The following is a 53,024-nucleotide window of genomic DNA, read 5'->3' as shown; positions in this document are numbered from 1 at the left end:
CCCGATCCAGTTGCTCACGGTAAACAGCCAGGCGGCGAGCCACACGACCGTCCGGTCGCGGAACATCCGGTGACCGATGGCGACCAGCGGCACCAGGTACAGCAGGTTGTACGCGACGGGCGCCCAGGTGAGCGCCGCTGTCGGATCACCGACGCCGGTCGCCTGCCAGAGGAACGCGGTCACGGCGAAGAACGCCGGCCAGTTCTGGTAGGCATCCAGGTTCGGATCGACCTCGCCCCGGTTCACGATGTAGTCGGCGATACCGATATGGCGCCACGCCACGTGGAACCGCATCTCTGGCTCGGCGACCACGCCCAACCCATGAAGTACCAGCACGGTCGCCATCAGCGACAGAACGATCGCTCCCGTCCGTCCGCTACGCAGCGCCACCGAGAAGGCCAGCCCGACCAGGCCGAACCCGATCCAGGCCCCGAGCGGCAGGACGGACGCGAGGCCGACGTCGGTCATGGCCAGGAGCGGAAGATCGGTGATCGACCTCCACCAGACGACGACTCCACACAGAACGAGAAGCGCTACGGCGAGATCGACGCGAGTGATCTGTGGGGTGCACAGCGCGGAGAGCGCATCGCGCCACGTCCGCGCCGGTCGACGCCGGCGCAGCGGCCGGGTGACGGGGACGGCCGGTTGTGCCCGCGTGTCGGTGTCAACCACGGCGCACCCGGCGCATCAATGAGCGGGACCGGCGCACGACGGTCCACCCGTTCGTCAACGCCCGGTCGATCCGAAAGACGCGGTGGAGCTCCTCGCACGAGGCGATCCGGCGGAACAGGGCCGGCGATGTCGAACGCCGCACGGTGAGCCGAGGAACCGCGAACGGGTCGGCGTCCCGCTCGGCGACGGCGTTCATCACTGCTGCGGCCTGCTGGTAGCCCGCTTCCGCTGTGGCATCCCTGACGCGGCGGCTGGAGTAGCCGAACGGGTACGCCAGACTGGGCACCTCGATACCGAGCCGATCCTCGAGCAGCGACCGGCCGTGGATCAGCTCGGCACGCAGAGCGCGATCGCTGAGTTGGTCGAGTTCCGGGTGGCTGTGGCTGTGTGCCGCGACCTCCAACCCGGCGTCCGCCAACTCCCGCACCTGCGTCCACGCCATCATGCGATCCAGCGGTCGGCCGGCGGCCTCCATCCCGGAGTCCCGGAGCCATCCGGTCGTGACGAACACGGTGGCCGGGAACCCGTGCTCGGCGAGCAGCGGCAACGCCTCCTCGTGCACGTCGGCGTACCCGTCGTCGAAGGTCAGCACGATCGGCCGCTCGGGCATGTCGCAGGCATCGCGCCGGGCGCGGTTGCACAGGTCGGCGAACGTGAGGCCGGTGAAGCCGTTCTCGCGCAGGAATTGCAGGTGCGAGCGCAGCTGCTCTGGCCGGACGGAGAGGTTCCGCGTGGTCGCGGGTGGATCTTCTTTGACGGAGTGGTACATCAGGATGGGGACCACGTTGGTCACGGGGCGGCCCCCCACCACCTCTGCCGGGCACAGCCGACCGCGTACCCGGCGGTCGCATAGGCGACTCCGGTGACGATCGCGCCCGCACGCCGGAACCCGTTCAAGCGCCCGGCGAGTCCCTCGCGGATGCCGCGGACGACACCGCGCCGCAGAACGACGGTCGTGTACGTCCGCTCGGCCGCCAATCCGTCCTGTACACCGACACTCTGCGAGACGAGTGCCTTGGACAGGCCCTCGGCATAGCACCGTGCCCGGAAGTAGGCGAAGCGCTCGCGAATGAGGGGAACACGGTGGTGGATCACTGCGCGCGGTTCGAACACGAAGCGGCCACCCGGCCTACGTTGGCTCGCCCGGATACAGAGCTCGGTCTCCTCGCACCCCAGGGGGCGTCGCTTGTCCGAGGTCCGACCGATGTGCGTCGGGAACCCGCCGACGAGGTCGAACACCTCCCGCCGGAACGACGCATTGCCGCCCAGCAGGTTGCGCACGACGCCGGGGTCCCGTCCGACGAACGTGCATCCGACGACCCAGTCGAACTCAACGGGCCACCACTGTGGACGGTCGGTTGCCCACGCCGGGAGCGTCAGGCCGCCGACACCGAGGACGTCGGGATCGGTGAATGACTGGGCGAGCGCAGCGAGCCGGCCGGGCTCGGCGACCGCGTCGTCGTCGAGGAACACGACGACGTCACCCTGGGCCAGCGCGATACCGGTGTTCTTGCCGCCGGAGAGGCCCCGCGGGCCGAGGTTGTCGACCACGGTCACGTCGAGCTCCGCGGAGAAGCGGTCGCGCAGGTCCGGATTGTGGTCGACAACCAGGATCACCTCGAGGGGGGCCGGAATCTGCGCCTTCACCGATGCCACGGCCGCCAGCGTGTCGTCCCACCGGTTGTCGTCGAACGCACAGATGATCGCCGACATACTCGGTGTGAACGGATCCGGGGAAGCCTCCCCCGCACCGGAGGAAAGCACCGCAGCCGAGAATCGACCGAACGGCTCATCACGAAGCATCCTGCGCAACTCCCCGGTCTCGATGGGCGAGTCTGGACCAGTGGCGCCGGGACCGCAGGCCGACGGAGGGGCCGGACGTGAGGTCGGCGCCGTGGTGAGGCAGCTGAACGGCGCGGCCGAGCAAGGCGTCGGCTGGATGCCGGCCTGGGGCGATGGTGTCGTTCGCTGGAACGCCTGCAGGCAGGGGGAGCTGCCTCGTCCGGCGGCTCCGGGGACCTGCCGTGATGCGTTCGGAGATGATCGTCCTCAGGACGCGCGAGCCGTCCGCGAACGTACGGAGGTTGGTGTCGCCGTTGATGCGCCGACGCTCCAGACTAGGGACCTCAGTGACACGCAGCCTCCTGGCGGCGACCCGGCAGCTCAGCACCGTCTCGATCTCGAAGCCGTCGCCCCAGAGCATCTTGTCGGCTGGGAGGTCGGGGACCTGCACGGGAGGTAGCTTCAGCTGCGGCAGGATCTGGCGCCAGAAGGCGTTGTAGCCGTAGCAGAGGTCGGAGAAGGACGTGGCGAACATCAGGTTCGCCACCGAGTTGAGCCCGGCGTTGCCGGCTTGGCGCAGCAGGCTGATGTCGTCGCTTCCGCACGTGTCGGCACCCGACCTGGCGAAGCGCGTGCCCTTAGCGTAGTCCGCGCCGTCGGTCAACGCTCGGACGAATCGTGGGATCTCGGCTGGGTCTGCGGAGCCGTCGGCATCGAACATGACCACGATGTCACCGGTGGCCGCAGCGAATCCGCAGACCAGGGCGTTGCCTTTACCTCTCCGGGTCTGTTGCAGGACCTTGATGCCGGGATGATGACGCCGTGCGACTTCGACGGTGCTGTCCGTCGATCGCCCGTCGACCAGAATCACCTCATGAACATCGGGAAGCTCGGGAAGGATAATCCGGAGGTTGGTGGCCTCATTCCGAGCAGGTATGACGATGGAGATATCGGGCGGTCTTTCGATCATGGGGGCACCTCTCACCGTGGGAGGGACGCAAGCACGAGGCGCTGTGCCACTCGACCAGTGGGTGCGGGTTCGTTACGGGCGCAACTACAGCGGGGGACGAAAAGGTGAATATTACGCTGTTCGGTCGAACACCGTACGCCCATCTGTCGAACTTGCCAGTCACAAACCGTGTGCGCTCATGCACATGCAGGGAGTCGAGCAGCTCCGTCGGCCGCGCGGATCCTCACGACCTCTTGAACGCCAATCCGTCCACGTGAAGTAGATCCGAACGTCAACAACCGGCTCCATGCCGGGGAGCCATCAGCGGGGACCACAAACTGGCCGTTGACAAGCGCTGCGTGCCGCCGAGGCGCCCTGGGCGGGACGCCTGTTGGGCACCTTCCTGACTTCGCGCGGGCGCGATGCGCGCTGGTAGATGGCGGTGAGCGTGTCATGGGTTCTCTCGACGCGGAGCGGAGAAGTAGTCGGGGTGCCTGGTATCGATCGAGGCTCGCAGGCGCCAGCTGGGTGTCGCTGGAGATCGGGTTCGCCTTCACTATTTCGGCTCGACGTTCAATGCGACCTCTTAACACAAATTGTCCCGCACACCTCCGGGGCGATGCCATCCACGCTGGATCATTCGGGTGAACATGCAGGAGCAGGAGTCGCCTCGCCATGCCGCCCCACCTCCAAGAATGTCGGGGCCGTGATTGTTCGAGATGGCGATCGCCGCGGCGGCGTCTGTAACGCGCAGACCGGGCACTTCGAGTGGATCCGCAGCCTGCCGGCTCGTCCAGCGGGCGCCTACAAGAGGTTACGAGGTATCACGCCGCGAGTTCGTGACACTGGTCGGATCTGACCGTTTTTTTCCAATCCATCGGTCCGATAAAGTAGAACTATCCGGAGAACGACGTGGACTGCGAATCCAGCCCCCGAGCGGGGCCCCTCCATGGCCTCCATGGTCGTGCAGAGATGCTTGCGCGTATACGGCTGGGGCAACCGCGCCCGTCGCCCTACCGGGAGGCGCGCGCGATATGGCGTCTGCCGATCCTCAGGTACCGCTCCGTCCCACATCACAGCCCTGAGACCGCGGCTGCAAGGACGGTGCCCGTGTCACTGCTCGAGGAGCACCTGCACTTTCTCACCACGACCGGATGGAAGCTTGTCGGTGTCACCGCGGCGCGGCAACTCCTCGAGGAGAACCGTTCCCGCCCTGTCATTGCCTTGTCGTTCGACGACGCGCTGCTGGACTTCCTCAACGCTTACGACCTCCTCCGGAGATTTGGCGCTCGCGCTACCCTCTACGTTCCGACCGGTGCAGTCGGGCGTCGAGCCTCGCGTTGGGAACCACGTGAGCGATCGCACCTCGGCTGGGACGAGCTCGCGCACCTGGGGAGAGCGGGCGTGGAGATCGGGAGCCGCGCAGTCAACGCTCGGGCCCAGAACGGCCTGCGTGTCGCGACAGACGAGGTCCAGGCCAGCAAGAACGAACTCGAGGATCGGCTCGGCTTACACGTTGAGTCCTTCTGCTACCCGGCCGGCGTCTCGAGCGCACAGATGCGGAGCGCCATCTCCCGCGCCGGATACGCCAGCGCATGCACGACCGAGTTCCGAGTGGCCAGCTCCGCGGACGACGTGCTCGCGCTACCGCGGCTCCGCATCCGCCCAAACAGCACCGGAGCCGGCATCGAGGAACAGGTACAACGAGACCGGGTCGGTTTCAGCCCGCCGATACGCCGGACCGCCAGCTCGGTGTGGCATATGACCTGCCGCACGGCCTCGCGGATCACCCACGGCACGCCGCAGGGATACCGAGCCCGGCGAGACTAGCGAATTGGGCGCATCGCGTAGATCGCCAGCCAATACTGACATGGCCGCGAGGTCCTCGTCCGACCCTGACGTTCGGCGCCGCCACCGCCCCAGCTCTCGAGCGGGATGTCGGATACGACGACACGGTCACCGGCGACACCGACGCCTGAATCCTGTGTGCGGTGGTGGGTCGATCAGCAGGACCCCGGCCAGACCTCCGAAGAGCTGGTCGGCCACCGTGCCGTGGTAGTGGGGTGGCACCAGCGGGTGGGCGCCAGCAGGGTGATCAGCAGGAATCCGATAGAGGTAGGAGAACGAGGAACGGGCTCGACCCGCACGAAGGGATTGCCCCAGTTGGCCTGCGGAGACCACACGCAGCCCGTGCGCGTGCAGATCGGTGAGCTGATCGAGATAGTTAATCGCCGTACGGCGAGCTCGTCGCCCGGCCGTAACCGCAGAGTCGAGCCCGGCGACGAGCCGTTGTAGCCCAGCGCTGCGGTGGGTTGTCCACCCAGGGTCGCGGCCAGCCGCGGTAGTCAACTCCACGGCCAGCCTGCCGTCGCGGCTGGCGAGCACACCCGGGTCGCGCCCGGGTCGCCTTGTGGGAAGCTGGGGCCGCCCGGGGGCTGGGGCCCCCGGGTCCAGCCAGCCAGCCAGCCGCGCCCGCCGTCAGCGCAGCAGCGCCGAACCCGGTCAACGTCAGGGCTCGGCGGCGACTGAGATGCCTGCGTTCATGTCAGCTCATCCCGACGACGCCGATACTCCTCGTCATCGATCTCGCCGCGCGCGTAGCGCTCGTCGAGGATCTGCCGGGCCGTGACCCCAGCCTCGAGGGAAGCACCGGGACCGACCACGGATCCGGAGGAGCCGCGCCCACGAACCAGCTGTGCCGTTCCATAAACCAGCAGCGACACGCCGAGCAGCAGGAGGATCGGCCAGAACCAGCCCCAGCCCATCATTGATCCACCCATCACAGTCGTGACCTCCTCGTGTTGACCTCACATCGCTGGCAGTTGTGAGCACCGCGCCGACGGCGGGGCTCAGGGCATAACGGCGATACTCCACCGCACGCACGTTGGTATACCCCAAGGGGGTAACGTTACTGTGGTCAGGCGCGACCCCTGGCACGCTCCGGCGCTTCGGCGAGGAGGTCAGGTACCCCATGCAGATCGCTCACACCGTCGCTCTCGACCATCAGCAGGCCATCAGTGCCGTCACCGCCGCGCTGGCTGAGCAGGGGGTCGGCGTCCTGACCACCATCGACATCAAGGCCGACCCGGGCGCTCTGCTCGGGATCGACTCCGGCGACCAGCCGAGCTCGGCGAGACCGCCACAGACGCTGGCGCACGCCCGCGCGGAGCCCTCGGCTCCTTGACCGAGTGAGTTCGCGGTCGTCACTCCGGTCCTGGCCGACCAGGCGGCGGGATTGGCCCGCCTCGCGGAGAGCCCATCCAGCACCGGACGAGGACGTGGCTTGCGGTGCAGCTTGAGGTGTGAATCTTCGCCCGATAGTCGCTCACACTCCTGCATAGGAGTGCAGCCCGGCGACCACCATGTTGATGAAGAACAGGTTGAACACGATCGTGGCGAAGCCCGCGGTGTTGATCCAGGCTGCGCGCGCGGTCCGCCACCCGGCCGTGGCGCGGGCGTGCAGATAGGCGGCGTAGAGCACCCAGGCGACAAAGGACACGACTTCCTTGGGGTCCCAGCCCCAGAACCGACCCCAGGCGGCCTCGGCCCACGCGGCGCCGGCGATGATGGCGAAGGTGTAGAGCGGGAAGGCGAGTACCGTCACCCGGTAGGCGAGCCGGTCGAGCGTCTCGGCCGACGGCAGCTTCGTGGCCAGCACGGCGGGCTTTTCGCTGCGCTTCACTATGAACAGCAGGCTCGCGACGCCGGATACCAGCAGCATGCCGGAGGCCAGCGTGATCGTGGTGACGTGGATGATGATCCAGTACGACTGCAACGCTGGCACCACGGGCGCAGCGTCGAGATAGAGCACCGTCCCCGCGAGGAACATCAGCAGCACGACCGGCGTCAGCACGAACACCCCGGCCGGACGGATCGCGGGATGCCGGTAGACCAGCACCAGCCACGCGGCGACGGCCAACATGCACAGCGCCGAGACGAACTCGTACATGTTGCCGAGCGGCCAGCGGTAGGCCGCGAGGCCGCGCAGTACGATCGACCCGAGGTGCAGCAGCACCGCGAGGATCATCAACGAAACGCCGATGCGGCCGTAGCGGTCGACGCGGGCCCGGCCCGGTTTGCCGCCGTCGGGCGTGAGGCCCGCTGGGGACGGCTCGACGACCGCGACCTCAGTCTCCCCGCCGGCCTCCGCCGCAGAAGCGCCGACCGCCACAGGTGCTTCCGACGTGCGCCTGCTGCGGGCGATCCGGCGCGACGCGTACTCCAGCGATGTGAATACCATCGCCAGTAGCAGCACGACGAGCGTCGCCTGGAACAGGCGGTCACTCCACATCGCGGTGATCGGGTCCACGAGCATGTCAACCGTCCTTGTTCTGCGTCGGTGCGAGCAGCTCGGCCGAGAGCCGGTCGAACTCCTCGCCGTAGCCCGCTCGGTCGGTGCGAGCCAGGCCGCCGAGCTCGACCCGGCTGCCCGTGGTGTCACCGTCGGTGGCCTGCACGCGCACCCAGAAGCGGCGCCGCTTGATCAACAGCGACAGAGACAGACCGCCCACCATCAACATCGAGAACACGAGCACCCAGACCTGCCCCGGGTCGTAGCCGACCTGCAGGTTCACCCACGGGGTGACGCCATCGAACCGGACGACGGTGCCATCCGGCAGCCGCACGGTGTCCCCGATCCCGAGCCGGTCCTGCGCGACCGAGCGCAGCTCACCGTCGTCGATCTTCTGCTGGTCCACGGCGAAGATCGACTGGCCGCGACCGTCGTCGATGCCGAGATCACCGAGCAGCACGTTGACGTCGGCGGTCGGTGCGCGCAGGTCGGGGTGCACCGAGGCCAGGCGGCCCTGCTGGTCGATCGCCCCGGTCGGGGCGAAGGTGCCGGTCACCGCGAGCTGGGTAGTGCGCCGGGCTTCCGGGTCGGTGACGCCGGGGCGCTCGAACTTGGTCGCGCCCTCGGAGAGCTGGGTGCCGCTCAGGTCGACCGGGCGCCACTGGACCTCCCCGGTTCGGCTCTGCCCGTCCAGCCAGGTGACGGTGAATTCCGGCGCGTAGCCGTAGCCGGTGAGGTAGATGCGGTCGCCGTCGGTGCGCAGCGGCTGGTTGATCGAGATGTCGGTCGGGCGCCAGCTGGTTCTGCCGTTGCGGAGATCTTCTCCGGTCTGGTACGCGACGTCCGCGCCGAAGGTGGCCGGTTGGCCGTTCGGCAGCCAGCTGCCGTTGAAACGGTCGACCCGCACGCAGAACTGGTTGAGGTCAGTGCCGTCGACGCGCAGCCCGGCCCGGAACGTGTCGTAGCCGAGGACGGAGGAGTTGCAGAACTCGGTGCCGTCCGCGCGGATGATCACGTCGCCCTCGTAGCCGTACATCTTGCCGCCGGCCAGACCGAGCAGGATCCCGATCAGGCTCAGGTGAAAGACCAGGTTGCCGGTCTCACGCAGGTAGCCCTTCTCGGCGGACACCGTCCGGCTACCGTCGGCCTCGCTGCGTTCGACTGTTCGCCAGCCACGCAGGAGTGTGCGGGCGCGCCCGAGCACCGCTTCGGGAGCCTCGACCGAGGCGCCCGAAGCGTGGTGCGGCAGCCGAGACAGGTTCCGCGGTATCGCGACGGGTGGCTGGCGCATCCCGCGCCAGTACTCCCGCGAGCGGGGCAGCACGCACCCCACCAGCGAGATCATCAGCAGCAGGTAGATCGCGGCGAACCACGGGCTGGCGAACACCTCGAATCCGCCCAGTGCCTCGACGATCGGCGCCGCGGTGGGGTAGTCGGCGTAGAAGTCGTCGACGAGGAACGCGTTGAGTGAGCGCTGCGGGAACAGAGCGCCCGGCAGCGCGGCGACGGCGAGCAGGAACAGCAGCACCAGCGCGGTGCGCATGCTCGTCACGCCGCGCCAGGTGTTGCGCAACAGGGCCGCCCCGGCCCGGAAGGGCCCGAGGCGCGACGGGGGCTCGCCGCCGGAGCTGGTCTGCGGCGTCGTCGGGGGTGCGGTAGGTGGTGAGCTCATCTAGATGGGCGGGGTGAACCCGGCGATCGAGACCTGCAACTTCACCAGCCACTGTGCCCACAACCCGGACACCAGCAGCACACCGACTGTGACCAGCAGCACGCCCCCGACGACCTGGACCGCCCTGGTGTGCCGGCGCAGCCAACCCAGCGCACCAACGGCGCGGGTGGCACCGAGCGCGATGAGCACGAACGGGATCCCCAGCCCGGCACAGTAAGCGAGGATCAGGACGATCCCGCGCAACGAGCCGCCCCCGGTCCCGGCGGCGACGGCAACGACCCCGGCCAGGGTCGGGCCGATGCAGGGCACCCAGCCGAGCCCGAACACCGCACCGAGCAGCGGCGCACCGGCCAGCCCGGCCCGTGGCGCCCAGTGCGCGCGGTACTCGCGCTGCAGCGCCGGGATCAGCCCGGCGAACGCCAGCCCCATCACGATCATCACGACGCCGCCGATGCGCTGCAGCACGGCCTCGTTGTCGATCAGTACATCGGACAGCCAGACCACACCGACCATGACGATGGTGAACACGGTGGTGAAGCCCGCGATGAACAGTGCGACCGCGCCGACAACACGCCAGCGGCCGTCGACGGGCCGTGTTCTAGGCGAGCCCGCCGTGTCCTCCGCCGCCGGCCCGGTCGGGTTGCCGGCAGCGGCGCGGGGAGCGCCCGGGTCGGCGAGCGCCAGTACGGCCTCGGCGTCGGTACCTGTGCGCCGGGCGGCTGCGCGGGCACGAGCCTCGGCCGAGGTCACCGGCGGTGATTGCGCGCCCACCAACCCGGCCAGATAGGCGAGATAGCCGGGAACCAGCGGCACGACGCACGGCGACGCGAAGCTCACCAGCCCCGCCGCCACCGAGACCAGGGCCGCGAGTACCAACGGCCCCGACATCGCGAGAGTTGTGGTCGCGCCCATCAGTCACGCGCTCCACCAGCGCGCGGGAGCGGTCGAGATTCAGCGTTCACGGCCTGTCCCCGCTTCGTCGGTCAGCTTGGCGATCAGCGGCAGCAAGTCCGAGCTCGACACCGGGGTCAGGAACACCGCCGCCACCCGAGCCTCGCGGTCCAGCACGATTGTCGAGGGCACCACGTTGCGCGGATACCCGTCGAGCCGTGCCAGGCTGCGGCCCGAGAAGTCATAGATCGAGTCGTAGGTCAGCCCACGGTCGGTTTTGAAGTCCAGCGCAGCCTGCCGGTCGTCGCGAACATCGATGCCGAGCACGACGGCATCGCCACGCGTGGCGTCCTGCACCGCCTGCAGCTCGGGCGCCTCCACCCGGCACGGGCCACACCACGAACCCCAGATATTGAGCACGCGGACCTTGCCGGGGAAGTCCGCGATACCGACTTCGGTCCCCGGGTTCATCAGGCTCTCGCCGCGTAGGTCGGTGATCCGCTGACGGCTCTCTGGCGGGTCGTAGGCGATCCGCGTCTGTCCGCCGGGTGCCACGAACTGAAACTCCTGTCCCGGCCCCGACCCGGCCGCGTCCCGGCCAACTCCGCAGCCGGTCGACAGCAGAACCGCCATGGCCGCGATCGCTGCAAGAGCGGGGCGCACCTGGCGCCCGTGCGTGCTCACCACGCCGCGCTGGTGGGAAAATCTGCGGTACGCCGCCACCTCGACCTCCTTCCCTCCGCAGTCCGAACTCCTACGCTCCGTAGAAGCTAGCTCATCGGTCAACACGCCGGGGATCGGACCCGGGTCTGCGACGACCTACGATGGCCCGCGGCGACCTCCGGGCCGCAGCTGACGCGGTCCGGCTCTCCCGCCGGAGACTGAGCACGATCAAGGGCAGCCCTTCCTGCAACGTCGTAGCCATCCCCCTGGCCGCGGTGGGTCTGCTCAACTCGATGATCGCCGGCGCGGTCATGGCGTTCAGCTCCGTCTTCGTCGTCGGCGACAGCCTGCGACTGCGCCGCTTCCGAGGACACGCGGACTGATCGGGTCCACCACGACGAGGTGGTGCAGCCGCCGAGTGGCTGCACCACCTCGCGCGCATCGCACCTGCCCAGGACGCCGCTCCCGGGACCACGGCGGCCGAGGCAGCTCGCGCGCTATGACGGTGTGTCGGCGACACGACGGGCAGCCCCCACGGCACGGGTAGGCGACCGGAAGAGGCGGGGCCACGGGTGGCGACGAGGCCGCAGCGGCGTGTCCGTCGGACAGCACGTCGGACAGCCATCTGCCGCCTCCGCCGAGCAGTCTGCCGGGCACGCCTGGACTCGGCAGGACCAATTGGCCGAATGTGATCGCCTTTCGTTAACCCTCCTCTTGTCTTTTCGGGCGATCATTTTACCTTCCTCTTGCTCGGCCGACAGTAGAATGGTGATCTCCGCGACGCAGCGGGAAGCGCAAAGCAAGTCCGGCGCCACTTATTCGTGAAGCTGCACGGAAAGTGGCGCTGGCCTGTTGGGGGAGATCTCGTCGTGCGCACAGAGAGACAAGCGGAGATCACCCGGCCGCTGGCTACCCTTGCGCGGTACCGCATACGCCTTGGTGGCCGGCCGGGCCGTCATCGATGCGACTCGCGAGGGCGCGCGAGCAGTGTTAACGCAGTGTGCTCGGTCATAGATCGTTTCGGCTCTTCCATGCTCGTCGGTCCGAGCGGAGGGATCTTGCGGCAGCGAGTGAGGACCACCGATCCGATCACCGGCCGCCCGAGAATCGTAGTGGAGTCGGACACGAGGATCGGAATGCCCAGCAGCGTGCACAGCGTACGGATCGGGCCGTGCATCCGGCGTCCGGTCGCTCAATCTGATGGCGCGGTGCCGCGGGACAGCACCGGAGAAGCGCAATGACCCGCTGGGACCAACTCATTCGGACACCCGACGATGATGTTCGGACGGGCCTGCGAAGCGGTCCCGGCACGTCGGGATCCACCGGGCTGGAAGTGGGCAGCCCTGGACTCGGACGGATCCTGATCGACCAGGACGAGCCACAGGGCAGGCGGGCGCACCCGACCGAGCGACTTGAGGCTCTGTTTGAGGCGCAGTGCGAGTGGTTGGTCCGATTCGGTTGCGCCGACCGCTCGGCCGTGGACACCCCGGAGGGTGTCCTCTCGTATCTGGACCTGGACGACGAGGCAAACCGCTTGGCCCGCTACCTGCGGCTGCACCACATCGGCCGTGGGGACAGAGTCGCGCTGCTACTCGGCGGCTCAGCTGATTTCTGTGTCGCGATGCTCGCCGTGGCCAAGGTCGGTGCCGCCTACGTTCCACTGGACGTGCGACTCGATGGCGATGACGTGGTCGCCATCATCGCTGATGCAGGCGCGCAGTTGGTGCTCACGACCTCGACAGTCGCGGCCGGGATTCCCGAATTCGATGCGCGGACGGCGACGACCGTGGTCGCGCTCGACCTCGCCGGGCGTTTCATCGCCGAACAGAGTTCACGACGCTTGCTGGCCGTTGAACGCGGCGTGCCGGGCGGGCCGGTCGCCTACATCGTCTACAGCTTCGACACCGACGGACGTCCGCACGGAGTGGCGATCGACCACAGCAGCGTATGCAACTTCGTGCGTGTGGCAGCCGAGGTGTATGGCATCGTGCCCGGTGACCGGGTGTTCCAGGGGCAGTCACGGGCGTCGGACCTGGTGGTGGAGGAAACCTGGGTGCCGTGGGTCGCCGGAGCCACGGTGGTCGCTCCACCGGCCGGGTCGAACCTGCAGGGAGACGCCTTGTGGCGCTTCCTCGGTGAGCGATGTGTGACGGTGCTGCGCAGCGACGCCGCGACACTGGCTGCACTCGACGAGCGTCTGCTCGCGCTGCGGCTGGTGCTGTCGAGCGCGTCGTGCCCACCGGAGGTCATCAGGCGCTGGCGCCGTCCCGGACGTCGGCTGATCGGCACCTACGGTCCGCCCGAAGCAACTGTGACCACCACCTGGACCGAGCTGGAGCCGGGCCGGCCCCCCTCGCTCGGAGTTCCGTTGCCGACCTACAGCGTCGTCGTGCTGGACCTCGAGGATCCGCGCTCCGCGCTACCGCGCGGTGCGACCGGCGAGATCGGGATCGCCGGGATCGGCCTGGCCCGCGGCTACGTTAACCGTGACGACCTGGCACAGGCAGCGTTCGTTGCCGATTCACTGGATGTGCCCGGCAATCCGTCGCAGCGGATCTTTCGCACCGGCGACCTGGGCCGCATCACCGCCGACGGGCGTATCGAGTACCGAGCCCGACTCGAGGAAGGGGCATCGGCACGTGGCCGTCGCTTCGAGCCGGCGCCCCCGAACCTGGAGGCCCTCACCCCGGAGGCACCCACGACGCAGTCAATGGCGGTAGAACACGCCGCACCGATGCCCCCCGTCCTCGCACCGGGTGCCGGCACCGCCCCCGCCGCCCCCACCGGCGCTGAGGCGCTTCTGGGCGAGGTGCTTGCCGGGGTGCTGGACCGCGAACGGGTCCCCGTCGACGCGAACTTCTTCGACGACCTGGGGGCCGACTCGTTGCTGATGGCAAAGTTCTGCGCCCGGGTACGCACACACCCGGACCTACCGTCGGTGTCGATCCAGTACATCTACGAGCACCCGACACTGCGACGCCTCGCCACCGCTCTCGCACTACCGGCTGAGGCACCGGCGCCGCCGTCGCCGGGCGTGGTGGAGGAACAGTTGGCCGAGATCCTGGCGGAGGTACTCGACCGTGACGAGGTTCCTCCGCAGGCGAACTTCTTCGAGCTCGGCGCGGACTCGTTGGACATGGCCAAGTTCTGCGCCCGCGTCCGCAAGGACCCCGAGTTGCCGACGCTGTCGATACAGGACGTCTACAGCCATCCGACCCTGACGGACCTGGCGGCGGCCGTGGCCCCCGCCGCCGACGGGACCGCACAAGCGGCGCAGGACCTGGCGGTGCAGCTCGGCGAGGTCCTCGCCGCGGTGGTGGAACGGGAGGTGCCGGACGAGGCGAACTTCTTCGACGACCTGGGCGCCGACTCCCTGATGATGGCGAAGTTCTGCGCCCGCGTCCGCAAGGACTCCCGGCTGCCGACGCTGTCGATGGAGAACGTCTACGCCACTCCGACGCTCGTCGGCCTGGCCGCCTCGCTCGCCCCGGCCGCACGAGGTGATCTCACCGCGGCGACTCCGCCGGAGGAGCCGGCCGTCGTGCTCGACCGGTGGGCCTCGGTCCGCCGGGTCGGCACCGCGGGATATGTCCTGTGCGGCGCGCTCCAGGTCGCGTTCGCCGTGGGCTGGTCCTATCTCATGGCGTTGGTGTTGTTCTGGGGCTATGAGTGGTTCGTCGCATCGCCGACCCTGCTCGATCTCTACACGCGGGCGGTCGTTGTCGGCGCAGCGAGCTTCGCGTTCCTGTGTCTGTTCCCGATCGTGGTGAAGTGGGTGCTGATCGGTCGGTGGCGGCCCCGCTCGATCCGAATCTGGAGCCTGGGCTATGTCCGATTCTGGATTGTCAAGACGCTGGTGCGGATGAACCCTCTGGTTCTGTTCCGCGGCTCACCGCTCTACGTGCTGTATCTCCGTTCGCTCGGCGCCCGGATCGGCCGCGACGTGGCGCTGTTCGCCCAGTCCATGCCGGTGTGCACCGACCTGCTGTCCATCGGTGACCGCACGGTGATCCGCAAGGACGCGATGTTCTCTGGCTACCGGGCCCGCGACGGTCTGATCGAGATCGGGTCGGTCACCCTGGGCGACGATGTGTTCGTCGGCGAAGCCACCGTGCTCGAACTCGGCACGCGCATCGACGATGGCGGCCAGCTCGGACACACCTCCGCATTGCTGAGCGGGCAGGTGGTCCCCGCCGGCGAGCGTTGGCACGGATCACCGGCCCGCCCGGCCGGGGTGAACTACTGCACCGTCCCGCCCGCCAGGCCCGGACTCCCCCGCAAGATCGTCTATTCGCTGGTGCAGTTGACCATCGTCCTGGGCCTGGCCCTCCCGCTCGCCCTCGGCGGCATCGCGCTGCTGCTGCGCGAGGTTCCGCAGCTGACAGCGCTGCTGTTCCCAGGTCCGGAGGCGTTCGTCCACTGGTACTTCTACCTCGAGATCCTCGCTCTGAGCTTCGTGCTGTTCTTCGGCGTCCTTCTCGTGGCGTTCCTGGTGATGATCACCGTTCCGCGCCTGCTGGCTCGCGCGGTGCGGCCGGACCGGGTCTACCCGCTCTACGGAGTGCACTACTTCCTGCACCAGACCGTCGCGTTGCTGACCAATAGCATCACGTTCACGATGCTGCTCGGGGACAGCTCCGCGATCCCGCACTACCTCCGGGCCGTGGGCTACAAGCTCCGGCCGCTGGTGCAGACCGGCAACAACTTCGGGATGCTGATCAAGCACGAGTCGCCCTATCTGACCAGGATCGGCACCGGCACCGTCGTCGCCGATGACCTCTCGATCGTCAACGCGGAGTACTCGAACACCTCCTTCCGCCTGTCGCAGACCACGATCGGTACGAACAGCTTCTTCGGCAACCGGATCGTCTACCCGTCGCAGGGCAGGGTCGGGAACAACTGCCTGCTCGGCACCAAGGTCATGATCCCCCTCGACGGCCCGGTCCGAGAGGACGTCGGCCTGCTGGGCTCACCGAGCTTCGAGATCCCCCGCACGGTTGCCCGCGACGCACAACTCGAGCTCGGCGAGCAGGGACTGCGGCGCGCGCTCCGTGGCAAGAATCGGCACAACGCCGTCACGATCGCGCTGCACCTGATCGTGCGCTGGCTCTATTTCTTCGGGATCGCGATCCTGGTCCCCGGGATCGCGATCTGGGAGGTCACGCTCGGCGCTGCCGAAATCCTGGTCGCGCAGGTACTGATCACCGTGCTCACCGTCGGGTGGTTCACCGCGGTCGACCGGTCGGTGCGGCGACTGCTCCTGCGGGCGCCGAAGGGGTGCTCGATCTACGAGCCGATCTTCTGGGGGCACGAACGGTTCTGGAAGGTCCCCGCTCCGAGCTACCTGCTGCTGTTCAACGGCACCCCGTTCAAAGGGCTGCTGTTACGCATGCTCGGCATGCGGGTCGGTGCGCGCCTGTTCGACGACGGCGCCGCGTTCGTCGAGCGGCCATTCATCAGCCTCGGTGACGACTGCACGCTCAATGAGCGCAGCATCGTCCAGAACCACTCCCAGGAAGACGGCGCGTTCAAGTCGGACTACACCGTCATCGGGTCGCGGGTCACGCTCGGGATCGGCGCCTTCGTGCACTACGGCATCACCGTCGGCGATGACGCCGTGATCGAGGCCGATTCGTTCCTCATGAAGGGCGAGGAAGTCCCCGCGGGCGAGACCTGGGGCGCCAACCCGGCCCGCGAGCTGCCCACCAGATCCATTCCGACGTCGGCATGAGCGCCGACCGCGCACCATGGGGAGTCGACATGACCTTCTCATCCCGGCCTCCCCAGAGCGTGGAGCTCCAGGTCGAACGCCGCCCCGGCACGCCTGCTCTCCTGCAGGTCGACCCGGACGACCCGTTGCAGTGGGCATTCGAAACGAGGCGAGCGCTCCGTAGCGCCGTAGTCGACCACGGCGCGGTGCTGGTCCGCGGTCTGGGGCTCTACGACTCGATCCTGGCCGGCGACGTGGTACGGATGCTCGCCGACGACCTGATGGCCGAGCGTGAGGCCTTCGCACCGCGGGTGCCCTACACCGACCGCGTCTACTCGACGACTCGGTGGCCACGCGGGATCCCGATGTGCCCGCACCACGAGCTGTCGTACCGCGACTGGTTCCCCGCTTCGATGATGTTCGTCTGCCTGTCCCCGCCCGTCCTCGGCGGCGCCACAGTCCTCGTCGACTCCCCCACCGTGCTCACGGCCTTGCCCGCGAGTCTGGTGAAACGTTGTGAGCGTGAGGGATGGATGCTGGTGCGCACCTACAACGGCGACGTCGGTCCGTCCTGGTCAGACGCCTTCGGTATCGGTGACCGACACGGCGTCGAGGACTACTGCCGAGCACACTCCATCGAGTTCGAGTGGCGCCGCGGCGGACAGCTCCGCACCCGGCAACGCCGCCCGGCCGTTGTCCGGCACCCGATCACGGGAGTGCGCTGCTGGTTCAACGAGATCGCCTACTACAGCGAGTGGGTCTTCGGCCCCGAAACAGCCCACGAGTTGCGCGACCTGCTCGGGCCCGACGGGCTACCTGCCACCACCTGCTTCGGAGACGGCACCCCCATCGGCTGGGACCTCGTTTCCCACATCATGCAGGCATACTCCGCCAACGCCGTCCGCGAGCCCTGGCAGAGCGGTGACCTCCTGGTCGTCGACAACATCCGCACTGCCCACGGCCGTGATCCCTACACGGGGCCGCGGGAGGTGCTCGCTGCGATGGCTGACCAGTGCACACTAGCCGAGTAGCCCAGCGGTCGGGTCGGGGTCCTGCGCAGGATTCGCGCCTTCCCGCCGTATCGGGTTCCGCCATCACAGGACCGCGCGGGCACGGCTATCGCCTGGCGATGCCGCTGCCCGACAGCGGAGGGTCCGATCGATGAGGTCGCGGATCGTGGCACTGGCTGTCACCGCTGCGGCCTTCGCCGTGGCACTGTTCGGGATACCGCTGGTCGTCGGGCTGGCCGAGTTTGCGGTGGCGGAGGAGCGCTCCTCACTGCAGCGTCTGGCGGGGTTCGCCGCTCGCACGGTGCAGGAGGACATGACCGACGATCTCGTGCCGAGACGTCTGCCGGACGGACCCGGCGAGGCCGCGATCGCCCTCTACGACGACGAGGGGACGCTGCTGCTCGGAGACGGCCCCGCGCACGGCGACGGCCCGGTCGAGTACGTCCTCGGCGACCGTACCGGGCCACCGCCGGTCGAGGACCTGACCGTCGCGGTCCCGGTCAGCGACACGGGCGACGTCATCGGAGTGGTTCGTACGTCCACACCGCCGTCTCAAGTCTATGGCGCCCTGGTCCCCATCTGGCTGGGGATGGCGGGCCTCGCCGCTGTCGTGCTGGTGTCAGCGTGGCTGCTCGCGCGACGGCTGGCGATCCGTCTGTCCCGTCCGCTTGAGCGCCTGGTCGACGACGCGGGCCGGCTGGGAGATGGGGATTTCGGTATCACCCCGGATTCGACCGGTATCGCGGAGACCGACCGGGCGAGCGCCGCCCTCAGCCGAACCGCACGGCGGCTCGACGACCTCGTCGCACGCGAGAGAGCGTTCTCAGCGGAAGCCTCTCATCAATTGCGCACGCCCCTGGCCGGCCTGCGGCTCCGATTGGAGTCCGCTCTCGACCGGCCCGAGCGCATGACGACCGCAGAGATCGCGGACGGTCTGGGTTCGATCGACCGGCTCGAGCGCACGATCGACGAGCTCCTGGCACTGGCACGCGAACGTCAGACGACCTCAGCACCGGCCGATCTCTCCGCGCTGCTCGCCGAGTTCGACGAGGAGTGGCGTTCTCGCCTCGCCCTCGAGAACCGGAGGATCTCGATCCGGCTGCCGGATTCTCTTCCCCGGCCGGACGCATCGTCGGCCGCCGTCCGCCAGATCATCGGCGTCCTCCTCGACAACGCCTACTTCCACGGTGCCGGGGCGGTGTCGGTCTCCGTCCACGAGTTGGGCGAGAGCGCGATCGCGGTCGAGATCAGCGACGACGGGCCCGGTGTCCCGACGGCCGCCCTCACCGACGGACACATCGGGAACGGCATGGGCTTACCGCTGGCCCGTCGACTCGCCGAGAGCGAAGGCGGACGACTCACCGTCGGAACCGTCCCGTCGACGATGACGCTGCTGCTCCCGGTCGCGACCGAGACCCGCTCTCCGGCGCACCGAGACAACGAGCCGGTGAATCGACTGAGCTTCCCCCAGGTTCCCGGAGAAGCGGTGGAACCTCAGCATCATCCTGATTCCGGCCGGGGCGAGCCATCCACGGAGCCCGCGGTGCCGTCGCGGCACCAGGGTTGATCCGGCCGCCTCAATCGGTCGTCCCGCTCATGCGAACGCGTGCCGGGATCCAGCATGTCGCGAGGAGGCCGGCGCCCAGTGCGATCATGGCCGCTACGCCGAAGGCTCTGCCGAACCCCTCCCCCGAGCCGGTCATGAGACTTGCTGCCGCGATGCTCGAGACCACGGCAGTGCCGATAGACGCTCCGAACTCGTGAAAGGTGCTGACGATGCCGGACGCGACGCCCGACTTCTCCGGCTCGACCTGCCCCAGTGCCGTTGCCGAGGCGACGAGGAACAGCGAGCCGATCCCCGCAGCGGCTGCGCTCAGCCCGAGCACCATGCTGAGCGTCCCCGCCCACAGCGCGGGCACGGCCAGTCCGAGTGCGGCGAGAAGTAACCCGCCGAGCGCCAGTGCCCGGCCGCCGACGCGCGCCATGACCCATCCCGCGAGGTTGGCGCCGAGCATCGTCGCACCGGCGACCGGCAGGAACAGCAGGCCGGTCGTGAGCGCGCTGTGGCCCATCGCGTCCTGCAGGTAGAAGGAGCCGAGGAAGAAGATGGCGACCATGAGGGCGGTGGCCATCAGGATCACGAAGGTCCCCGACCCCACCGATCGGCGGGTCATCAGCTCGACATCCATGAGCGGGGATCGAACCCGTCGTTGCCAGACGACGAAGGCCGCATACAGTGCTGCGCCCGCGACGACGAGGCCGACCGTGACGGGGGCGAGCCAGCCCCGATCACCGGCCCCGATCAGAGCGTAGATGACCAGGCCGGTCCCGCCGGTGATCAGCACGGCACCCAGAACGTCGACTCCCTGGCGCTCCTGCACCGGGACCCCGGGCAACGCCGGGAGCATGCGGATCAGAAGGACGAGGATCACCGCGCCGACGGGGATGTTCACGAAGAAGATCCACGGCCATCCCGGCCCGCCGGTCAGGACTCCGCCGAGCAGTACTCCGACCGCGCCGCCGGCGCCGCCCATGGCGGACCAGATTCCGAGGGCCTTGTTCCGCTCCTCGCCGGCGAACAGGCGCACGACCGAAGACAGCGCCGCCGGTGAAAGCATGGCTGCGCCGACGCCCTGCGCGATCCGACTGACAATCAGTATCGCCGCCCCATCGGCGATACCGGCGGTCAGCGACGCGATCGTGAACACCGCAAGGCCGGCGAGGACGAGTCGGCGTGGTCCGATGAGGTCCGCAACACGTCCTCCGAGCACCATCAGTCCGCCAAACGTGAGCGTGTAGGCGCTCGCCACCCATGTCAGCGCGTCGCGGGACAGGCCCAGGTCGGCACCCATGTGGGGTAGCGCGATCGCCACGACGGTGACATCGACGATCAGCATGAACTGAGCAACTCCGAGCAACGCCAGCGTCCGCCAGCGTCCGGTGTGTGCGACCACTCTGGAATCCGGCGTCGTGCCGGGCGAGTCGGGCATGGCAACCTCCTTAACTCGTACAGTACTGTCAGAGTTGCCTAATTGCCGTTCTAAGTCAAACAGGTATGTTCGAGCTCATGGGAGCTGGCTCAGAGCAGATGGCCTCGGGTGGACCCCGGCGAGCGGACGCTCGCCGCAACATTGATGCGATCGTCGAGGCAGCGGTGGACTGCCTAGGTCGACGCCCGGAGGCGAGCGTGGCCGACGTCGCGAAGGAGGCCGGGGTCGGCCGGGTGACCGTCTACGGGCACTTCCCTTCGCGGGCGGAACTCGTCGATGCGGCCGTCGTGCACGTACTCGAGCAGGTGGATGTCGCCCTGAAGTCGGTCGATCTTCACGGTCCACCGCGGGAAGCACTGGCGCGCTACATCCGCGCCAGTTGGGAGCACACCGGTCGCTCCCTCAGTCTTGTCGCCGCCGCAGAGAAGGAACTGGCCTCAGAGCGGATCCACCGGCTCCATGAGAGGCTGGCCGAGCGTCCAGTACGCGTACTCGAACGAGGACAAGCTGACGGTGTGTTCAGCGATGACCTCCCCATCTCCTGGATGGTCGCGGTTCTGCATCGGCTCATCCACGGTGCTGCCGACGAGGTCGGAAGGGCGAACATCCACCCTTCCGATGCTGCGGAGCTGATCGTGACGACCGTGCTCCGAGCCTTCGCGCCGGGGCGCGTCGAGGTGTGATCGCGACTGACTGGGGCATCGTGTGTCGCGTGGGCACGCGAGGTCGGACGGCCGGCCAGCGGGTCATCGGTATCGACCCCGTCCGCGACGAGACCCTCGCCGTGACTGGAAGAGCATCGAGCCCAGGCGTGGGGCCGCTTCGTTGAGAGAGACGCCGCCCGCTGTCCTGCCTCATCGAAGGTGGTCCCGGAGCAGGCAGGCGCTGTCGTGTGTTGGGCACCAGAGAATGGGAACAACGGGTTCTGGCCCGATGGGGATGTCCTTCACGATCGACGGACAGAACTTCGATGCTCGACGGCGACGGTCAGCTCGTCGATCTCGACGCCGTCGAGGGGTGGACGATCAGACCCTGACCCCTTCCACCTGCACATCTGGCTGCCGAGGGAGACCGCAAGCGCCGCCACCTGCTCCAACGCGACGTACCAGTGAACAAGCCGGGATGCCTCGTCTCCCCCGGTGCCAACGACGCCGCGAGCGCGTCGAACCGCGCCAGCAGCGCAGCGGGTGCCACTGGTGCCTCGTACAGCACGGTTCGCCGTGCGACCACGTCCGCAACCGCTGAGACATCGCGGGCCGGCGGGAACGGACCAGTAGGCCGATGCCCACCGGTCCGCCCGCCGCACCGGGCGGTGCCGATGTGCGCTACCGCGGAGGGGGGTGCAGTGCGCGGCATCGCCATCACGGCATCTCCTACGATACATAGGACCACAAGAGGGTCTCGTTCCCCTCGACCGAGCCGACGCGCCCACTGGAGCCAGCACCGCGATGACCTGTCGACCCGGCCTCGGCCTCGTGCGCCCCGCAACGATCGCTCTCGCCGCGCTCGTCCTGCTTGCCGCCTGCGCCAGCACCCCGACAGCCCATGAGGCCGCAGCACCGAGCGCTGCCACCGTCTCCACCGGCGCTGCGGCGTCCCCGGTGCGGCTCGTCGATGCCGCGCAGTTCGCCGAACTGGTGGACAGAGACGGCGTCGTGGTCGTCAACGTGCACACGCCCGACGACGGCTCCATCACCGGCACCGACGCCTCGATCCCGTTCGACCAGATCGGCGAGCGGGTCGCGGAGCTGCCGGCAGATCGAGCCGCTGCGCTGGCCGTGTACTGCCGGACCGGAACGATGAGCGCGGCCGCTGCGACGACACTGGCCACGCTCGGCTACCACAATCTCACCGACCTGGCCGGCGGAATGCAAGCCTGGCAGGACGCAGGCCACCCACTCCTGGCAGCCGGCTCGTGACGAACCGAGACCGGTTTCCACGACAGCCTGCGCCGCACTCTCCGGCGTCAGGACACGAGAGGGCATCAGGCACAGAAACGACGCCACGGCGCGGGCGGGGCCGGCTCGGTCTCCGGGCAAGCTTCGTCTTGGCGGTCGCGGCAGGCGCCGCCTTCGCGGCAGCAGCTCCCCCTCGAGGCTGGTGGCCACTAGTACCACTCGGTGTCGCGATGTGGGTTCTGGCGCTTCGAGGTCGCACGCTGCGCCAGCGCGCCGGCATCGGCGCGGCGACCGGTCTGGTGTGGTTCAGTTCGTCGCTGTACTGGTTGTCCGACTTCGCCGTGGCCGGCTATCTGGCCGTCACGGTTGTCGAGACGGCGTTGCTCGTCGCAGTGGCCTGCGCCGTGCCGGGATCGACGCCGGGACGCCCATGGCACGGGTGGTGGGCGGTGCCGGCGTTGCTGATGTTGCTCGACGCCGCCCAGACTGCGTTCCCCTTCAGCGGATTCCCGCTCCCCGCACTGGTGCTCAGCCAGCTCGACGGCCCCTTTGCCGATGCGGCCCCCGTGGGTGGGTCACTACTGGTCACCGGGCTCGCCGCCGCTGCAGGGGCCGGACTCGCGGCCACAATCACAGCCACCGGTCGACAGCGGGTCGTCGTTCTCGCCGCGACCCTCGCCGGAAGTGTCGCCATCCCACCGGTCGGGGCCGCCGTCGCCGCCGCCACGACCACCGCCACAGGCCGGCTGGACACCGCGATCGTGCAGGGCGGGGGCCCGCGGGGACTGCGGGCGGTCTTCACCGATCCGCAGGACACCACCGACCGGCACCTGACTGTTGCCCGCGACATCACCGCATCTCCCGACCTCGTGTTGTTCCCGGAGAACGTGATCACCTCCCGCGGGCCGGTGACCGGCGGACCGAACGACCGAGCCGTCGCCGAACTGGCTCGACGGCTCGCCGCCCCGGTCATCGCCGGTGTGACGGAGACGCAGGGCAGCGGGTTCCGCAATGCCGCGCTGCTGTGGGACGCCCGCGGCCAGCAGACCGGGCGCTACGAGAAGGAACATCGCGTGCCGTTCGGCGAGTACATCCCCGGTCGGGCCTTGCTGGAGAAGATCACCGATCTGACGGCGCTGGTCCCCCGGGACGCCATCGTGGGCGAAGGCACGGCGGCTCTCGACGTCGCCGGCCGCAGGCTCGGAGTCGTCATCTCCTACGAGGTGCTGTTCGCCGACCGGGTGCGGGAAGCGGTCCGTGCCGGTGGCGAACTCGTCCTGGTCCCGACCAATGCCTCGTCGTATGTCACCGACGAGGTCCCCTCGATCGAAGTCGCCGCGGCACGCCTGCGCGCGCTGGAAAGCGCACGCAGCGTCGTCCAAGCCGCACCCACTGGCTACTCGGCCGTTGTCGACCCCGACGGGACAGTTCGCGCACTGTCGCCCCTCGGCGATCCGGCGCTGCTGCGCGAGCCCGTCACGTTGCGCACCGGCCTCACCCCGTACACCCGTCTCGGCGACGGCCCCTACATCATCCTCGCGGCCGCCGCCGTCGCCGTCGCTTGGCTGCCCGCAACCCGACGTCGCGGACGCATCGTCGGGTCACCGCGCCCCGCAGAAAGGTAATCCTCCGTCCCATGGTCAACAGATCGCCCGCACACCGCACAGGTCTCCCCCAGCGCAGAGTCCGACCGCGCCGGGCCCACGCCCTCCTCGCCGCCGGCACCGCCATCGTGCTGGCCGGCTGTGGCGCAGAGAGTGCGTCCGACACCTCGAACACCGCCGCCAACACCACCACCGCAGATCTTTTCGCCCCGGTCGGACACGTACACGGAGTCGGCGTCGACCCTGCGGGCGGCAGCGTGATCGTTGCCGGCCACTACGGGCTGTTCGCCCTCGCCCCCGACGGGACACTGGTTCCTCGCCAGGACCCGCCGGAGACCGCGGGGCCGGACCTGATGGGGTTCACCGTCGCCGGGCCCCGCACCTTCCTCGCCAGCGGCCACCCCGCCCCCGATGACGCCGGCACCCCGAACCCGGTCGGGCTCGTCCGCAGCACCGATGCGGGCACGACGTGGGAACCCGTGAGCCTGCAGGGCCAGGTCGACTTCCACTCTCTCGACGTCGGCGGCACCTCGGTTGTCGGGCTCGACGCCACCCGCGGCCTGCTGATGGTCAGCAGCGACAGCGGTCGCACGTGGCAGGAGCGCGCCGCGCTCGATGCCCTCGACATCGCCGTGGATCCCTCCGACGGGGCCCGGGTACTGGCCACGACCGAGAACGGGGTGACCGCCAGCCAGGACGGTGGCTCCACCTTCCGCGGCGTCACCGGTAGCCCGCTGTTGGCCTTCGTATCGTGGGCGGGCGACGGCGCCGTGTACGGGATCGGGCCGGACGGAACGGTGCACGCCAGCACCGACCGGGGCGCGACCTGGCAGCGGCGTGCCGGTACCGAGAGCCCGCCGCAGGCCATCACCGCCGAGCCCGGGGGCCGGTTGACGATCGTGACCAACGACGGCATCCACCGGTCGACCGACGGCGGCGCCACGCTGGCGCGCATCGCCTGACCAGTGGGTCGGCTAGCGGCGGAACGACACGTGAATGTGATCGTAGTGCCCGCCCACCGGGTCGGCAGGGTCGTAGACCCCGCCCCCGGTGTAGTCGCTCCACCGACCGGGACCTGCCTGGGGCCGTAGCCAGATCTGGCCCTGCCAGATGACGTAGGAGACGTCGAGGGCGACGGCGTTGCGCCGGAACCACTCGGCGATCACCCAGCCGTCGTCGACGTCGCGGCCGGAGGCGAAGCTGCCGGCGGGTCCGGGGAACAGGTCGCACCCCTTCCCGAGGGGGTGATCGCTGGTCGGGTTCGCCGGGCGGTCGGCGAAGCAGCGTGTCGAGCTCAGGTACGTGGTCTTGCTGAGCGCGCCGAAGGCGGTCCGCACCTGCTCCAGTGCGAACCGCGTCGTGGGGGTCACACAGCCCCGGGTGGTGGGGTCGTCCTCGGTGCAGCCGGCTGGGCGCGGCCGCGGGTCGTCGCCGATCACCGCACTCGAGGGGTCGGCGCAGCTGCCGCCGTCCGCGGTCGTGCGTGCCCCGGTGGTTCGCGCCGCCCCGTCACCGACCTCGGTGAGCACGTTCGCGGCGGTGTCCTCCCATTTGGCGTAGGCAGTCGGGAACGCCGAGCGTTGGACCGCCTGGGCGGCCTCCCACAGCTCCATGTCGGCCCATCCGGTGATCTGCAGCAGTCGGTCGTAGAAGATCGCGGCCGAGTACCGGGGATCGGTGACCTGCTCGGCCGAGCCCCAGCCCATCGACGGGCGTTGCTGGAACAGCCCGAGCGAGTCACGGTCGCCGTAGTCGAGGTTGCGCAGGCCGGACTCCTGCAGCGCGGTGGCCACGGCGATCCACACAGCCCGCTCCGGGACCGCGCGGTCCCGGCCCACCGCGACGATGGTTGCGGCGTTGGCCAGTTGCTCGGCGCCGAGTCCGCTGGGGCCGGTCGCAGAGATGGGCACGGCCGCTGCCGGGGGCAGGCACCCCGGTCCGACCGCTACCGGGGTGAGGAAGTGCCCCATCGCGATCCGGGCCAACACCAGCCCCGCGGCGAGGACCCCCACGACGACACCGACGGCGAGCAGCCGCACACCCAGTCGCCGCAACGCCACGGCGGCGTGTTCGACGCCGTTCACGGCCCCATGGCAGACGCGCCGCTCGGTGGTCGTCGCGGACGGCTGGGCTTGTCCGCTCGTGCGGGGGTCACCATCGTCGGGCGGCTCCAGGCAGGTCGGCCAGCGGCCGCGTCGTCTCCACCGGCGTGGGAGTTGGCTGCTGCTGGGCAGGACGGATGGCGGGTAGCGGACGGGTCGGGCTGTCGTCGTGCTGGCCGACCGCTCTCAGTTGGGTGGTCGGGGGGTCGCCATCCGGTTCGCTCTGCGCTGCTTGGGTGTCCTCGGCGGGTGCGGTGAGCAGTCCGCGCCGATACAGCACCGCGAGGGCGAACCCACACAGCAGCCCGATCACCAGCAACACCAACCACGGCGCATACGGCGCCCCGGCGGAGCGGGCCAGGTCGATCGCCCAGCCCGTCCCCGCGTTACCGAGCAGGATCCCCACCCCGCACACGGTGTTGTAGAAGCCGTAGTGGGTGGCGACGAGCCGGTTGCGAGCGAGCCCGACGATGGTGTCCATCTCGAACGGCAGGACCACGGCGGTCCCGATCGCGAGCAGCGCCGCGGTCGACAGCAACGCCGCCACACCCAGCACCGTCGCGATCACCGCGCTGACGTCGGGCAGCGCGACCAGCAACCCGTCGGCGGCGAGCAGCGGCACGAAGGCGACACCGAGCATGACGAGGCCCCGGCTCAGCGAGCCCGCCGGCCCCCACCGCGCACGACACCAGGCGGTGACCTTCATCTGGGCCGCGATGGTGACCCCGCCGGACACGACGTACAACGCTGTCACCAACGCCGTGCCCAGATTCCCGTCGCCGGCCAGGGTTCGGGCGTGCAACGGCAGCGCCAGATACACCTGATAGGACAAGACGTAGGTGCCGATCATCGCGACCGAGAAGGGCAGGAAGCCCCGGGTCGTGGCGACGTCGCGCCACTGCGCGAGGACCGGGCGCCGCTCGGCGTCGCCGCCGCCGTCACCGCGGCGGGCCGGCAGGGCTCGGATCTGCAGCACCGTGAGCACGGCGAACACGGCGGCGGCGACCAGGCAGGTGACGGCGAAGCCGATGCCGGTCAGTGCCAGTCCGACGATCGGGCCGATCAGGATGCCCGCCTGGTAGAAGATGCTGAACAGCGCGAACGCCTCGACGCGTCGCTCACCGGTGTCATGGGCGATGTAGGCGCGCACGGCCGGGTTGAACAGCGCCCCGGCGAATCCGGTCGCGGCCGAGGCCACAACCAGGGCCGGGACGTTGTCGACCAGGCCGATCAGCGCGAATCCGCCGGTGCGCAAGGCGCAGCCGGCCACGATCATCGGCTTGTAGCCGAACCGGTCGGCCAGGCTGCCCCCGACCAGGAACATGCCCTGCTGGGAGAAGTTCCGTACCCCGAGGATCAAGCCGACCATCAGCACCGAGAGCCCGAGCCCCTGGGATAGGTGGTCGGCTAGGTATGGGATGAGCATGTAGAAGCCGAGGTTGATGGTCAGCTGGTTGAGCAGCAGCAGCTGGACCGGCCGGTCGAACGACCGGTATCTGTCGAGTACCCGCATCAGCTCTCGCGTCCTGTAGGCCGGAGCACGGTGGCACAGCGGGTCCAGCGGTGGACCTCGACGGCGTCGGGCCGGTCGATCTCGTCCGGGTCGTGCAGCGGAGGGGCACCGACGGTGATCCCCTTCGCCGCGCAGAACTCGTCGTTGTAGACGGTGTCGAAGTAGCGCTGCGGGCCGTCGGGGAAGACCGCAGCGATCCGGGTGCCCTCCGGCCGGGTCCGGGCCAGCCAACCGGCCACCGTGCCGACGGCGCCGACACTCCAGCCTCCGCTGGAGTAGCTGGCGCTGGCCATCGCACGGCACGCCGAGACTGCCTCATCCGCGCCGACCCAGTGCACCTCGCTAAAGATGCTGTGGTCGACGTTGCGGGGATGGATGCTCGAGCCGAGCCCCCGCATCAGGCGCGGTCGCGCGGGCTGGCCGAAGATCGTGGACCCGACCGTGTCGACCCCGACGACCTCCAGGTCGGGCAGATGCTGGTGTAGCGCGCGGGAGATGCCCGCCGAGTGGCCTCCGGTGCCGACCGAGCAGACGAGCACATCGATGTCTCCGAGCTGAGCGTGCAGTTCGTCGGCGAGCGGGGCGTAGGCGCTGACGTTGTCGGGGTTGTTGTACTGGTCCGGGCACCACGAGCCGGGATGCTGGTCGAGCACCTCGGCGACGCGATCGCGGCGGGCCTGCTGCCACCCACCGCACGCTGCCGGGCTCTGCACGGTCACCACCTCGGCACCGTAGGCACACAGGAGCCGATACATCAGCGGTTCCATCCCCGGGTCGGACACCAGCGTGACGGGGTGCCCGAACGCGATCCCGGCCAGGGCGAGGCCGAGACCGAGGGTGCCGCTGGTGGACTCGACGATCCGCCCGCCCGGCTCGAGATCACCGCGTTGCCGGGCCTGCTCGACCATATGCAGGGCGGGGCGGTCCTTGATCCCGCCGGGATTGGTGCCTTCCAGCTTGGCCCAGAACCCCCGTCCGGCGGAGCTGAAGGGTGTGTCGATCCACACCGTCGGTGTGGAGCCGACGACGTCGGTCAACTGGAAGCAACGTCGCGCAGCGACGCCGGGGGCATCGGCGGGAAGAGTCGTGAAAGGAGTGGACATGACAGACCTCATTCGGGCGCGGGCATGTGCCGCACCGCCAGGGAGCGATGTAGGGGCGCGAGAAGCGACGACCGGGATCGGATCCGTGGTCGCCGAGGCCTCTATGTCCGCGAGATCTGTGCCAGGACTAAGTGGTGACGCCCACCTTCTGCTCGAGCGGGCGTGGTCTTGACTGCGCGGTGTATCCGCGGCGGTGCCCGCATCGCGGCCGCTACGCGGATCTCGACGCCCGCTCCGGTGAAGACGTCCGGTGGGGCGGGACGGTCAGCGCGAGCCGTGAGAGTCGACTCGTCGTGGGCTCCGTCCTGATGACACACAGGAGCATCAGGATGCGAATGCGGAGCGGCGGGGCGCTCGGCACCGATCTGGTCTCGGTGGTCGGCCGACTGGTCAGCCGCGACGCCCGCGGACGCCGGCGACCCTGTCAGCTGCGTCGAGGACTTTCCGGCGACGAGCTCAGGGCCGTGGACCGGCAAGAGCAGGTGCAGCCCACAGATCAGCAAGACCATCGACAGAGCGAGGAGTACCACGGCGCGGCGGGCACCGGATCTTGGCACCCGTGTCCCCAGCACGCCGACGAGGTTGCTCACAGTAGCCGAACCGTACCAGCGTCATCGGCAGGCCCGTCCGCGCATCCCAGCGTTGGTGCGTCATCACACAACTCGCGCACGACGTCCTATCGGGGCGCGGCTATAGACACGACCATCGATGTCTCAACCAACACTGCAGGTCAGAGCGGTTAGAGAGTGCGGCGTCTCAGGCGTAGGCGCCAGCAGGTCGACGACCACGGTGAATGGCTGACCCCGGCCGCTTCATGACGAAGACCACCCACCCGTGAATGAGGTACCCGTTTCGACGAAAGATCGTCACTTAGCGTATACCAACCGATGGTTATCGCTTCGTCCTGATGGTGCACGCTGCACCCGCTGGGTGGGCCCGGTCTGGCGACATCCCCGGCCCACTGGGGTGGGCCCCTCCGCCACCGCGCCGCAGCACGGGCGGGCCGACGCGACTACCAGCACGGCAATCGCCTCGACTGCGAGTGCCCCAACGCGGGACGTCCGCTCCAGGATGGGTAACCGCCTGTCGTTCATTTCTCGTCGCTGCAGTGGCGTCCGTGAGAAGCGGTGGTGGACCCGATCACGGCGGGTCCGGCGACGGGTGCGTGCATCGCCGACAGCCTCACCGGCGCGTTCTGTGGCCCGGGCACTGTCGCCCCGACGTCATCGTCCGGGCAGGCGCCACTGCGTGGCCGGCAGCAGCGCGGCGCGGTTCACTCGGCCGGCGTGCCGCTCGACCAGCTCGAACATCGAGGTGATCAGGGTGTCGGCGAGCAGGTGCGGGCGCAGGCCCAGCTCGGCGAGGCCGGTGGAGACGACGTTGTAGTGGTGCTGGTCGGCTTCGACCCGTGGGTTGTCCAGGTGCGTGATCTCGGTGCAGGGGTGTATATCGGCGACGAGTTTGGCCAGCTCGCCGACCGAGAACGACTCGGTGAGCTGGTTGAACACCCGGAACTCGCCGCGCTCGGCAGGGTTCTCGACGGCGAGCCGGACGCACTCGACGGTGTCCCGGATGTCGATCACGCCGCGGGTCTGACCGCCGGAGCCGTAGACGGTCAGCGGTTCGCCGAGCACGGCCTGGACGATGAACCGGTTGAGCACGGTGCCGAACACCGCGTCGTAATCGAAGCGGGTGGCCAGGCGCTCGTCACGGCCGGTCTGCGCGGTGTGGTGGCCGTAGACCACGCCCTGGTTGAGATCGGTGGCCCGCAGGTCCCACGCGCGGCAGGCGAACTCGATGTTGTGGCTGTCGTGGACCTTGGACAGGTGATAGAAGCTGCCCGGCCGCTTCGGGAACAGCACCCGGTCGCTGCGCCCGTTGTGCTCGACGGTCAGCCACCCCTCCTCGATGTCGATGTTCGGGGTGCCGTACTCACCCAGCGTCCCGAGCTTGACCAGGTGGATGTCCGGGTCGGTCTCGGCGATCCCGTAGAGCAGGTTCAGGGTGCCGACGACGTTGTTGTGCTGGGTGTAGGTGGCGTGGTCCCGGTCCAGCATCGAGTACGGCGCGGAGCGTTGCTCGGCGAAGTGCACGACCGCGTCGGGGCGGAACTCGGCGAGGGTGGCGCTCACGTACTCCGCGTCGAGCAGGTCGCCGTGATAGATGGACAACTGGGCGCCCGAGACCTCCTCCCAGGCGGTGACGCGCTCGTCGAGCCTGCGGATCGGGACCAGGCTCGTGACGCCGAGCTCGTCGTCGTAGCCGCGGCGTGCCCCGTTGTCCAGCACCGCCACCTCATGGCCGCAGTCGGACAGGTGCAGTGCTGTTGGCCACCCCAGGTAGCCGTCGCCGCCGAGGACCAGAACCTTCATCGACACCCCTCGCCTCATCACGTCGTCCGCCTTGTCCGAACTTCTACCCGTGTTCGGCCGACCCGGGACCGCCACCATCACCCAGGCGTGGCCAACAGCCCGTCCGTCGCCCGCCAACCGTGGTGCGCGACGATCACGCTCGTGCTGGGTGGGTGTGGACATTTCCTCCTGATCGCGGCCTCGCTGGCGACGGCGTGGCGCGGCACGCGCACGGTCGAGCGAGTACGCCGGATCCCACCCCTCGCCGAGGCGTCGGGCGACGAGGACGGCTCGGTGACGATCGTCGTCCCGGCCCGGGACGAGGCGCCCCGGATCGGGGCCTGCGTCGATGCGCTGCGCGCGCAGACCATGCCGGACGTGCGGATAGTCGTGGTCGACGACGACTCATCGGATGGCACCGGGCAGATCGCGGCCCGGCACGCAGACGACGACCCACGGGTGACGATCGTGCGCGGCGAGGGTCGCCCGGCCGGCTGGTCCGGGAAGGTCGCGGCGATGCAGATCGGGTTGGATACCGACCGCGTCGCACGGGACCGGTCCGGGACCGCGCCACCAGAGTGGCTGCTGTTCGTCGACGCCGACACGCAGCTCGCGCCCGAGCTGCTGGGCCGGCTGCGAGCCACCGCGGTGCAGCACGACGCGGACCTGGTCTCCGCGGCCGGCACCCCGCCGCCGGGCGGGTCGGCGGCGTGGTCGCTGCTGATGCCGACCGGGATCGTGTTCATCGGCGAACACGCCGACCCGCAGGGCCGGGCACGGAGAGCGTTGGCGATCGGTCAGTGCCTACTGGTGCGCCGCGACCGGTTCGACGCGGTCGGTGGCTGGACGGCGCTGCGGGATCGCCGGACCGAGGACGTGCTGCTGGCCACCCGGGTACGCGACGACGGCGGCCGCACCAGGCTGGTCGACGCCCACGGCCTGGTCACCACCAGCGGGCTGGACCCTTTCGGCGCCGGCTGGGCGTCGTTCCGCAAGACGCTGGTGGCCGCAACCGAACGGTCGGTGCTCGTGCTGGCCGGGGGCGGGCTGACGCACGCGGCGATGTCGCTGGCCGGGCCGGTGGCCGTGGTGTGCGGGCTGCGGGTGGCGCGGACGCCGGGCCGATCCGGACGCGGCCGAAGCGCCCGGGCTATCGGCCTGGTCACGACCGGGCTGCTCGGCTGGGGCGCTGCTGCGGCGGCGCACCACCGCGCCGCGCGGCTGATGCGCACCCGGACCGCGTTCGCGCCACTGGCCCCGCTGATCTGGGCGTTGTTCGGCGCGGTCCTACTCGACGGCGCGCGAGTGGTGCTGCGTGGCACGGCCGGGTGGAAAAGCCGCGACCAGTGACCCGTCACCGGGTTCTCGGCGGCATGAATGACCACCCCGTGATGGTCGAGCACACCGTGGCCGACCACGGCGGCGTCGCGACGTGTGAGGTCGACGGTGCACCCCGTTCTCTCGCACGATCGTGCAGGCGGCCGCGCCCGCCGATTGAGCTCGCCAGTGGCTCGGCGTGAAGTCGCCCGGTACGCGCGTGGTGCCCCGTCCCCGTCTGAAGACCTCGCCCCGCCGGCCCGTCACAGCGCACGAGCCGGCGGCGCCTCAGTCAGCATGGAACGACCGTCCTGTTCCCCGTTTCGACCGAGGCGGTGGTGGCCTAGACCTTGTCGCCGATCTGCAGCTCCTGGAACCAGGCCTGCGCGTCGGGCTCAATTCGTTAGTTCATCGTCCTACTTGATGTTGTAGTTATCGGTTGATTGCGGACCGTCACGCGACGAGCGGATGGCGGCACGCGACGTGTGCCGAACCAAGAAGCCATAGCCACCCATTGACTGAGGATCGCCAGGTCGCGTCCACAAGAGGACCGCGTCCACAACAGGTAGGTCGTACGTCCAGCGGCACAGTCGAGCGCCGATCTGTGCCTGCGCCGGATCAATTGCTGTCCTGCGCTACCGTGAAAACGTCCGAGTGATGCCACTCGGTCCGGTTGAGGGGAGGAGTGTCGTGCTGGCCGACGCACGTCCTTCCTCGCCGCGGGCGCTGCTCGTGGCCGCCCTCGCGACCGCCGTCCTCGCGATCGGGATGGACCTGGCGGCCGGTGAACACCCCGTACACGCTGCGACGGTCGGCGTGGTCGCGGCATCGGTCGCGCTCGCGCGCCTGGTCACCGCACGTCGGTACGAGGGACTGCTGGCCATGGTCAACGGCGCTGTTGTGGCGCAGCCGGCGTTGCACGCCTCGACCAAGCTGGTCCCGCCGGTCACGGACCACTCCGGGGAGATGTCGCTTTCGGTCGTGCACATCATCCTGGGGGCACTGATCGTCGTCGCCGTCACCCAGGTTCAGCAGCTCGGCAGCCTCGTTGCTGCTCTACGTCCCTTGCTGGTCGCGCTGATCCGGCGCATCGCCTCGACGCCCAAGCGGCCGGTCCGCTCGCCGCGCCTGGTCGGCTACGAACCGGCACTGCCCGTGCCCCAGTGGTCGATCGTCCGCGACGTCGCCCGACGAGGCCCCCCGGTGTCGGCGCTGGCCGCCTGACCTCGCCGAGACATTTCGCACGGGTGTTCGGGCGGCCCATGGCCCGATCACCCCCGTCTCCGGTGTTCCGGAGCTTCCCGCCTGGAGTTCTGTCATGGGCGTCATCTCGACCTGTCGGCATCGAGCATCCGCAGCGACACTTCCCGTTCCCACCGCACCGAACGGCCTTCCCTGGCCCGCCGGACGCCGTCCGCGTGTGTTCGTCCGTACCGCGACGACCTACGACCTGTCCGCAATGGCCGGCCTGCATGTCGCACACCTGCCGATCGGCTTCTTCCCGCGCCTCGGCACGGGTTTCGTCGCACGCTGGCAGGCCGCCTTCCTCGACAGCCCCCACGCCATCGGCCTCGTTGCGATCAAGCGCAGCGACGACGCCAGCGCCGAAACGGTCGTCGGGTTCCTGGTCGGTACCACGGATCGCCGCGCGTTCCGGCGCGAATTGCTGCGGCGCCACCGGGGAGCACTCATCCGACACGGCCTCTTCGCTCTCGTGGCCCGCCCGCGGCTCCTCGCCACGTTCCTGCGCTGTCGAGCGACGACCTACGCCGCCCGCCTCTGGCGGGGACGCGCGGGCACGCCCACCGCGCAACCACTCGAGCGCGAGGAACCAGTCGGTGAGTTGACCGCCGTCGCCGTCGATCCGGGGGCCCGTGGAGCCGGCGTCGGACGGCGGCTGATCGAGATCTACCTCGACCGTTGTACGAGCCTCGGGGTTTCCTGGGTCGAGCTGGTGACCGCGACGGAACCGGACTCCGCCGTGCGGTTCTACGAACACACCGGCTGGACCTGGCTCCACCGGAGCCGGACCCGCGACGGCGTGCCGGTCGCGCACTTCGGGCGTTGTCTGGCCACGACGGATCGTGCATGACTTCCGCTGCACGGAGCGCGACGCGCCGCGACCGGCTGCTCCCGGCCGCGGCGTTCGTGCTGCTTGTCCTCGTCACCGCCGGATGCGCAGGCGCCGCGCCGGCCTCGCCACGCCTCGATGCGGGTGCACCGACGCCTGCACCGGTCACCAGCGCACCTGTCCCCGACGACGTGGCGACGGCTCCGCGCACCAGTCGCGGGGACCTGTCGAAGGAGACCGCCGTCGCCTTCGTCGAGGCGGTCGGCAGCTGGGAGGAGATCGAGCCCACCGCCGCCAGCGAGCGCGTCGTCGCGGCCGGCTACCCCGCAGCCCTTGGCGCCGTCGCACCGCAACTGGTCGACCTCCCCACCCCCCGCGCACGGACACGGGTCGTGTTCGCGCAACAGGGTGGCCTCACCGCGACCACGGCGAGCGTGATCGTGCTCGCCGAGCAGAGTTGGGGCGACACCGGGCACGACGGTGTGCGACAGCTGGTGCTCGACATCCGGCTCGTCCTGCTCAAGGGCCGGTGGGAGGTCACCGCATCGGTCGCTCCCCCTCGCCCGCCTCTCGCCCCGGCCCGCGCCGGTGGGCCGACCGCTCTCGGACGCGCTGTGCTCGGGGACCCCGCCCTCGTCCTGCCCGAGCCGGTGCGGGTCGACATCGTCGAGCGTCGTGTCGGCGACCCGATCCTGGGTGTCCTGCAGCGGCTCGGAGCCCGTGCCAGGATCGACGTGCAGGTCGCGGCCACCGGTCACCCCGGCACGGTCTATCCGACCAGCCGGTTGTCCAACCATGCGGTCGGTCGGGCGTTCGACATCAGGGCGATCGACGGCGTGCCGGTCGAGGAGCTCCGCGACGACGGCCGCCTCGAGGCCGTGATGACGGCCGCCGGCGAGGCCGGGGCGACCGAGGTCGGCGGGCCGATCCGTGTCGCCGGGACCGGGTTCTTCACCGACGCGGTCCACCGCGACCACGTGCACGTCGGGATCACTCCGGGCAAGCCGGCTGCCCGGGCGGTGACCCGGTGAGGGCTTCCGTCGCGAGGCCAGGTGGGGCTCTCACCCGCGGAGAGCGGGTGTCGGGGCTCGCGGTCGCCACCGCCCTGTCCCGGGTCCTGGGTTTCGTCCGCGCGTCGGTTTGGGCCGCGGCCTTCGGGCTCCACGTAGTGGGCAACGCGCTGACCCTGGCCAACACGCTCCCCTCGATCGTCTACACCCTGCTGGCCGGCGGTGCGATCAGCAGCGTGTTCGTCCCGCAGCTGATCCGGGCCGCCGCGAACGGGCGGCAGGAGGGTGACGCGTTCGCCGGACGCCTTCTCAGCGTTGCCCTGCTCGTCCTGCTCCCTGCGACGGTCATCGGGGTGCTGCTGGCCCCGTGGATCGCCCGTCTCTACACGGGCGGCGCCTGGCCGCCGCGGGACACCGCTCTCCTCGCCGCGTTCCTGGCGTGGTGCCTGCCGCAGATTCCGCTTTACGGGATCTTCGCGGTGCTCAGTCAGGTGCTCCTGGCCCGGGACCGGCCCGGGCCGATGATGTGGGCCCCGGTCGCGAACAACGTCGTCGGAATCGCCGCCGCGGTCCCGTTCCTGTTCCTGGGTGGGATCGCCACTGGGCCGGACGCGAACGCCGCGGAGACGGTATCGCCCGGCGAGGTCCTCGCCATCGCCGGCGGCGCCACCGCCGGCGTACTGGTCCAGGTCCTGGTCCTCCTGCCGGCGCTGCGCGCGGCAGGTGTTCGCGTCCGGCCCCGCAGAGACCTCCGGGCGGCGGGAATCGGCCGTTCCCTGCGGCTCGCCGGCTGGACCGTCCTGTTCGTCGCCGCCAACCAGATCGCGTACTCGATCACCGCGATCGTCGCGAATGCGGCCGGCGCGGCCGCGGCAGACACCGCCGACCACGCGGCCGGCCTGGCGCAGTACACCAACGCCAACATGATCATGTTGGTCCCGCACGCGATCATCGCGGTCTCCGTCGTCACGGCAGCCTTCCCGCGCATGGCCCGCGCAGCCGTCGAGCACGACGTCGACCGCGTTGCCCGTGCGGCAACGGAGGCCCTGGTGCGGTCGGGTCGGCTGCTCCTGCCCGTGGCGTGCGCACTGCTGATCACCGCGCCGCTGATCACTCGACTGCTGTTCCCCGGCAACCCGGGGCCCGACACGTGGTTCATGGGCCTGGTGCTGGCGACCTTCGCACCGGCCGTCGTGATCTACTCGTTCCAGTTCGTACTGGTCCGGACCCTGCACGCGTGGGAGAACACCCGGGGCCCGGCAATGGTGCAGATCGTGATCGCCCTGATCCAGTCGCTGCTGGCCGTGCTGGCATCGCTTCTGCTGCCCGCCGGGTACGTCGTGGTGGGGCTGGGCGCGGCCTTCTCGCTCGCCTACACGGTCGGGCTGGTCTGCACCGCCCGGCTCATCGTGCGAACCACGGGACGGCGACCGCTCCGAGGAGCCGCCGGAGCGCTGCTCCGCCCGGCTCTCGCTGCGGCGACCGCGGCGCTCGGGGCAGGTGCCGTTGTCGCGGTCAGTGGCGTCGGCCCGGCCACCGACCTGTGGCATACCGCGCTCGTCCTCGTCGGGGCCCTCGGAATCTACGTCACCGTCTTCATCATCGCGGCAGGTCACCTATCGAAGCGCCGTCGGTGGACAACGCCGTGAACGTGCGAGCCAATGCCGTGTCGGTACGGGTGCTTGTGGTGGAGGACGACCATACGATCGGAGACCTCCTGCAGATCAACCTGCGGAGCCACGGCTTCGACACCGTGTGGCGCACCGACGGCGCGACGGCGCTGAGGGCGGTGGCCGAGGTTCCCTTCGACCTGATCCTGCTCGACCTTGGCCTGCCCGATATCGACGGGACCGAGGTGTGCCGCCGGATGCGGACAGTCCTCCCCGAGGCGATCATCGTCATCCTCACCGCCCGAACCGCGGAGATGGACGTGATCGTCGGTCTGGAAGCCGGCGCCGACGACTACCTGACCAAACCCGTCCGTCTCGCAGAACTCCTGGCCCGGGTCCGCGCGCACCTTCGCCGGTCGGAACCGAAGGGCACGACCCAGGTCATCGAACTCGGTGACCTGCGGATCGACCTCAGCGGTCGGCGCGTGTCGATCGGGCACACCGGTGTCGAGCTGCGGAACAAGGAGTTCGACCTGCTCGCTCGCATGGCGAGGGAACCCGGCACGGCGCTGAGCCGTGACCAACTCATGTCGGACGTGTGGGACGAGCACTGGATCGGCCCGACCAAGACACTCGACGTCCACGTCGGCAATCTGCGCAGGCTCCTGGCGTCCTTCTCCGCACACCGGGCACCCCGCATCACGACCCTGCGGGGACATGGCTACCGCCTGGAGTGGCCACCGAACGGCGGCGAAGGGACGGATCGATGAGGTCGCGGGTCGTGGGACTGGCCCTTATCACCGCGACGTTCGCCGTCGCGCTGTTCGGGATACCGCTGGCCATCGGCCTGGCCGAGTTCGCTGTTTCCGAGGAACACTCGTCCCTGCAGCGGCTGGCCGGGTTCGCGGCGCGCAGCGTGCAGAGCGACATGGCCCATGACCGCGTGCCGCGCGCGCTTCCGGACGGCCCCAGTGACGCTGCCGTGGCGCTCTACGACGCCGACGGCGCACTGCTCCTCGGAGCAGGCCCCTCGGAGGGTGACGCCGCGGTGGACTACGTCCTCGGTGGGCGCACCGGGCTGCCGCCTGCCGACGACCTTGTCGTGGCCGTCCCGGTCAGCGGCCTACACGACATCGTCGGTGCCGTCCGCGCCACCGCACCCTCGTCACAGGTCTACGCATCCGTGATGCCGATCTGGCTGGGGATGGCGGCTCTGGCCGCGGTCGTGCTGGTGTCGACATGGCTGCTCGCTCGCCGCCTGGCGCTGCGCCTGTCCCGACCTCTCGACCGACTGGTCGACGACGCGGACCGGTTGGGCGACGGGGACTTCGGCATCAGCCCGAAGCGCAGCGGCATCGCGGAGACCGACCGGGTGAGCGGAGCCCTGAGCCGTACCGCATGCCGGCTCGACGACCTCCTCGCCCGCGAACGCGCGTTCTCGGCGGAGGCCTCCCATCAACTCCGAACTCCGCTCGCGGGTCTGCGGCTGCGACTGGAGTCCGCACTCGACGCGGCGGAGCCCATGACGAGACCGCAGATCGAGTACGGGCTGGGGTCGATCGACCGGCTCGAGCGGACGATCGACGAGCTCCTCGCCCTGGCGCGTGAACGGCAGACGACCTCGGCGCCGGCCGACCTCCCCCGCCTGTTCTCCGAGTTCGACGACGAGTGGCGCCCGCGCCTGACGCGGGACGGCCGCTCGTTCTCCTCCCTGCTCCCGGGCTCCCTGCCCGAGCCGGACGCCTCGTCTGCCGCCGTCCGGCAGATCCTCGGTGTCTTGCTCGATAACGCGCTCCTGCACGGAGCCGGGGATGTGTCGATCTCCGCTCGTGAGGTCAGCGAGAACGCGATCGCGATCGACGTCGGCGACCAGGGCCCCGGGATCCCGAGCTCCGCCCTCACGAATCGGGGCGTCGGACGCGGCATGGGTCTGCCACTGGCACGCCGCCTCGCCGAGAGCGAGGGCGGGCGGCTCACCGTCGGCACAACCTCGTCGCCAGTGACCCTGCTCCTACCGAGCCGGTCCAGAGCCGGTTCTGCCGAGGGCTCGGACCCGGGCTCCACCGCGAAGACGACCGACTGATCAGCCACCGTCACCGCCGGTCGCGCCTTCCTCCGGTGGCGGTGGTCCGGCGGGGGGTCCGACCGCGGGTGGCGAGCCGGGAGGCGGCGGAGGGGCAGGCACCGTGCCGCTGCTGGCCTGCAGTGTCAACGGCTCGCCCGGCAGCGCCGCGCCGCGTGGCTCCTGCCCGAGTCCGACTGCCCCAACGAGCAACTCACCGCCGAGCGGCTGCGGCAGGCGCTGGCCGAGGCCGGGCTGACTACAACGACCTTCACAACCTGGTGATCGACGATTAGGCCCAGGCCGAGCGGTCCGGCTTCACCGGCTCCCCGACGATCCTGATCGACGGCCATGACCCGTTCGCCAAACCCCGGTGCCACACCGTCGTTGTCCTGCCCCGCGTGGGCTCATGCTCGTCAGCGGTTCGGATGGTGTCGTGCGTCGCAACCGGGCTCGTCGTCGCCTCGCGATACGTTGATCGGAGGTGGGTACTAGCGGAGCCACCACCCGATGGACCGACCGGATGCCCGAGCCCGACCCCGACACGTTCAGCTCCGACACGGTCGACGGACAGCGTCGCATGACCGTAGAGCTGATCGGTCACCAGCCGGTGTCCGGCAGGTCGGCGGCGCCGGAGTCTTTACCCCGGGAGGTTCCTGCTGCCGAGCGCTCGACCGTGTACCGGTTCCTTGACTCGATCGACGATCTGGTGCGTCGGCACCGCGCGCTCGCCGCCCGGGACGGGGCCGATGACATCCTGCACGCGGAGTTGATCGCCGCCGAGCTGGACCAGCGGACTGCCGTGCTGCGCCGGTTTCTCGCCGACCTTGCTGACCGTCATCGACAACCGGCGAAGGACAGCGAGCGCTTCCCTGCCCGGCGTGGCCGGCACGGCGGGGAGGCTGGGGGCATGCTGTCGGTGAGCGACCGCCTGGTCGCCGAGTTCGCAGGACGTGTCGATCCGCCGGGCGTGGCTGGGGTGGTGGCGAGCTGCGAGGAACAGTTGCGGGGCCAAGGGCTGCCGGAGGCGGCCTTGCCGGAGCTGGTTGAGCGACTCGCCCGTGCCGACCTGGTTGAGCGCCTCGCCGACCGTCCGAACGGTGCTGCCCGCCGCAGTGCCCGGCCGGCCCCGACCGATCGCTGATGAGCGCGACGCGGCGGTCTTCAACGTGACCAGCGGCCGGTACCGACCCGACCCGACGTTGCAGAGCCGCAGCACAGGTGTCGACTGAGTCCACCTCGCTGTCCCGACCGGACCGGCCCCGCCGGGCTGGGACGGGCACGAAAGAGATAACCGCCGCGGGTCAGGGGTCGCCTGGGTGCGCATCGTCCTCGCGCAGGTTGCGAGCTTGGCCTGCTCGAGGACGATGCGCCAGTGCAGCGCCGCCTGCAGCTGCTCGTGGAGGATCTCCCCGCGGTGCACGGCCCGGTGCTGCAGCAGTTCCAGGTGCTCAGCCAGGTGTCGATGGCGATCAGCGGAAGCAGGGCCTTCCACATGTCGGCCAGCCGTCCGGTGAGCTCGTCGAGGGTGTCGGTGCGTTCGCAGATCAGGTTGTGCCCGACGACCAGGCTCACCACCGAGCGGCCCAGCACGGTCAGGTCCACCTGCGGGCGCAGCAACCCGTCGGCGGCGGCCGCGGCGAGCGAGCAGCGAGCTGGGTGCGGACGGCCTCCTCGGCGTAGCGGTAGGGCCGCCGCCTGGTGAGCTCGCCGAAAGTCGGGCGGATACGACTGACCAGCGATTTCGTGGGCGGCTGGCGGTGCAGGTCAGGTACTCGCCTGGAGCGCGGTGAAGTCTGCGTGGGCCTGCTCGCCTGCATCGGGGTACGCCTGTGCCTTCTCGTGTTCGGCGAGTACCCGGTAGATGCTGGCCAGGCTGGGGTTGCGGCCTTTGCGTTTACCGGTGGGGATGATCAGGTCCGGGCGGATGTCCTCGACGGACTCGCCGCTGGCGCGGCGGCGCAGCACGGTGTGCAGCATGTCGTCGGTGATCACCGGCGGACGGCCGCCGTGGTTTCCCTTGCGGGAAGCTGCGTTCAGCCCTTCGAGGGTGGCTTCCCGGATGTTCTCGCGTTCGGTCTCGGCCATCGCGGCGAAGAACGCGAACAACACCTGGCCGGTGCCGGACGGGTCGTAGACCCCGGTCAACGGCCCGACGAGCATTTCCAGGGCGATGCCGTGCGCGGGTCGCGTGGTCGGCCAGCGCTGTCAGCTCGGCGCTATCGCGGCCGAGTCGTTTCATCTCGTACACGGTGAGGATGACCCGGCAGTGCGGGGCGTGGGCCTTGATCTGGCGGCAGGTGCCCAAGGCCTGCTCGAACTTCGGCCGGACCCGGACGCGGGTGGAGACCTTCTCGGCGAAGATCTTGTCGCGGCCGATGCCGGCTGCTGCCAGCGCGTCGAGTTGGGACTGGAGTTCCTGAGTGAGGTGGGAACAGTGGGCGTAGCCAACGCGGATGTCCGTGGGGGGTGTCGGCGCGAATCGGCGCCGGCGGCGGGGTGCCCGGCCGCCACAGCTGCCCCGGCCCTCGGTCGGCCGGGACGGGCGCACCGTCGCCGGGACCTACCACACCGGCCGGTCCAGCGAGGTCAGAGCGGGATCGAGTCAGGGTCGGGAGTCGATGCGCGCGCACGCCGAGAGCGCGGAGCAGTTGTCCGCGGCCAGCGAGCGGGCCAGCACCACCAGGTCGGCCACCCGCGGGTCGGCCACTCGATAGTGGGAGAACCGGCCCTCGCGGCGCACCGCGACGTAGCCGCAGTCGGCCAGACACGCCAGGTGGGTCGACACCCGGCCCTGGGACAGCCCGACGTGCGCGACGCACTCGCTGACGGTGTGCTCGCCGGCGAGCAGGAACTCCAACAGCCGCAGCCGGGTCGGGTCACCCAAGGCGCGGAAGAACTTCGCCACCATCCCCGCCTGCTCGCCGGCCTGCCCGAGCAGCGGCGGCGCCGACACCTCGGCGCCCGCCACCGGTGCCGGGACCTCGCCGCCTGCCTGCGCGGCCGGCTCGGCCCGCGGGCCTGGTGCCGTCCTCGAGCTGGTGACCATCCGCTGCGCTCCCTCGTCACTCCACCGTGTCACGCATCCGCCTTGACAGATGTCACTACGCTAACATGTATTCGCTTACCCGGATCGGACTGTTCAGGCGAGTTCAACGGACGTCAGGAGGCCCCGACGTGGACGACGACGTGGAGGACACCGCAGCGCTGGACCTGGTGGTGATCGGCTCGGGCGGGGCGGCGATGGCCGCCGCGATCGCCGCCCGCGGCGCTGGCAAGACCGTGGCGCTGGTCGAGCACGCCACCCTGGGCGGAACCTGCGTCAACGTCGGGTGCATCCCGTCGAAGACGTTGCTGGCCGCCGCCGGGGCGCGCCACAGCGCGCTGGGTAACCCGTTCCCCGGCGCCCCGACCTGGTCGGGCGGCCCGGTAGACCTGGCCGCGCTGGTGGCGCAGAAAGACGAGCTGACCAGCCGGCTGCGCCAGGCCAAGTACGCCGACGTCGCCGTCGCCCACGGCTTCGAGGTCCGCTCCGGGCACGCCCACTTCGCCGACCCCGACACACTGCTCGTGAACGACCAACCGCTGCCCGCGCGGGCGTACCTGATCGCCACCGGCTCCGAACCCGGCGACCCGCAGCTGCCCGGGCTCGAGCAGGTGGACTGGCTGACCTCGACCACCGCGATGGAACTCGTCGAGCTGCCCGAGTCGCTGGTGGTCATCGGCGGCGGCTACGTCGGCATGGAACAGGCCCAGCTCTTCGCCCACCTCGGGGCCCGGGTCACCCTCGTCGGGCGGCTCGCTCCCGCAGCCGAACCCGAACTCGCCGACACCCTGCGCCAGGTGTTCGCCGACGACGCCATCACCGTGCTCGAGGACCGCGCCGTGGCGGTGGAGCAGACCGACAGCGGCCGGGTCGTCGTGGTCACCGCCAGCGGGCGGCGCCCGAGCGGGGCTCGCCTGTTGGTCGCCACCGGGCGCACCCCGCGCACCAACGGGCTGGGCCTGGACGCGGCGGGGGTGAAGACCGACGAGCGGGGTTTCGTTTCCGTCGACGCCGCCCAGCGCAGCTCCAACCCGCGGATCTTCGCCGCCGGCGACGTGTCCGGGGCGCCGCAGTACGTCTACGTCGCCGCCGCCACTGGACGCGTGGCGGCGCTCAACGCCACCGACGCCGCCGGGCCCCGCCCGGCGACCGTCGACTACACCGGGCTGCCCGCGGTGGTGTTCACCCGCCCCCAGCTGGCCTCGGCCGGGCTCAGCGAGATCCAGGCGCTGGCCGCCGGGCACCGCTGCGACTGCCGGGTGCTGGACCTGGCCGACGTGCCCCGGGCGCTGGCCAGCCGCGACACCCGCGGCGCGATCAAGATCGTCGCCGCCGCCGACACCGGGCAGGTGCTCGGAGTGCACGCCGCCGCCGAGGCGGCCGGGGAGATCATGCTCGCCGCCACCTACGCCATCACCGCCGGCATGACCGTCGACGACGTCGCCGATACCTGGGCGCCGTACCTGACCATGGCCGAGGGCCTGCGCATCGCCGCCGGACAGTTCCGCAACCAGATGCCCACCTCCTGCTGCGCCTGACCCCCAGCCCACCCCTCCTGGATCCCCTCATCGGAAGCGACGTTTCTGTCATGAGCATCGACGCCGAGCACCTCGCCACCCGGCTCAGCGAGACCATCTGCTCCGCCCCCGGCGCCGGCGGGGACGCGATGGGCTGGCTGTGGCCGGCGCTGCTACGTGAGCTGGCCCGCGGGCATCCGGTCACCGTCGACGACCTCGCCCACACCACCGGGCGCCGCGCCAGCGAGGTCCGCGACGGACTGGCCGGGCTCTCGGACACCGAGTACGACGAGCACGGCGCGGTGGTCGGGCACGGCATCACCCTGCGCGAGACCCCACACCAGTTCACCGTCGCTGGCCAGGCGCTCTACACCTGGTGCGCGCTGGACACCCTGATCTTCCCCACCGTGCTGGGCCGCCCCGCGCAGGTCGTATCCCTCACTCCGGGCAGCGGCGAGCTCGTGCACCTCAGCGTCGATCCCGACAGCGGGATCACCGCACTGGAGCCGGCAACCGCGGTGGTGTCGGTCCTGATCCCCGACGGCGGCGCGTCGAGCGTGCGGGCGGCGTTCTGCGACCAGGTGCACTTCTTCACCACCGCGGCCGCCGCCCAGCACTGGCTCACCGAGCACCCCGGCGGCACCGTGTTGTCCATGGAGGAAGCCTTCGACCTGGGTCGGCGCCTCGCCCAGGACATGGTCGCGGGCGGACACACCGGCTGCTGCTGACTGGACGCGGAACCCCACACCCCCCTCCTGACCCTGAGAGGCCCCGTGCGGACCACGAAAGCCGCCACCCACCGCGGTCGCGGCTACACCGAGAACCTGGTCGAGGACCTGGCCGTGGCCACGCTGGCCGGCTACCTGGGTACCAAGGCCATGGAGCCGGTGAGCATGAAGCTCTACGAGCTCGAATCCGCCGACGACCGGGCCCGTGAGGACCACGCCCGACCCGGGCCCCCGTACCGGGTCGCCGCGCAGAAGACCACCCAGCTGCTCGGTCTGTACCCCACCGAGCAGCAGCTCGACCAGGCCGCACTGGTGTTCCACTACGGGCTGGCTGTCTCCTGGGCGCCGGTCTATACCTACCTGCGCCGCCGCCGGCTGCGTCCCATCCCTGCGGGACTGGTGACGGGTACGGCGATGAGTCTGGTCGCCGACGAAGCGATCACCCCGGCGCTGGGGTTCTCCGCACCCAACCGCGCCTACCCGCTCTCGACCCACCTGCGCGGACTCGCCGCCACCTCGCATTCGGGTTGGCCGTCGCCGCGGCCACCGAAGCCGCCTGGTGCCTGCGCGGCCGCCGCCCCTGACCCGTGCTTGACCCGACCACCCACACCCCGGGCGCCTTCAAAGGAGCGTTATGAGCGAGCAGTTCGACACCATCGTGATCGGCATGGGCCCCGGCGGAGAATCCGCCGCTGGGCGACTGATGGCCGCCGGGCAGCGGGTCGCGGTCCTCGAGCAGGAACTGATCGGCGGCGAGTGCGGCTACTGGGCCTGCATCCCCTCGAAAACCCTGCTGCGCCCACCCGAGGCCCGCGGTGAGGTCGACCGGGCCGCCGGCGTCGACGGCGCCCGCCTGGACTGGGCCGGCACCCGGGCCTGGCGCGACGACATGATCCGCCACCTCGACGACAGCAACCAGATCACCGGCTACGAGAACGCCGGCGCCACCGTGGTCAAGGGCCCAGCCCGGATCACCGGGCCCGGCACCGTCGAAGTCAACAACCGCACGCTGCACGCCGAGCACATCATCATCGCCACCGGCTCCGACGCGGTCCTGCCCCCGGTCGACGGCCTAGACACGGTGGCGGTGTGGACCAACCGGGAAGCCACCACCACCACCGAGATCCCGGGCCGGGTGGTCATGCTCGGCGGCAGCGCCGTGGGCGCCGAGCTCGGGCACTTCCTGAACCGCTTCGGTGCCCAGGTGAGCATCGTCGAACGCTCAGCCACACTGCTCTCCCGCGAGGAACCCCGCGTCGGGCAGCTGCTCGCCGAGCGGATGCGCGGCGACGGGATCGACGTCCGCACCAGCGTCACCGCCACCGCCGCCCGCCGCGACGGCGCCGACACCGTGCTCACCCTCGACGACGGCAGCGAGCTGCGCTGTGACGTGGTGGTCGTCGGCGCCGGTCGCCGCCCCCGCACCGGCGACCTCGGCCTGGACGCGGTCGGCGTCACCCTCGGGGAGATGGGGGAGATTCCGGTCGACGAGCACTGCCGCGCCGCCGACGGGGTGTGGGCGATCGGGGACGTCACCGCGGTCATGCCGTTCACCCACGTCGCGGCCTATCAGGCCCGCATCGCCGCCGACGCCATCCTCGGCCGCCCCCACCCCGCCACCTACGACGGCATCCCCCGGGTGGTGTTCACCGACCCCGAGGTCGCCGCCGTCGGCCTCACCGCCGCCCAAGCCCAAGAACAAGGTCGGCGTACCACCGCCGCCGAGCTCGACCTAGCAGCGGCGATCGCCCGGCCCTCGACCTACGAACAACACCCCTGGGGCCATCTCGGGCTGCTCGCCGACCCCGACCAGGGGGTGCTGCTCGGCGCCTGGGCTGTGGCCCCGATGGCCGGCGAGTGGATTCATCAGGCCGCCCTGGCCACCCGCGCCGCCATCCCGATTGAGGTCTTGCAAGACCAGGTCGCCCAATTCCCCACCTACAGCGAAGGCTTCCTCACCGCCCTCGACGAACTCGACCTCACCGCACACCCACAACCCTGAACCGGATGTTCGGGGCCGGCGGCCGCGCGGCACTCGTCGCCCGCGCCGGCGACCAGATCGCGATCACGAAACCCGACCGCCTCGACCGATCACTGGAGCACCTCATCGAGCTCTCCCGCACCCTTCCAGGAACGACAGGTCGACCTCGTCGTGCTCGACCAGGGCGTGGACACCTTCCACCGCGGTCGGGCGCATGCCCTTCTCGATCCTCGGCGCGATCGCCGAATTCGAGGTCAGCCTGCTCTTCGAGCGGCCAGGGTGGACTCGAAGCAGCCCGGGCCCGCGGCCGCACCGACGGGCAGAAACCGAAGCTCGGCCCGCGCCGGGCCCGCCTTGCCCGGCTGATGTACGAGGAGACCGGCCCCGACGGCAAGCGCCGCTACACCGTCAACCAGATCACCGCCGAGTTCGGCGTCACCCGGCCCACCATCTACTGCCGCCTCAACAAGAACGACCCCCGAAAACCTGACCTCGGAGAGCTCGCTTAGCTAAAAGATCTTCATCCACAGGTCTTGACTATTGCTCTGCGCGAAGTCGGCCTCGGCCTGCGCTCGTGATCCGGCGCGGTAGAGGGTGAGCTTGCCCAAGTCCCGGATGCGCGGCGAGAGCTGCAGTCCGAGCAGGTCGAACAGCCCAAAATTGACCAACGTCACCCGGCCATTCCAGCGACCACCACCCCCAGCAACACGCTCGGCCCCGCCAGCAATGCGATCGACCGGCCGACCGGGCCACTGAGGATGCGCACGCCAGCTCCCTAGACCTCCGGACCCGCCGTGGTCTGGGGCGGGACTCGGCGACGGGTTCATGGCACAACTATCGCCCATCGAACCGTGACGTTACCGAGAACAACCGGGTACGGCGAACTCACTCGCGACCACCCGACAGTTTTTACCGTCGCCTTAACTTCTGTTGCACTTCCTCTGCGCGACGCCTCCTAGCCTCCGGTGCCGAGGGTGGCGGAGCAGCCGCTGCGGAACAACTACCCGGAGACGCGGAGTGAGCACTTCTCCCCAGACCGTGCACCAGCAGATCATCGACACGCTCATCGACGACCCCATCCTGGCGATGCTCGGGTTCGACCACCGGACAATCGGCGAGGAGCGGATCGGACACAACCCGCGGCTCGTCGTGAACTGGGCGGACGAGTGGTACGGCTCGGCGTCCGAGTTCCTCGGAACGGTGACGATCGAACCTGTCGGCACCGATGATCGGACCAGGACGGCCGTACTCGACCGGGTCGAGCAAGCGCTGGCCGCGCTGCGCGCGGGACGACCGATCATGCGTGTCCGCCGGTCGGGGGGACACCGGTCTAGCACGTTTCACGTGCTCGCACGCGGCGCGCCGTGCGAGGCCGGATCCATGCCCGCGCTGGCCGGTCGGCACCAACGGTGACGCTGCTCGACATCGAGAAAGACGGCACACCTTCTCACAGCGAGCTGGGCGGCGGCGGTCGCGTCGTCGCCGTCAACCTCTTGGCCTCGTGGTGCGTCGCCTGTCGGGAGAGGGAGCACTCCGCGTCGGTCACCGTGGCCGAACAGGACCGCGACGCCGGGGTCATGCTCGTCGGAATCGGCTACCAGGACGGCCCGGACTCGGTAGTGGCCTTCCTGGATGCGAGGCGGCGCGGCGGGAACGACTACCGCTATGTGACTGTCCCCAGCCCGCGCGCCATCCGCGACAGCGGGATCTTCGGCGTGCCGGAGACCTTCGTGCTCGATCCGGCCGGCACCGTCGTCGCGAATACTGCCGGACCGACGACCTACCCGCGGCCGGCCCGTGCGGTACTCGCCGGCCAGCGCCCACAGCAGCGGACAGCGGTGCCGGTGCAGCCCCCTTCCGGGGCGCCGCTGGGTTTCGGGAGCTGAGATGCTGCGGACCGGCGTGCGCTCGGAGCTGCTGTGGACGATTGTCGTCGTCGTGCTGGCAATCGTCGGAATCGTGGCGTTGTGGCCGCAGGACAACGATTCCGCGTCCGGCGACCCGCAGACGTCGCCGTGGCGGGTGACGGGCGAAAAGCCGTTCATTGCGATGCCGCCCGACGCCGAGCTGGCTCCGCTACGCTCCCGCGCGGACCTGGCGCCATGTCCGACGCCAGGGGGCGTCGGGATGCCGCCCGGGGGGCCGTTGGCCGGCATCACGGTCCCGTGTCTCGGTGCTCCCGGCACGGTCGACCTGGCCGCTGCGCTGGCGGGGCGACCGGCGCTCCTCAACGTGTGGGCGTCCTGGTGCACGCCCTGCCGCGAGGAGATCCCGGTGCTCAACGCCTACGCCGAGCTGCCCGGCGCGGTGCCCGTGGTAGGCATCGATGTACGCGACAACGCCACCTCGGCCCTAGGCCTGCTCGCCGATCTCGACACCCGCTACCCCTCGGTCGTCGACACGCGCGGCACGCTGTGGGCGGCCCTCCAGGTGCCCAATGCCATCCCAGCCAGTTACGTCCTGCGACCCGACGGATCAATACGCCGAGTGGCCTCGCCGGTGGTCTTCACCGAACCCGGCGAAGTGGCCCGGACAGTACAGCGATACCTGGCAGAGCCGTAAGCGGCCGCACTATTACGGATCGTCACCGGACGCGTCGGAGTGGTTCATCGACCGGACAGCAGCAACCGTGGCGAATGGAACACGGTTCTACCACGCGCGCAATCGCCGATTTGGTTTCTCATCACGCGGAGGGATCTTGTACACAACCAACCCCGCGGACGATGACGGCCCTGCGCCCGCGCGCCGCAGCTATATCCGCGCTCATCGCAGTCGGCCTTTGAAGCCCGATGCCTACGGCCGGCGTCAGCAGGCCTTCTCGCACCTGAGCGACGCAGACACGTGACTGCCGTCCAGCTCCGCCGAAGAGCCACACGCAGGCTCCCTCATCCCGTCCGCAGAAGGTACGTGGCCGATAGCCGGGCGCCGGACCGAGCCGCACATGTTGGCCGAGAACATCGGTTCGCCGAGCGGCGACACCGTCGACCGGCGAGGTGTGGCGGAGTGCACCGATGCCACGACTAGCGTCGGATGCCGATGGCACCTCCAGACCAGACCGTTCCTGGACCAATGGGCTGGCGCTGTCGATCAGCGCGGCGCTTAGCGCTGGCGCGGGGATGTTGAGCTGGGTACTCGCAGCCCGGTTCGTCTCGCCGACCGCCGTGGGAGAAGTCTCGGCGTTCGTTTCAGGATTCCTGCTGGTGGCGGGCTTCACCGAATTCAATCTAGGTGTCGCGCTCATGCGCTGGGTGCCGACCGGTGGGCGCCGCGTTGCGGCCTTGGTCGGTCGTAGCCTGCTGGGCGCAACCATCGCAACGGCCATTGTGGCGCCGCTCTACCTTCTGTTGCCCGGCACCGAGGTGATCCGCCAAGCCGCCGGTGGTGGAGCGCCCGCCGTGGCCGTGTTCGTTCTGGCCGCCGTCGGCTGGAGTACCCTGCATCTGCTCGACTTCATCATGGTTGCAGTGGACAAGCCCTGGTGGTCCGTTGCGCGCAACCTCCTGCTCGGAAGCAGCCGAATCACCATCCTGCTGCTGCTTGGCGCCGGCGCCGACGCTACGGCCCTGCTGTGGGCCTGGGTGGGTCCGATCGTGGCCTGCGCTGTCGTGTTCGGAATCGCCGCGGTCGTCGTGACGGTACGACACGGACGTGCCGCAGCAGAGAGCTCGAACCTCCCCGCACGCCGCGAGGTCGTGGGATTCCTCGGCCCCACCTGGGTCGGCTCGCTCGCCCTGGCGTTGCTCTACCACCAAGTCCCGCTACTGATCACCTTCCGGTTCGGCCCGGACGTCGGCGGCCGGTTCTTCATCGTCTGGCAGGCCGTCGCGGTCATCGACATCGTGGCCACCTACTTCGTCAGCTCGCTCTCGAGCACCGTTGCCAGAAATCCCGGCCGCGTTGTGACGCAGGCACGTCGCGCCCTCCGTCGTCTTCTCGCGCTCTTTCTTCCTGCGTTGGCTATCGGAGCCGTGTTCGCCGGCCCCTTGCTCGGAATCTTCGGGCCACAGTACGTCGAGCTAACAAGCGCGCTGCGCATTCTGCTCGCCGGTGCAGCGGCGCGGTTGATCGTCGTCCATGTCCTCGGCGTCCGCCAGGCAATCGGGGATGCGACAGGATTCGCCCGCCCACACATTGCTGTGGCCGCGACGACCCTTGCCTCATTGGCGGTCGTACCGACCGTCGCTGGAAGTGTCGCGCTTAGTGCGGCTTGGGTCTTCGTCGGCGTCCATATCGTCGCCGCGGCGACGCTGCTCAGCACCCAACCTGCCCGGGTGCGCGCGATCGCACCCCAGCAGGTGCCGAAAGGAAAGCTCGATGCCTAACCTACGTCAGGCCATCCGACGCGCGATCAACCGGAGCACCGGTCTGGCAACTGCACCGCTACGCAGCCTCGCCGCTGCGACGCTGCGACGCCGGCCGGAGCTCACCGCACGGTTTGCCGAATGGTCGTGGCTATGGCAACCCAGCTGGGGTAAGTCGATGCAACAGTCCCTGTTCAGCTCGGGCATCGACCCCTACGATCGAGCAAACGAATGCCTACGAGCAGCAGAAGTACGCCGACATCATCCGAGTACTCGGCGACCGACACGTCACTCGAGGTCTTGAGGTCGGGTGCGCCGAAGGCCTCTTCACCGAATCACTGGCAGCACTGTGTGAGGAGTTGGTGGCCGTCGATATCTCGGAGATTGACGTGCCCCAGACCCGGTTCAACCGCGGGGACGCGCCGGTCGACCTGGCCCCGCTCGGCTCCGCATGGTGGGCCTGGTCCGCACCCACCGGGAGGGCCGACGCATGATCTACCGGTTGGCCAGCACCCACCTGGTGGCCCTGATCGAGGAAGCCCTCGGCTTCGCCGGCCACCTTGTTCACGACACCCCCATCACGACCAACGGACCCCATCCCCGGCGGCACCGATGACGCGGTGACCCCACCGACCGCACTGTCGCTGGCCCCAGGGCCAGCCCGTGACCGCTCGAAGCACACGGCTCGGTCCCTGACCCCTGGCAGCGCACGCGGCGCCACCGGGACACGGCCTGTTTCTCACCCCGGGAACCATCACGGCGGCCGAGCGCTCCGGGGAGAGGCAGCAGTTGCCGGTCGCCAATTCGCCGCAACCGGAGCATCCACGCCACCCTCGTGGTGCGGGAGCGCTGTCCTTATACCGTCGTACCGCAGCGGGCTCACGGGCCGCCGGTCGACCGGTGTCGAGAAGCGACCCATGCCGGCACTGATCGTTTCGAGGGATGAGTTCGTGCGTGGGCAGCGGTCCGACGGCGCTGGGGCGCCGGGGCGCGACAGTGGTGGCGCCGTGCCGCAACGACCGATCACGAGACGCAGGCTCAGGCGCAGTACCGCCACCGCCGCCGCCGACCGCTGGATACGACATTGGTGCGCCGCGCTCCTCAAGCCCGGACGTTGATCGTGGCCATCATGCCGGCGTCTTCGTGGTCGAGGATGTGGCAGTGGTAGACGCTGCGCCCGGGGTGGGTGGTGAACGGGATCCGGATCCGTGCCCAGCCTTGTGCAGGGACCAGTACGACGTCTTGGGGGACCCCGAGTGGTGGGGTGCCGTCGCTGGTGGCGAGCACGGTGAATGGCCATACGTGCAGGTGGAAGGGGTGCGCTAGTGGGCTCGGATTCGTGACGAGCCAGTCCTCGATGGCGCCGAGCTCGACGGTTTGGTCGTCTCGCTGCGGGTCGAAGGTGCGGCCGTCGACTGTGAACGACATCCCACTTGCGGCGGCCATGCCACCCATGCCCATCTGGAAGGTGATCTGCCGCTGAGCGGATGCGCCGCCGGCGGCGGGGGTTTCAGCGGGGAGAGCCGCCGGCAGCGGGGGCGCGGTGACCGGTGTCCCGGCGGCGATCATGGTGGCCAGAGTCGTGGACCCGCTGGTGGCGGTGCCGCCGCCCATCATGCCGCCCATGCCGCCGCGCTCGACCGGGTCGGTGCGCAGGGCGTAGGGCCCGGCGGCGCCGGGACGGACAACGACGTCGGCGCGGTTTCCGGGCGCGAGCACGACCCGGTCGCGGGTTGCGGGTGCGGGAAGGAACGTGCCGTCGTAGGCGATGAGCCCGAGTTGGTGGTCTTGCAGGCCGATCGCCAGCGCCCGCGACACGCAGCCGTTGATGACCCGCCAGCGTTGGGTCGCGCCGGGGGTGGCGGGGATGGTGGGCTGGTACTGGCCGTTAACCAGCACCATTTCGCCCTGGCGGCCCATGGCCCGGTCCATGGCAGTCGGGTCCACGATCTGTCCGCCGCTGTCGAGGGTGGTGTCGGTGATCAGCAGCACCCGGTCCGTGGAGACCGCCGGCTCTGGGGCGCCTGGCCCGGGATGCGGGTCGACCAGCAGGACCCCTGCCAAGCCGGCGAAGATCTGGTCGGCGACTACGCCATGGTGATGCGGGTGATACCAGAACGTCCCCGCGGGGTGATCGGGCGGGATCCGGTACAGGTAGTCGAACGAGGTGCCGGGGTCGA

General features: G+C 69.8%; 43 protein-coding genes and 3 pseudogenes (1 of these 46 only partly in view). 27 read left to right on the top strand and 19 right to left on the bottom strand.

The features are described from left to right. The 4 genes from JOF36_RS35635 to JOF36_RS35620 all read right to left on the bottom strand — a co-directional run. Window positions 1-468, bottom strand: a 468-nt coding sequence (locus JOF36_RS35635; protein ID WP_210036651.1) for a hypothetical protein, incomplete at its 3' end; no start/stop codon positions are given. Between the two features lie 196 nt (window positions 469-664). After that, the gene (locus JOF36_RS35630) at window positions 665-1,465 is read right to left on the bottom strand and encodes a polysaccharide deacetylase family protein (RefSeq protein ID WP_210036650.1); all 801 of its coding nucleotides are present in this window, start codon (window positions 1,463-1,465) and stop codon (window positions 665-667) included. Further along, window positions 1,462-2,385 carry a glycosyltransferase family 2 protein gene (locus tag JOF36_RS35625; RefSeq protein WP_210036649.1) on the bottom strand — a complete coding sequence of 308 codons (924 nt, stop codon included), beginning with the start codon at window positions 2,383-2,385 and terminating at the stop codon, window positions 1,462-1,464. The genes JOF36_RS35630 and JOF36_RS35625 overlap by 4 nt, the downstream gene beginning before the upstream one ends. Window positions 2,386-2,464: 79 nt before the next feature. Beyond that, window positions 2,465-3,424, bottom strand: a complete 960-nt coding sequence (locus JOF36_RS35620; RefSeq protein ID WP_085916912.1) for a glycosyltransferase family 2 protein — start codon at window positions 3,422-3,424, stop codon at window positions 2,465-2,467. Between the two features lie 1,089 nt (window positions 3,425-4,513). Between JOF36_RS35620 and JOF36_RS35615 the strand changes: the two genes are divergently transcribed. After that, window positions 4,514-5,233 carry a polysaccharide deacetylase family protein gene (locus JOF36_RS35615; protein ID WP_210036648.1) on the top strand — a complete coding sequence of 240 codons (720 nt, stop codon included), beginning with the start codon at window positions 4,514-4,516 and terminating at the stop codon, window positions 5,231-5,233. Between the two features lie 710 nt (window positions 5,234-5,943). Here the strand turns inward: JOF36_RS35615 and JOF36_RS35610 are convergent. Next, window positions 5,944-6,171: an SHOCT domain-containing protein gene (locus tag JOF36_RS35610; RefSeq protein WP_210036647.1), complete on the bottom strand. Its 228-nt coding sequence runs from the start codon at window positions 6,169-6,171 to the stop codon at window positions 5,944-5,946. Window positions 6,172-6,374: 203 nt separating this feature from the next. Between JOF36_RS35610 and JOF36_RS35605 the strand changes: the two genes are divergently transcribed. Further along, entirely contained in the window at window positions 6,375-6,587 is a 213-nt protein-coding gene (locus JOF36_RS35605) for a DUF302 domain-containing protein (protein WP_085916883.1), read from the top strand. Between the two features lie 141 nt (window positions 6,588-6,728). Here JOF36_RS35605 and ccsB read toward each other — a convergent pair whose 3' ends face one another. Genes ccsB through JOF36_RS35585 form a run of 4 tightly spaced genes read right to left on the bottom strand, consistent with a single transcriptional unit; the run spans window position 6,729 to window position 10,890 of the window. Next, window positions 6,729-7,718, bottom strand: a complete 990-nt coding sequence (gene ccsB / locus JOF36_RS35600) for a c-type cytochrome biogenesis protein CcsB (RefSeq protein ID WP_210036646.1) — start codon at window positions 7,716-7,718, stop codon at window positions 6,729-6,731. A gap of 1 nt (window position 7,719) precedes the next feature. Further along, window positions 7,720-9,366, bottom strand: a complete 1,647-nt coding sequence (gene resB, locus JOF36_RS35595) for a cytochrome c biogenesis protein ResB (protein WP_210036645.1) — start codon at window positions 9,364-9,366, stop codon at window positions 7,720-7,722. Continuing rightward, window positions 9,367-10,278 carry a cytochrome c biogenesis CcdA family protein gene (locus JOF36_RS35590; protein ID WP_232021792.1) on the bottom strand — a complete coding sequence of 304 codons (912 nt, stop codon included), beginning with the start codon at window positions 10,276-10,278 and terminating at the stop codon, window positions 9,367-9,369. A 39-nt stretch (window positions 10,279-10,317) separates the two neighbouring features. Next, window positions 10,318-10,890: a TlpA family protein disulfide reductase gene (locus JOF36_RS35585; RefSeq protein ID WP_210036670.1), complete on the bottom strand. Its 573-nt coding sequence runs from the start codon at window positions 10,888-10,890 to the stop codon at window positions 10,318-10,320. Window positions 10,891-11,078: 188 nt separating this feature from the next. Between JOF36_RS35585 and JOF36_RS35580 the strand changes: the two are divergent. From JOF36_RS35580 to JOF36_RS35565, 4 genes and pseudogenes are all read left to right on the top strand, one after another. Beyond that, window positions 11,079-11,303: pseudogene (locus JOF36_RS35580) on the top strand (hypothetical protein); the annotation flags it as partial. Between the two features lie 1,094 nt (window positions 11,304-12,397). Further along, window positions 12,398-16,651, top strand: coding sequence for a Pls/PosA family non-ribosomal peptide synthetase (locus JOF36_RS35575; protein WP_210036644.1), 4,254 nt, complete (start codon window positions 12,398-12,400; stop codon window positions 16,649-16,651). Between the two features lie 29 nt (window positions 16,652-16,680). Continuing rightward, the gene (locus tag JOF36_RS35570; RefSeq protein ID WP_210036643.1) at window positions 16,681-17,661 is read left to right on the top strand and encodes a TauD/TfdA family dioxygenase; all 981 of its coding nucleotides are present in this window, start codon (window positions 16,681-16,683) and stop codon (window positions 17,659-17,661) included. 145 nt (window positions 17,662-17,806) lie between these two features. Continuing rightward, on the top strand, window positions 17,807-19,207 hold the full coding sequence (locus JOF36_RS35565; RefSeq protein ID WP_085915424.1) for a sensor histidine kinase: 1,401 nt from the start codon (window positions 17,807-17,809) through the stop codon (window positions 19,205-19,207). A gap of 10 nt (window positions 19,208-19,217) precedes the next feature. On the opposite strand, the gene JOF36_RS35560 is transcribed toward JOF36_RS35565, so the two are convergent. After that, the gene (locus tag JOF36_RS35560) at window positions 19,218-20,630 is read right to left on the bottom strand and encodes an MFS transporter (RefSeq protein ID WP_085915408.1); all 1,413 of its coding nucleotides are present in this window, start codon (window positions 20,628-20,630) and stop codon (window positions 19,218-19,220) included. A gap of 65 nt (window positions 20,631-20,695) precedes the next feature. Between JOF36_RS35560 and JOF36_RS35555 the strand changes: the two genes are divergently transcribed. The 4 genes from JOF36_RS35555 to JOF36_RS35540 all read left to right on the top strand — a co-directional run bounded on the left by JOF36_RS35555 (window position 20,696) and on the right by JOF36_RS35540 (window position 25,094). Next, window positions 20,696-21,313 carry a TetR/AcrR family transcriptional regulator gene (locus JOF36_RS35555; RefSeq protein WP_210036642.1) on the top strand — a complete coding sequence of 206 codons (618 nt, stop codon included), beginning with the start codon at window positions 20,696-20,698 and terminating at the stop codon, window positions 21,311-21,313. 765 nt (window positions 21,314-22,078) lie between these two features. After that, entirely contained in the window at window positions 22,079-22,549 is a 471-nt protein-coding gene (locus JOF36_RS35550; RefSeq protein WP_210036641.1) for a rhodanese-like domain-containing protein, read from the top strand. Further along, window positions 22,546-24,153, top strand: coding sequence for an apolipoprotein N-acyltransferase (gene lnt / locus JOF36_RS35545; protein WP_307862794.1), 1,608 nt, complete (start codon window positions 22,546-22,548; stop codon window positions 24,151-24,153). The genes JOF36_RS35550 and lnt overlap by 4 nt, the downstream gene beginning before the upstream one ends. Before the next feature lie 11 nt (window positions 24,154-24,164). Further along, a complete protein-coding gene (locus JOF36_RS35540; RefSeq protein WP_372447477.1) occupies window positions 24,165-25,094 on the top strand; it encodes a F510_1955 family glycosylhydrolase in 930 nt (309 codons plus the stop codon). A 12-nt stretch (window positions 25,095-25,106) separates the two neighbouring features. On the opposite strand, the gene JOF36_RS35535 is transcribed toward JOF36_RS35540, so the two are convergent. The 4 genes from JOF36_RS35535 to JOF36_RS35520 form a co-directional block, all read right to left on the bottom strand. Beyond that, window positions 25,107-26,216, bottom strand: coding sequence for a VldE C-terminal domain-containing protein (locus tag JOF36_RS35535; RefSeq protein ID WP_210036638.1), 1,110 nt, complete (start codon window positions 26,214-26,216; stop codon window positions 25,107-25,109). A gap of 67 nt (window positions 26,217-26,283) precedes the next feature. After that, window positions 26,284-27,747 carry an MDR family MFS transporter gene (locus JOF36_RS35530; protein ID WP_085915403.1) on the bottom strand — a complete coding sequence of 488 codons (1,464 nt, stop codon included), beginning with the start codon at window positions 27,745-27,747 and terminating at the stop codon, window positions 26,284-26,286. Further along, window positions 27,747-28,850, bottom strand: coding sequence for a PLP-dependent cysteine synthase family protein (locus JOF36_RS35525; protein WP_232021787.1), 1,104 nt, complete (start codon window positions 28,848-28,850; stop codon window positions 27,747-27,749). The genes JOF36_RS35530 and JOF36_RS35525 overlap by 1 nt, the downstream gene beginning before the upstream one ends. Window positions 28,851-30,073: 1,223 nt before the next feature. Further along, on the bottom strand, window positions 30,074-31,222 hold the full coding sequence (locus JOF36_RS35520; RefSeq protein ID WP_210036637.1) for an NAD-dependent epimerase/dehydratase family protein: 1,149 nt from the start codon (window positions 31,220-31,222) through the stop codon (window positions 30,074-30,076). Between the two features lie 87 nt (window positions 31,223-31,309). Here JOF36_RS35520 and JOF36_RS35515 point away from each other — a divergent pair, with 87 nt between their 5' ends. From JOF36_RS35515 to JOF36_RS35480, 8 genes are all read left to right on the top strand, one after another. After that, a complete protein-coding gene (locus tag JOF36_RS35515) occupies window positions 31,310-32,551 on the top strand; it encodes a glycosyltransferase family 2 protein (protein ID WP_307862793.1) in 1,242 nt (413 codons plus the stop codon). A 657-nt stretch (window positions 32,552-33,208) separates the two neighbouring features. Next, entirely contained in the window at window positions 33,209-33,742 is a 534-nt protein-coding gene (locus JOF36_RS35510; RefSeq protein ID WP_210036635.1) for a hypothetical protein, read from the top strand. Between the two features lie 196 nt (window positions 33,743-33,938). Continuing rightward, on the top strand, window positions 33,939-34,610 hold the full coding sequence (locus JOF36_RS35505; protein WP_210036634.1) for a GNAT family N-acetyltransferase: 672 nt from the start codon (window positions 33,939-33,941) through the stop codon (window positions 34,608-34,610). Then, window positions 34,607-35,620: a hypothetical protein gene (locus tag JOF36_RS35500; RefSeq protein WP_210036633.1), complete on the top strand. Its 1,014-nt coding sequence runs from the start codon at window positions 34,607-34,609 to the stop codon at window positions 35,618-35,620. The genes JOF36_RS35505 and JOF36_RS35500 overlap by 4 nt, the downstream gene beginning before the upstream one ends. 47 nt (window positions 35,621-35,667) lie before the next feature. Continuing rightward, window positions 35,668-37,248, top strand: coding sequence for a murein biosynthesis integral membrane protein MurJ (gene murJ / locus JOF36_RS35495; protein ID WP_210036632.1), 1,581 nt, complete (start codon window positions 35,668-35,670; stop codon window positions 37,246-37,248). 38 nt (window positions 37,249-37,286) lie between these two features. Next, window positions 37,287-37,979, top strand: a complete 693-nt coding sequence (locus tag JOF36_RS35490; RefSeq protein WP_307862792.1) for a response regulator transcription factor — start codon at window positions 37,287-37,289, stop codon at window positions 37,977-37,979. An 11-nt stretch (window positions 37,980-37,990) separates the two neighbouring features. Then, a complete protein-coding gene (locus JOF36_RS35485; protein WP_210036631.1) occupies window positions 37,991-39,292 on the top strand; it encodes a sensor histidine kinase in 1,302 nt (433 codons plus the stop codon). Window positions 39,293-39,794: 502 nt separating this feature from the next. After that, window positions 39,795-40,415 carry a hypothetical protein gene (locus JOF36_RS35480; protein ID WP_210036630.1) on the top strand — a complete coding sequence of 207 codons (621 nt, stop codon included), beginning with the start codon at window positions 39,795-39,797 and terminating at the stop codon, window positions 40,413-40,415. A 623-nt stretch (window positions 40,416-41,038) separates the two neighbouring features. Here JOF36_RS35480 and JOF36_RS40505 read toward each other — a convergent pair. The 3 genes and pseudogenes from JOF36_RS40505 to JOF36_RS35470 all read right to left on the bottom strand — a co-directional run bounded on the left by JOF36_RS40505 (window position 41,039) and on the right by JOF36_RS35470 (window position 42,353). Further along, window positions 41,039-41,434 (bottom strand): recombinase family protein, encoded by a 396-nt coding sequence (locus tag JOF36_RS40505; protein ID WP_281072830.1) that lies wholly within the window; start codon window positions 41,432-41,434, stop codon window positions 41,039-41,041. Between the two features lie 79 nt (window positions 41,435-41,513). Then, a pseudogene (locus tag JOF36_RS41225) lies at window positions 41,514-41,822 on the bottom strand (recombinase family protein); the annotation flags it as partial. A gap of 54 nt (window positions 41,823-41,876) precedes the next feature. Beyond that, window positions 41,877-42,353: an ArsR/SmtB family transcription factor gene (locus JOF36_RS35470; RefSeq protein ID WP_307862791.1), complete on the bottom strand. Its 477-nt coding sequence runs from the start codon at window positions 42,351-42,353 to the stop codon at window positions 41,877-41,879. A gap of 95 nt (window positions 42,354-42,448) precedes the next feature. On the opposite strand from JOF36_RS35470, the gene merA reads away from it, so the two are divergent. From merA to JOF36_RS35450, 4 genes are all read left to right on the top strand, one after another. Then, complete coding sequence (merA, locus tag JOF36_RS35465; protein WP_307862790.1) at window positions 42,449-43,855, top strand: mercury(II) reductase; 1,407 nt, start codon at window positions 42,449-42,451, stop codon at window positions 43,853-43,855. A gap of 50 nt (window positions 43,856-43,905) precedes the next feature. Beyond that, the gene (gene merB / locus JOF36_RS35460) at window positions 43,906-44,562 is read left to right on the top strand and encodes an organomercurial lyase MerB (protein ID WP_210036628.1); all 657 of its coding nucleotides are present in this window, start codon (window positions 43,906-43,908) and stop codon (window positions 44,560-44,562) included. A gap of 634 nt (window positions 44,563-45,196) precedes the next feature. Further along, on the top strand, window positions 45,197-46,564 hold the full coding sequence (locus tag JOF36_RS35455; protein ID WP_210036627.1) for a dihydrolipoyl dehydrogenase family protein: 1,368 nt from the start codon (window positions 45,197-45,199) through the stop codon (window positions 46,562-46,564). A gap of 344 nt (window positions 46,565-46,908) precedes the next feature. Beyond that, on the top strand, window positions 46,909-47,052 hold the full coding sequence (locus tag JOF36_RS35450) for a hypothetical protein (RefSeq protein ID WP_210036626.1): 144 nt from the start codon (window positions 46,909-46,911) through the stop codon (window positions 47,050-47,052). Between the two features lie 33 nt (window positions 47,053-47,085). Here the strand turns inward: JOF36_RS35450 and JOF36_RS35445 are convergent. Continuing rightward, a pseudogene (locus JOF36_RS35445) lies at window positions 47,086-47,217 on the bottom strand (Tn3 family transposase); the annotation flags it as partial. Between the two features lie 343 nt (window positions 47,218-47,560). On the opposite strand from JOF36_RS35445, the gene JOF36_RS35440 reads away from it, so the two are divergent. From JOF36_RS35440 to JOF36_RS41525, 5 genes are all read left to right on the top strand, one after another. Beyond that, complete coding sequence (locus JOF36_RS35440) at window positions 47,561-47,956, top strand: hypothetical protein (protein ID WP_210036624.1); 396 nt, start codon at window positions 47,561-47,563, stop codon at window positions 47,954-47,956. After that, entirely contained in the window at window positions 47,953-48,429 is a 477-nt protein-coding gene (locus JOF36_RS35435) for a redoxin family protein (protein ID WP_210036623.1), read from the top strand. Before JOF36_RS35440 ends, JOF36_RS35435 begins: the two co-directional genes overlap by 4 nt. A gap of 1 nt (window position 48,430) precedes the next feature. Next, the gene (locus tag JOF36_RS35430; protein ID WP_210036622.1) at window positions 48,431-49,105 is read left to right on the top strand and encodes a TlpA family protein disulfide reductase; all 675 of its coding nucleotides are present in this window, start codon (window positions 48,431-48,433) and stop codon (window positions 49,103-49,105) included. A 449-nt stretch (window positions 49,106-49,554) separates the two neighbouring features. Further along, entirely contained in the window at window positions 49,555-50,865 is a 1,311-nt protein-coding gene (locus JOF36_RS35425; RefSeq protein ID WP_210036621.1) for a lipopolysaccharide biosynthesis protein, read from the top strand. Next, complete coding sequence (locus JOF36_RS41525) at window positions 50,751-51,338, top strand: SAM-dependent methyltransferase (RefSeq protein WP_372447475.1); 588 nt, start codon at window positions 50,751-50,753, stop codon at window positions 51,336-51,338. Before JOF36_RS35425 ends, JOF36_RS41525 begins: the two co-directional genes overlap by 115 nt. Window positions 51,339-51,945: 607 nt before the next feature. Here the strand turns inward: JOF36_RS41525 and JOF36_RS35415 are convergent. Next, window positions 51,946-53,024, bottom strand: partial view of a multicopper oxidase family protein gene (locus JOF36_RS35415; RefSeq protein ID WP_210036619.1) — the 3' portion only. It continues 406 nt past the right edge of the window; the window shows 1,079 of its 1,485 coding nt (coding positions 407-1,485); the start codon falls outside the window, past its right edge — the gene reads right to left on this strand; the stop codon is at window positions 51,946-51,948.

The sequence above is a fragment of the Pseudonocardia parietis genome, assembly GCF_017876315.1.
Lineage (GTDB): Bacteria > Actinomycetota > Actinomycetes > Mycobacteriales > Pseudonocardiaceae > Pseudonocardia > Pseudonocardia parietis.
Note: the sequence above shows the minus strand (reverse complement) of the source record. Positions and strands in the feature narration are given on the sequence as shown.

Coding starts and splice junctions, on each gene's coding strand:
- JOF36_RS35625 (WP_210036649.1), bottom strand. CDS start 2,385: ATGTCGGCGATCATCTGTGCGTTCGACGACAACCGGTGGGACGACACG.
- JOF36_RS35620 (WP_085916912.1), bottom strand. CDS start 3,424: ATGATCGAAAGACCGCCCGATATCTCCATCGTCATACCTGCTCGGAAT.
- JOF36_RS35610 (WP_210036647.1), bottom strand. CDS start 6,171: ATGATGGGCTGGGGCTGGTTCTGGCCGATCCTCCTGCTGCTCGGCGTG.
- JOF36_RS35605 (WP_085916883.1), top strand. CDS start 6,375: ATGCAGATCGCTCACACCGTCGCTCTCGACCATCAGCAGGCCATCAGT.
- ccsB (WP_210036646.1), bottom strand. CDS start 7,718: ATGCTCGTGGACCCGATCACCGCGATGTGGAGTGACCGCCTGTTCCAG.
- resB (WP_210036645.1), bottom strand. CDS start 9,366: ATGAGCTCACCACCTACCGCACCCCCGACGACGCCGCAGACCAGCTCC.
- JOF36_RS35590 (WP_232021792.1), bottom strand. CDS start 10,278: ATGGGCGCGACCACAACTCTCGCGATGTCGGGGCCGTTGGTACTCGCG.
- JOF36_RS35585 (WP_210036670.1), bottom strand. CDS start 10,890: ATGGCGGTTCTGCTGTCGACCGGCTGCGGAGTTGGCCGGGACGCGGCC.
- JOF36_RS35570 (WP_210036643.1), top strand. CDS start 16,681: ATGACCTTCTCATCCCGGCCTCCCCAGAGCGTGGAGCTCCAGGTCGAA.
- JOF36_RS35560 (WP_085915408.1), bottom strand. CDS start 20,630: ATGCCCGACTCGCCCGGCACGACGCCGGATTCCAGAGTGGTCGCACAC.
- JOF36_RS35555 (WP_210036642.1), top strand. CDS start 20,696: ATGTTCGAGCTCATGGGAGCTGGCTCAGAGCAGATGGCCTCGGGTGGA.
- JOF36_RS35550 (WP_210036641.1), top strand. CDS start 22,079: ATGACCTGTCGACCCGGCCTCGGCCTCGTGCGCCCCGCAACGATCGCT.
- JOF36_RS35540 (WP_372447477.1), top strand. CDS start 24,165: ATGGTCAACAGATCGCCCGCACACCGCACAGGTCTCCCCCAGCGCAGA.
- JOF36_RS35530 (WP_085915403.1), bottom strand. CDS start 27,747: ATGCGGGTACTCGACAGATACCGGTCGTTCGACCGGCCGGTCCAGCTG.
- JOF36_RS35525 (WP_232021787.1), bottom strand. CDS start 28,850: ATGTCCACTCCTTTCACGACTCTTCCCGCCGATGCCCCCGGCGTCGCT.
- JOF36_RS35520 (WP_210036637.1), bottom strand. CDS start 31,222: ATGAAGGTTCTGGTCCTCGGCGGCGACGGCTACCTGGGGTGGCCAACA.
- JOF36_RS35500 (WP_210036633.1), top strand. CDS start 34,607: ATGACTTCCGCTGCACGGAGCGCGACGCGCCGCGACCGGCTGCTCCCG.
- JOF36_RS35480 (WP_210036630.1), top strand. CDS start 39,795: ATGCCCGAGCCCGACCCCGACACGTTCAGCTCCGACACGGTCGACGGA.
- JOF36_RS40505 (WP_281072830.1), bottom strand. CDS start 41,434: ATGCTCGTCGGGCCGTTGACCGGGGTCTACGACCCGTCCGGCACCGGC.
- merB (WP_210036628.1), top strand. CDS start 43,906: ATGAGCATCGACGCCGAGCACCTCGCCACCCGGCTCAGCGAGACCATC.
- JOF36_RS35455 (WP_210036627.1), top strand. CDS start 45,197: ATGAGCGAGCAGTTCGACACCATCGTGATCGGCATGGGCCCCGGCGGA.
- JOF36_RS35450 (WP_210036626.1), top strand. CDS start 46,909: ATGTACGAGGAGACCGGCCCCGACGGCAAGCGCCGCTACACCGTCAAC.
- JOF36_RS35430 (WP_210036622.1), top strand. CDS start 48,431: ATGCTGCGGACCGGCGTGCGCTCGGAGCTGCTGTGGACGATTGTCGTC.
- JOF36_RS35425 (WP_210036621.1), top strand. CDS start 49,555: ATGCCACGACTAGCGTCGGATGCCGATGGCACCTCCAGACCAGACCGT.